Source organism: Streptosporangium sp. NPDC002607 (assembly GCF_053592655.1).
Genome location: NZ_JBSFWD010000016.1, coordinates 57,672 through 115,342, shown reverse-complemented (window position 1 = coordinate 115,342; position 57,671 = coordinate 57,672). Strand labels below are relative to the sequence as shown.

The 57,671-nt window shown below is 67.9% G+C and carries 49 protein-coding genes and 1 pseudogene; 32 read left to right on the top strand and 18 right to left on the bottom strand.

Features of this window, described 5'->3' with window-relative positions; all coding sequences use genetic code 11:
* Positions 1 to 402: 402 nt before the first annotated feature.
* Positions 403 to 966, bottom strand: coding sequence for a TetR/AcrR family transcriptional regulator (locus tag ACWD3H_RS19915; RefSeq protein WP_451956017.1), 564 nt, complete (start codon positions 964 to 966; stop codon positions 403 to 405).
* A gap of 94 nt (positions 967 to 1,060) precedes the next feature.
* Between ACWD3H_RS19915 and ACWD3H_RS19910 the strand changes: the two genes are divergently transcribed.
* The gene (locus ACWD3H_RS19910) at positions 1,061 to 2,005 is read left to right on the top strand and encodes an SDR family NAD(P)-dependent oxidoreductase (protein WP_451956016.1); all 945 of its coding nucleotides are present in this window, start codon (positions 1,061 to 1,063) and stop codon (positions 2,003 to 2,005) included.
* A gap of 155 nt (positions 2,006 to 2,160) precedes the next feature.
* The gene (locus tag ACWD3H_RS19905) at positions 2,161 to 2,820 is read left to right on the top strand and encodes a LysE family translocator (RefSeq protein WP_451956015.1); all 660 of its coding nucleotides are present in this window, start codon (positions 2,161 to 2,163) and stop codon (positions 2,818 to 2,820) included.
* A 38-nt stretch (positions 2,821 to 2,858) separates the two neighbouring features.
* Here the strand turns inward: ACWD3H_RS19905 and ACWD3H_RS19900 are convergent, their stop codons facing one another.
* The gene (locus tag ACWD3H_RS19900; protein ID WP_451956014.1) at positions 2,859 to 3,452 is read right to left on the bottom strand and encodes a 3-keto-5-aminohexanoate cleavage protein; all 594 of its coding nucleotides are present in this window, start codon (positions 3,450 to 3,452) and stop codon (positions 2,859 to 2,861) included.
* Positions 3,350 to 3,685: a 3-keto-5-aminohexanoate cleavage protein gene (locus tag ACWD3H_RS19895; protein WP_451956013.1), complete on the bottom strand. Its 336-nt coding sequence runs from the start codon at positions 3,683 to 3,685 to the stop codon at positions 3,350 to 3,352. The genes ACWD3H_RS19900 and ACWD3H_RS19895 overlap by 103 nt, the downstream gene beginning before the upstream one ends.
* A gap of 90 nt (positions 3,686 to 3,775) precedes the next feature.
* On the opposite strand from ACWD3H_RS19895, the gene ACWD3H_RS19890 reads away from it, so the two are divergent.
* Positions 3,776 to 4,357, top strand: a complete 582-nt coding sequence (locus ACWD3H_RS19890) for a helix-turn-helix domain-containing protein (RefSeq protein WP_451956012.1) — start codon at positions 3,776 to 3,778, stop codon at positions 4,355 to 4,357.
* Positions 4,354 to 4,908 (top strand): transposase, encoded by a 555-nt coding sequence (locus ACWD3H_RS19885; protein ID WP_451956011.1) that lies wholly within the window; start codon positions 4,354 to 4,356, stop codon positions 4,906 to 4,908. Before ACWD3H_RS19890 ends, ACWD3H_RS19885 begins: the two co-directional genes overlap by 4 nt.
* An 11-nt stretch (positions 4,909 to 4,919) precedes the next feature.
* On the opposite strand, the gene ACWD3H_RS19880 is transcribed toward ACWD3H_RS19885, so the two are convergent.
* Complete coding sequence (locus ACWD3H_RS19880) at positions 4,920 to 5,564, bottom strand: TetR family transcriptional regulator (RefSeq protein WP_451956010.1); 645 nt, start codon at positions 5,562 to 5,564, stop codon at positions 4,920 to 4,922.
* 111 nt (positions 5,565 to 5,675) lie between these two features.
* Between ACWD3H_RS19880 and ACWD3H_RS19875 the strand changes: the two genes are divergently transcribed.
* From ACWD3H_RS19875 to ACWD3H_RS19865, 3 genes are read left to right on the top strand one after another with little or no spacing between them, the layout of a single operon-like run.
* The gene (locus tag ACWD3H_RS19875) at positions 5,676 to 6,164 is read left to right on the top strand and encodes a 2Fe-2S iron-sulfur cluster-binding protein (RefSeq protein WP_451956009.1); all 489 of its coding nucleotides are present in this window, start codon (positions 5,676 to 5,678) and stop codon (positions 6,162 to 6,164) included.
* The gene (locus ACWD3H_RS19870; protein ID WP_451956008.1) at positions 6,161 to 7,153 is read left to right on the top strand and encodes an FAD binding domain-containing protein; all 993 of its coding nucleotides are present in this window, start codon (positions 6,161 to 6,163) and stop codon (positions 7,151 to 7,153) included. The genes ACWD3H_RS19875 and ACWD3H_RS19870 overlap by 4 nt, the downstream gene beginning before the upstream one ends.
* On the top strand, positions 7,150 to 9,402 hold the full coding sequence (locus ACWD3H_RS19865; RefSeq protein WP_451956007.1) for a xanthine dehydrogenase family protein molybdopterin-binding subunit: 2,253 nt from the start codon (positions 7,150 to 7,152) through the stop codon (positions 9,400 to 9,402). The genes ACWD3H_RS19870 and ACWD3H_RS19865 overlap by 4 nt, the downstream gene beginning before the upstream one ends.
* On the opposite strand, the gene ACWD3H_RS19860 is transcribed toward ACWD3H_RS19865, so the two are convergent.
* Both ACWD3H_RS19860 and ACWD3H_RS19855 read right to left on the bottom strand, forming a co-directional pair.
* Complete coding sequence (locus tag ACWD3H_RS19860; protein ID WP_451956006.1) at positions 9,397 to 9,810, bottom strand: DMT family transporter; 414 nt, start codon at positions 9,808 to 9,810, stop codon at positions 9,397 to 9,399. The genes ACWD3H_RS19865 and ACWD3H_RS19860 overlap by 6 nt on opposite strands.
* 550 nt (positions 9,811 to 10,360) lie before the next feature.
* A complete protein-coding gene (locus ACWD3H_RS19855) occupies positions 10,361 to 11,950 on the bottom strand; it encodes a site-specific integrase (RefSeq protein ID WP_451956005.1) in 1,590 nt (529 codons plus the stop codon).
* 410 nt (positions 11,951 to 12,360) lie between these two features.
* On the opposite strand from ACWD3H_RS19855, the pseudogene ACWD3H_RS19850 reads away from it, so the two are divergent.
* Positions 12,361 to 13,573 (top strand): annotated as a pseudogene (locus tag ACWD3H_RS19850) (IS30 family transposase).
* 151 nt (positions 13,574 to 13,724) lie between these two features.
* Here the strand turns inward: ACWD3H_RS19850 and ACWD3H_RS19845 are convergent.
* From ACWD3H_RS19845 to ACWD3H_RS19815, 7 genes are all read right to left on the bottom strand, one after another.
* Positions 13,725 to 14,555 carry an SDR family oxidoreductase gene (locus ACWD3H_RS19845; RefSeq protein WP_451956004.1) on the bottom strand — a complete coding sequence of 277 codons (831 nt, stop codon included), beginning with the start codon at positions 14,553 to 14,555 and terminating at the stop codon, positions 13,725 to 13,727.
* Between the two features lie 225 nt (positions 14,556 to 14,780).
* Positions 14,781 to 15,089: a hypothetical protein gene (locus ACWD3H_RS19840; RefSeq protein WP_451956003.1), complete on the bottom strand. Its 309-nt coding sequence runs from the start codon at positions 15,087 to 15,089 to the stop codon at positions 14,781 to 14,783.
* 129 nt (positions 15,090 to 15,218) lie between these two features.
* Positions 15,219 to 16,370, bottom strand: coding sequence for a bifunctional 2-methylcitrate synthase/citrate synthase (locus tag ACWD3H_RS19835; protein WP_451956002.1), 1,152 nt, complete (start codon positions 16,368 to 16,370; stop codon positions 15,219 to 15,221).
* A complete protein-coding gene (gene prpB / locus ACWD3H_RS19830; protein WP_451956001.1) occupies positions 16,370 to 17,293 on the bottom strand; it encodes a methylisocitrate lyase in 924 nt (307 codons plus the stop codon). Before prpB ends, ACWD3H_RS19835 begins: the two co-directional genes overlap by 1 nt.
* Positions 17,293 to 18,798, bottom strand: a complete 1,506-nt coding sequence (locus ACWD3H_RS19825) for an MmgE/PrpD family protein (protein ID WP_451956000.1) — start codon at positions 18,796 to 18,798, stop codon at positions 17,293 to 17,295. The genes prpB and ACWD3H_RS19825 overlap by 1 nt, the downstream gene beginning before the upstream one ends.
* Before the next feature lie 167 nt (positions 18,799 to 18,965).
* Entirely contained in the window at positions 18,966 to 20,123 is a 1,158-nt protein-coding gene (locus tag ACWD3H_RS19820; protein WP_355555676.1) for a thiolase C-terminal domain-containing protein, read from the bottom strand.
* Positions 20,123 to 20,467: a Zn-ribbon domain-containing OB-fold protein gene (locus ACWD3H_RS19815; RefSeq protein WP_355555674.1), complete on the bottom strand. Its 345-nt coding sequence runs from the start codon at positions 20,465 to 20,467 to the stop codon at positions 20,123 to 20,125. Before ACWD3H_RS19815 ends, ACWD3H_RS19820 begins: the two co-directional genes overlap by 1 nt.
* Before the next feature lie 263 nt (positions 20,468 to 20,730).
* Here ACWD3H_RS19815 and ACWD3H_RS19810 point away from each other — a divergent pair, with 263 nt between their 5' ends.
* The 14 genes from ACWD3H_RS19810 (at position 20,731) to ACWD3H_RS19745 (ending at position 36,602) form a co-directional block, all read left to right on the top strand.
* Entirely contained in the window at positions 20,731 to 21,654 is a 924-nt protein-coding gene (locus ACWD3H_RS19810; RefSeq protein WP_355555672.1) for an SDR family NAD(P)-dependent oxidoreductase, read from the top strand.
* A gap of 3 nt (positions 21,655 to 21,657) precedes the next feature.
* A complete protein-coding gene (locus ACWD3H_RS19805; RefSeq protein ID WP_355555670.1) occupies positions 21,658 to 21,852 on the top strand; it encodes a ferredoxin in 195 nt (64 codons plus the stop codon).
* Complete coding sequence (locus ACWD3H_RS19800) at positions 21,845 to 22,363, top strand: HtaA domain-containing protein (protein ID WP_451955999.1); 519 nt, start codon at positions 21,845 to 21,847, stop codon at positions 22,361 to 22,363. Before ACWD3H_RS19805 ends, ACWD3H_RS19800 begins: the two co-directional genes overlap by 8 nt.
* A 14-nt stretch (positions 22,364 to 22,377) precedes the next feature.
* Positions 22,378 to 23,238 carry a MaoC/PaaZ C-terminal domain-containing protein gene (locus tag ACWD3H_RS19795; protein ID WP_451955998.1) on the top strand — a complete coding sequence of 287 codons (861 nt, stop codon included), beginning with the start codon at positions 22,378 to 22,380 and terminating at the stop codon, positions 23,236 to 23,238.
* Positions 23,235 to 25,529 carry a CoA transferase gene (locus ACWD3H_RS19790; protein WP_451955997.1) on the top strand — a complete coding sequence of 765 codons (2,295 nt, stop codon included), beginning with the start codon at positions 23,235 to 23,237 and terminating at the stop codon, positions 25,527 to 25,529. The genes ACWD3H_RS19795 and ACWD3H_RS19790 overlap by 4 nt, the downstream gene beginning before the upstream one ends.
* Positions 25,530 to 25,693: 164 nt before the next feature.
* Positions 25,694 to 26,926 (top strand): NAD(P)/FAD-dependent oxidoreductase, encoded by a 1,233-nt coding sequence (locus ACWD3H_RS19785; RefSeq protein ID WP_451955996.1) that lies wholly within the window; start codon positions 25,694 to 25,696, stop codon positions 26,924 to 26,926.
* Between the two features lie 434 nt (positions 26,927 to 27,360).
* Positions 27,361 to 28,581: an MFS transporter gene (locus tag ACWD3H_RS19780; RefSeq protein ID WP_451955995.1), complete on the top strand. Its 1,221-nt coding sequence runs from the start codon at positions 27,361 to 27,363 to the stop codon at positions 28,579 to 28,581.
* A 300-nt stretch (positions 28,582 to 28,881) separates the two neighbouring features.
* Complete coding sequence (locus ACWD3H_RS19775) at positions 28,882 to 30,180, top strand: cytochrome P450 (protein WP_451955994.1); 1,299 nt, start codon at positions 28,882 to 28,884, stop codon at positions 30,178 to 30,180.
* Positions 30,180 to 31,265 carry an NAD(P)-dependent alcohol dehydrogenase gene (locus ACWD3H_RS19770; protein WP_451955993.1) on the top strand — a complete coding sequence of 362 codons (1,086 nt, stop codon included), beginning with the start codon at positions 30,180 to 30,182 and terminating at the stop codon, positions 31,263 to 31,265. Before ACWD3H_RS19775 ends, ACWD3H_RS19770 begins: the two co-directional genes overlap by 1 nt.
* 17 nt (positions 31,266 to 31,282) lie before the next feature.
* Positions 31,283 to 32,728 (top strand): aldehyde dehydrogenase family protein, encoded by a 1,446-nt coding sequence (locus ACWD3H_RS19765; protein ID WP_451955992.1) that lies wholly within the window; start codon positions 31,283 to 31,285, stop codon positions 32,726 to 32,728.
* Between the two features lie 77 nt (positions 32,729 to 32,805).
* Positions 32,806 to 33,435, top strand: coding sequence for a GntR family transcriptional regulator (locus ACWD3H_RS19760; RefSeq protein WP_355568943.1), 630 nt, complete (start codon positions 32,806 to 32,808; stop codon positions 33,433 to 33,435).
* Between the two features lie 409 nt (positions 33,436 to 33,844).
* A complete protein-coding gene (locus ACWD3H_RS19755) occupies positions 33,845 to 35,230 on the top strand; it encodes an MFS transporter (RefSeq protein WP_451955991.1) in 1,386 nt (461 codons plus the stop codon).
* A 26-nt stretch (positions 35,231 to 35,256) separates the two neighbouring features.
* The gene (locus tag ACWD3H_RS19750) at positions 35,257 to 35,691 is read left to right on the top strand and encodes an enoyl-CoA hydratase-related protein (protein WP_451955990.1); all 435 of its coding nucleotides are present in this window, start codon (positions 35,257 to 35,259) and stop codon (positions 35,689 to 35,691) included.
* Positions 35,692 to 36,005: 314 nt separating this feature from the next.
* A complete protein-coding gene (locus tag ACWD3H_RS19745; protein ID WP_451955989.1) occupies positions 36,006 to 36,602 on the top strand; it encodes a hypothetical protein in 597 nt (198 codons plus the stop codon).
* A 116-nt stretch (positions 36,603 to 36,718) separates the two neighbouring features.
* On the opposite strand, the gene ACWD3H_RS19740 is transcribed toward ACWD3H_RS19745, so the two are convergent.
* Entirely contained in the window at positions 36,719 to 37,432 is a 714-nt protein-coding gene (locus ACWD3H_RS19740; protein WP_451955988.1) for a cellulose binding domain-containing protein, read from the bottom strand.
* Between the two features lie 155 nt (positions 37,433 to 37,587).
* Positions 37,588 to 38,022, bottom strand: a complete 435-nt coding sequence (locus ACWD3H_RS19735) for a MarR family winged helix-turn-helix transcriptional regulator (protein WP_451955987.1) — start codon at positions 38,020 to 38,022, stop codon at positions 37,588 to 37,590.
* Positions 38,023 to 38,121: 99 nt separating this feature from the next.
* On the opposite strand from ACWD3H_RS19735, the gene ACWD3H_RS19730 reads away from it, so the two are divergent.
* Positions 38,122 to 39,558, top strand: coding sequence for an MFS transporter (locus tag ACWD3H_RS19730; protein ID WP_451955986.1), 1,437 nt, complete (start codon positions 38,122 to 38,124; stop codon positions 39,556 to 39,558).
* A gap of 274 nt (positions 39,559 to 39,832) precedes the next feature.
* Here ACWD3H_RS19730 and ACWD3H_RS19725 read toward each other — a convergent pair whose 3' ends face one another.
* Positions 39,833 to 40,501 (bottom strand): integrase core domain-containing protein, encoded by a 669-nt coding sequence (locus ACWD3H_RS19725; RefSeq protein WP_451955985.1) that lies wholly within the window; start codon positions 40,499 to 40,501, stop codon positions 39,833 to 39,835.
* A 130-nt stretch (positions 40,502 to 40,631) separates the two neighbouring features.
* Between ACWD3H_RS19725 and ACWD3H_RS19720 the strand changes: the two genes are divergently transcribed.
* Together ACWD3H_RS19720 and ACWD3H_RS19715 are read left to right on the top strand one after the other, a co-directional pair.
* Complete coding sequence (locus tag ACWD3H_RS19720) at positions 40,632 to 41,030, top strand: hypothetical protein (RefSeq protein WP_451955984.1); 399 nt, start codon at positions 40,632 to 40,634, stop codon at positions 41,028 to 41,030.
* 1 nt (position 41,031) lies between these two features.
* Positions 41,032 to 41,301 carry a hypothetical protein gene (locus ACWD3H_RS19715; RefSeq protein WP_451955983.1) on the top strand — a complete coding sequence of 90 codons (270 nt, stop codon included), beginning with the start codon at positions 41,032 to 41,034 and terminating at the stop codon, positions 41,299 to 41,301.
* A gap of 1,588 nt (positions 41,302 to 42,889) precedes the next feature.
* Here the strand turns inward: ACWD3H_RS19715 and ACWD3H_RS19710 are convergent.
* Complete coding sequence (locus tag ACWD3H_RS19710) at positions 42,890 to 43,765, bottom strand: tyrosine-type recombinase/integrase (RefSeq protein WP_451955982.1); 876 nt, start codon at positions 43,763 to 43,765, stop codon at positions 42,890 to 42,892.
* Positions 43,766 to 43,945: 180 nt separating this feature from the next.
* Entirely contained in the window at positions 43,946 to 44,317 is a 372-nt protein-coding gene (locus tag ACWD3H_RS19705; RefSeq protein ID WP_451955981.1) for a hypothetical protein, read from the bottom strand.
* Positions 44,318 to 45,040: 723 nt separating this feature from the next.
* On the opposite strand from ACWD3H_RS19705, the gene ACWD3H_RS19700 reads away from it, so the two are divergent.
* The 7 genes from ACWD3H_RS19700 to rfbD all read left to right on the top strand — a co-directional run bounded on the left by ACWD3H_RS19700 (position 45,041) and on the right by rfbD (position 57,653).
* Complete coding sequence (locus ACWD3H_RS19700) at positions 45,041 to 48,337, top strand: BTAD domain-containing putative transcriptional regulator (protein WP_451955980.1); 3,297 nt, start codon at positions 45,041 to 45,043, stop codon at positions 48,335 to 48,337.
* 1,213 nt (positions 48,338 to 49,550) lie between these two features.
* Positions 49,551 to 52,262: a class IV lanthionine synthetase LanL gene (gene lanL, locus ACWD3H_RS19695; protein ID WP_451955979.1), complete on the top strand. Its 2,712-nt coding sequence runs from the start codon at positions 49,551 to 49,553 to the stop codon at positions 52,260 to 52,262.
* Between the two features lie 65 nt (positions 52,263 to 52,327).
* Positions 52,328 to 54,076 carry an alpha/beta hydrolase family protein gene (locus tag ACWD3H_RS19690; protein WP_451955978.1) on the top strand — a complete coding sequence of 583 codons (1,749 nt, stop codon included), beginning with the start codon at positions 52,328 to 52,330 and terminating at the stop codon, positions 54,074 to 54,076.
* A gap of 238 nt (positions 54,077 to 54,314) precedes the next feature.
* On the top strand, positions 54,315 to 54,554 hold the full coding sequence (locus tag ACWD3H_RS19685) for a hypothetical protein (protein ID WP_451955977.1): 240 nt from the start codon (positions 54,315 to 54,317) through the stop codon (positions 54,552 to 54,554).
* A complete protein-coding gene (locus ACWD3H_RS19680; RefSeq protein ID WP_451955976.1) occupies positions 54,506 to 55,489 on the top strand; it encodes an ATP-binding cassette domain-containing protein in 984 nt (327 codons plus the stop codon). Before ACWD3H_RS19685 ends, ACWD3H_RS19680 begins: the two co-directional genes overlap by 49 nt.
* Entirely contained in the window at positions 55,486 to 56,532 is a 1,047-nt protein-coding gene (locus ACWD3H_RS19675; RefSeq protein WP_451955975.1) for a radical SAM protein, read from the top strand. The genes ACWD3H_RS19680 and ACWD3H_RS19675 overlap by 4 nt, the downstream gene beginning before the upstream one ends.
* Before the next feature lie 200 nt (positions 56,533 to 56,732).
* Positions 56,733 to 57,653, top strand: coding sequence for a dTDP-4-dehydrorhamnose reductase (gene rfbD / locus ACWD3H_RS19670; RefSeq protein ID WP_451955974.1), 921 nt, complete (start codon positions 56,733 to 56,735; stop codon positions 57,651 to 57,653).
* Positions 57,654 to 57,671: the final 18 nt, after the last annotated feature.

The following is a 57,671-nucleotide window of genomic DNA, read 5'->3' as shown; positions in this document are numbered from 1 at the left end:
CAGCCACCGAATCAGCCCAGGTAGCCAGCCAGAGCCGAATAATGACACCGTTTACCCATTCCCCGACGATCGCTGCTGTAGCTACGTCCGGGGGGTGAATATTTCTTTCGCCCTCATTCCTGCACAAGAGAATTACGACTGGGGGACCAGTCAAGGGCTCGGAAGATTCTATTCACATGATCGAATTATCGACGAAGACGATTTCTTCCTTAGGCTGTACAACGCCGCCGGAAATCTTGGCAAATTAGATCTTGTGAAGGCTTACTGGATCTGGTTCGATTCAGCCAAGCCGATCCGGATCGTGCGCTCACTCCTAGGTTATTGGGAGGCTGCGGCCGGTATCAGGCCGTGCGTGGACAGCCGGGTTCAGGTGACTGCGCTTCGTGGAGGGTTCACAAACCATCAAGCAGGCCGGTAGCGCAGGCCGTCCATCAGCAGGTCGAGCATGCGGGCGGCCTGCTGTCGTTGGCGGGGCTCGCGGGCCGTGAGGGTGACGCCGGCCAGGGTGGCCAGGACGTCAACGGGCTCGACGTCGCCGCGGAGCGCGCCGGACTCGGCGCCTGCGTTGAGCAGGACTGTCAGGGAGCCGACGAGTTGGTCGCGGCTGTGCGCGAACGGGTTCTCGTCGGAGGCGATCACCGCGTGGAGCGCGTCCGCCATGCAGCGTTTGGTCGTCATGTAATCGACGAAGCGGTCCATCCACGCGCGGGTCGCCTCGGCGGGGGGAAGCGCGCTGACGAGTTCGTCGGCGGCCTCGCGGAGGCGGGAAAGTTCGTTGCGGTAGGCGGCCTCGATGAGCGACTCGCGGGTGGGGAAATGGCGATAAAGCGTGCCGACGCCGACACCGGCCTCTTTGGCGATCGCGTCGAGCGTGACGTCCGGACCGTCCTGCGAGAACGCGCGCACGGCGACTTCCAGTAACCGGTCGCGGTTGCGTTGCGCGTCGGCGCGCAGCGGGCGGGACACGGTGACCTCCTTGGTTGCTAATCGGAGGCCCCTCCGTTTACATTGAAGGGCGTAGCGGAGTTCCCTCCGTTTCATCGTACCGGACGGGAGAATCATGACCACACGTATCACCACGCCGTTCTCGGCCGCCTCGACCGCGGCCGAGGTGGTGGACGGCCTCGATCTCAGCGGGCGGCGGGCCATTGTCACCGGCGGCGCGTCCGGCATCGGCGTCGAGACGGCCAGGGCGCTGGCTTCCGCCGGCGCCGAGGTGACCTTGGCGGTCCGCCAGCTCGACGCGGGCGAGCGCACCGCTGAGGACATCATTGAGACCACCGGCAACAAGCAGGTCCTGGTCGCGCGGCTTGACCTCACGGACCAGGCGTCGGTCGCGGCGTTCGCCGAGGGGTGGGACGGGCCGCTCCACATCCTGGTCAACAACGCCGGCGTGATGGCCTCGCCCGAAATGCCTACGCCGGAGGGCTGGGAGATGCAGTTCGCCACCAACCACCTCGGCCATTTCGCGCTCGCCACCGGGCTGCGTCACGCGCTCGCGGCGGCCGGGGGCGCGCGGGTCGCGTCCGTCAGCTCCTCGGCACACCTGCGGTCGCCGGTCGTGTTCGACGACATCCACTTCCGCGAGCGGGCGTACGAGCCGTGGGCGGCGTACGGGCAGTCGAAAACCGCCAATGTGCTGTTCGCGGTCGAGGCGAGCCGCCGGTGGGCGGACGACGGCATCACCGTCAACGCGTTGATGCCCGGCGTAATCCGTACCAACCTGCTGCGCTATTTCAGCGAGGAGGAGCAGGAGCGGATGCACGCGGCGGTGATGGCCGACGGCGAAGCGGCTCAGTCGGTGAAGACGGTTGAGCAAGGGGCGGCCACATCGGTGCTGGTGGCCACCTCGCCGCTGCTCGCCGGGGTCGGCGGGCGGTATTTCGAGGACTGCAACGAGGCGGAGCCGAACCAGCCGGGAAGCCGCCACGGCATCGCGGCGTACGCGCTGGACCCGGAGGCCGCGGAGCGGCTGTGGCAGGTGTCACTCGACACGCTGGCCTAGGCGTGCTCCCGGCCCACTGCGGAGGGTGCTGTGGGTGCCGGCCCTGATGCTCACCGCCCACGCCGGCGGGTCGTTCGCCGCGAAGGCTCAGTTCGACGCGCGGTCGGCGTTAAACGCGTGGAACGGGCAATAAGCGCACAGCCAAGATGAGCCTCGTGGAACTCATCTCTTCTCTCCCTGCCTTCGTCCTTGCCGTAGTGCTGATCTCCGCGTCGCCGGGGCCGGCGACGGCGCTGATTCTGCGCCGCGCCGCACTGCGTGGCTTCTCCGGTGCGGTGCCCACGGTGCTGGGCCTGGAAGTGGGCCTGTACTTATGGGCGTTGCTCGCCGCCGCCGGGCTCGCTTCCCTGGTCGCCGCCTCAGAGGTGGCCTTCCTGGTCCTGCGCGTGGTGGGCGCGGCCATGCTGCTGTACCTCGGGATCAAGGCCTGGCGCTCGGCCTGGCGCAGCCGGGGCGCTGACCCAGCCGCCGGGGCGATGGAGGAGGTCGCCGAGCCAGAGCCCGGTTCCTCGCTGTCCTGGTGGAAGGCGTTCGGCGAGGGGTCGGTGGTGATGCTGGCCAACCCGAAGATCGCCGCCTTCATGATCGCGTTCTATCCGCAGTTCGTCCCCGCCGACCAGCCCCTGTTCACCACGACCGCGCTGCTCGCCGCGCTCCAGGTAGCCATCGAGATCATCCTGTACCTGGCGCTGGCGGCCGCGGTCGGCCGGGCCGGCGCGTGGTTCCGCCGCCCGGCGATCCGGCGTCGGCTCGACGCGGTCAGCGGCACGGTCCTCCTCTACCTGGGCGTACGTCTGGCGACCGACAGCCGCTGACGGTCAGCCGCCCAGCGGCGGCAGATCGAAGCCGATCCCTATTTCCGGTCCAGACCCAGGAAGACGCGGGCGGTCTGCGGGTCCATCGGCGGGCGCTGGGCCAGGGTCGCGGCCGCGGCCGCCCTGGTGACGAGTTCGGCGTTGTCCCGGACCGGCCGGCCCTTGGCGTAGGTGAGGGTGTCCTCCATGCCGACCCGCAGGTGCCCGCCCGCCGACAACGCCGCCAGCAGCACGGGCACGGACGTGCGCCCGATTCCGGTGGCCGACCAGGTGGCGCCTTCCGGGAGCGCCTGCACGGCCGCGGCCACTGTGCGCAGGTCGCCGTCGAATCCGCCTGGTACGCCCATGACCAGATCGCAGTGAATCCGGCCGCCGTGCGGCAGCCCGTACGCCGACAGCAGGCGTTGCAGGGTGGAGATGTGGCCCAGGTCGAAGAGTTCGAATTCGGGGACGATGCCCTTCTCCTGGGTGGCCTGATAGAGGTCGGTCATGAAGCCCCAGGGGTTCATGAAGACGTCGTCGCCGAAGTTCACTGTGCCGCAGGTGAGGGAGCACGCGTCGGGGGCGGCGTCGAGGACGCGCAGGCGGGCCTCGTACGGGTCGGTGACCGCGCCGCCGGTGGAGAGTTGCACCACCGGGAGGTGTGGGCGCGGAGGGCGGCGACCGTGTCCTGGAGGCGGGGCAGATCGAGGGTGGGGCGGGCGTCGTCGTCGCGGATGTGCACGTGGATGACGGCCGCGCCGGCCTGCTCGCAGGCGACGGCGGTCGCCACCAGCTCGTCCAGGGTGACCGGCAGGGCGGGGGTTCGCGTTTTGTCGGCCTCCGCTCCAGTGGGAGCGACGGTGATGAGGGTCGCGGCAGTCATGTGCCAGATATTGCCTGCTAGTGCGATGTTCCTAAATGAGGATGGAGATCCCTGCTGACCTGGGGTGATGATGGGTCCAGGGGGATCGTCATGCCGAAATTACTGTATGCGCGTCCGCCGATGAACCCCGACGAGGAACGACAGATCCGCAAACTGGCCGGATCTCGTCATGCCCCGGCCGACTGGATCATGCGGGCGCAGATAATCGTGTTCAGCTGGCAGGGGCTGCGCACCAGCGCCATCGCCGTCAAACTCGGCTGCCACATGCAGACCGTGCGCGAGCGGATCGAGCGGTTCAACGCCGAGAGCCTGGCCGGGCTCGCCGACCGGCCCGGCGTGGGGCGCAAGCCGCGGATCACCGAGGTCGAACGCGGACAGATCATCGCCATGGCGCGCTCGACCCCGCCGGGACGGCTGGCCCGCGACGAGGCCGGCGAGCTGACCGCAGACGACGAGAGCGGCCCCGCGCAGTGGACGCTGGACAGCCTGACCGCCGCCGCCCGTGCTCAAGGCATCCTCGTCGCCCGCAGCCAGGTCCGCCGGATCCTGCTTAAGGAGAGAGTCCGCTGGCGCCACACCCGCTCCTGGACCACTTCGACCGATCCGGACTTCGCCCCAAAAGGGCCGAGGTCATCGGCCTCTACACCCAGCCGCCGCCAGGCACCGCGGTGATCTGCGCCGACGAACTGGGGCCGGTGACCCCCCGCACCTTCCCACCCGCCCCGGGCTGGTCGCCCGACGGGCACCGGATCAAGGACCGGCTGGAGTATTCGCGCGGCACCGACAAGACCTGGGTGTACGGCGCGCTGCGCATCCGCGACGGCACCGAACTCACCTTCTGCGCGCCCTCACGCAACAGCGACGGCTGGATCCAGCTACTGGCGCAGATCGGCAAGGCCAACCGGCGCGGCCCGATCGTCGTCACCACCGACAGCCTGTCCAGTCACTTCAGCTGGCGGGTCCGGCGATGGCTGCTGCGTCACCCGCGCATCCGCCAGGTGTTCATCCCGATCAAGGCCTGCTGGCTGAACCTGGCCGAAGGCTGGTGGCGGCTACTGCGCCGGGCCGCGTTCGCCGGACAGACCTTCGCCGACGCCAGCGAGATCGCTCGTGCGGTCGCCCTCGCCACCGCGCAACTCAACGCCCGCGCCCAGCCCTGGATCTGGGGACGCCCCTCGCCACAGCCACGGACCCTCCGCCGTAAGTTCGTCTACCTGCTTTGAGGAACGGAGCACTAGCGCAGTCCGGGCAGGCCGATCGCGATCGCGGACAGGGTGCGCACCAGGGTGGGGATCATCTCGGGGCAGGCGGCGGCGAGCTCGGGCTCCTGGGCGTACAGCTCCAGCATGGTCGGGGACGGGTTGACCACCGGATAGAGGGTCCCGGCCAGGGCGCTGGCGACCTTCACCATTTCGGCGCCCTCGCTCTCGGTCAGGTCGGGGTGCGCCGCGCCCACCTCGGCCCCGAGTTCGGCGATGACCTGGAGCACGACCTGTTTGAACGCCCGCGCGGCGGCGACCGAGACGTTGTGCTCCAAGGTGGTGGAGGTCTGGCTGAGCAGGTCGCAGAAGAGGCGGCGGGCGTCCAGGGTCTCGCTGAGCACGGTGATCGGGTCGCCGCCGGCCCGGAGCAGCGGGGTCACGGCGGCCGCCCACTCCTGCCACGCGTCAGCCGCGAGTTCGAGGTAGATCTCCTCGCGAGTCCCGAAATATCGGATCACATTGGACTTGGCCAGCCCGACGGCGGCGGCCACGCTGCCCAGGCTCACATGCTGGACCCCGACCTCCAGCGCCAGCTCATGGGCGGCGGCGAGGATCGCCTCGCGCCGGAGTTGCTTCTGCTCCGGTCGCCGCGCGCGGATGAATGTCACCTGTGCCATGTCCCCGCAAGCATACAGTTAACTAAGAGAACGGTGTTCTTTTGCGGCTTGTTAAGAGGTGCGGTGTTCTGTTAGCTTGCGGCCAAGGGATTCCGAAATCGGAGGGGCGTCGTGGTCGACGTACATATACGGGTGAACGGGACGATGGAGAAGCTCGACATCGAGCCTCGGGTGAGCCTGTTGGACGCGCTGCGTGAGCATCTCGGGCTGACCGGCACGAAGAAAGGCTGCGACCAGGGTGCCTGCGGGGCGTGCACGGTGCTGGTGGACGGCGAACGGATCAGCTCATGCCTGGCGCTGGCCGTCCAGTACGCCGACCGCGACATCACCACCATCGAGGGCATCGAGCACCCGATCCAGCAGTCGTTCATCCGCCACGACGGCTTCCAGTGCGGGTACTGCACGCCCGGCCAGATCTGCTCGGCCCTCGGCATGCTGACCGAGCACGCGGCGGGCGCGCCCAGCGCGGTGACCGGGCACCTGGCCGCCGCCGAGATCGAACTGACCGCCGAGGAGATCAGGGAACGCATGAGCGGGAACCTGTGCCGATGCGGCGCCTACAACGGCATCGTGGCCGCGATCCAGGAGCACAGCCGATGAAGGACTTCGCCTACCTGAGCGCTGAGGACGTACCCACCGCCGTCCGCGCGATCACCGAGCCCGGCGCCAAGCTCCTCGGCGGCGGCACCAACCTGGTGGACCTGATGCGGCAGAACATCGAACGCCCGGACACCGTGATCGACATCACCCGGCTGCCGCTGGACCAGATCGAGGAGCTCCCGGACGGCGGGGTCAGGATCGGGGCGCTGGTCCGCAACAGCCGGCTGGCCGCGCATCGGCTGATCAGGACGCGCTACCCCATGCTCGCCCAGGCGATACTCACCGGCGCGTCCGGCCAGCTCAGGAACATGGCCACGGTCGGGGGAAATATCCTGCAACGCACCCGCTGCCCGTATTTCGCGGATCTGGCCGCGCGCTGCAACAAGCGCGAACCGGGTGCGGGCTGCGACGCGATCGGCGGGTTCAACCGGAACGCGGCCATCTTCGGCGCGTCCGACAGCTGCGTGGCCACCCATCCGTCGGACATGTGCGTGGCGCTGGCGGCGCTGGACGCGACGATCGAGCTGGAGAGCGTGCGCGGCACCCGGCGGCTGCCGCTGGTCGGCTTCCACATGCTGCCCGGGGACTCGCCGCAGCACGAGACCGCCATCGCGGCCGACGAGCTGATCACCGCGATCGAGCTGCCCGACCTGCCGATGGCGGCACGCTCCCGGTACCGGAAGGTGCGGGACCGCGCGTCGTACGCGTTCGCGCTGGTGAGCGTGGCCGCCGCGATCGAGGTGCGGGACGGCGTGATCACCGAGGCGCGGCTGGCGCTCGGCGGGGTCGCCGCGCGGCCGTGGCGGGCCCATGAGGCCGAGCGCACGCTGATGGGCGCGCCGGCGACGGAGGAGCGGTTCCTGCTGGCCGCCGACGCCGAACTGGCGGGCGCCGTCGCGCAGTCGCAGAACGCGTTCAAGATCGAATTGGCCAGGCGGGCGATCACGGCGACGCTGCGGCAGCTGCAGGTGGAGGGGAGCGCGGCATGAGGTATGTGGGACAGCCGGTCGACCGGCTCGACGGCGCCGTCAAGACCACGGGGGCGGCCCGGTATTCGGCGGAGTATTCGTACCCTGATCTGGCTTATGCCGCTCTTGTCCATGCGACGATCACGCGCGGCCGGATCACCCAGATCGACACGGAGACGGCGCGGAAGATGCCGGGCGTGCTGGCAGTGATCACCCACCGCAACGCGCCCTTGATGAAACCCCCGCCCAAGCCGACCCCGATGGATCTCAGCACGCTCATCATCGGCACCACGGTCAACTACCTGAACACCGACGAGGTGCACTGGAACGGCCAGCCGGTCGCGGTGGTCGTGGCGGAGACGCTGGACGCGGCCCGCGAGGCCGCGCACCTGGTCGAGGTGGAGTACGCCGAACTCCCCGCCACGGTGGACTTCGCGGCCGAGGAAGGCAACGCGACGCCGCAGAAGAGCACCTTGGTCGCATCGGGCGCGGCCAAGAAGGGCGATCCCGATGCGGCCCTGGCGGCCGCGCCGTTCTCGCTCGACCTGCGCTACACCACGCCCGCGGTCAACCACAACGCGATCGAACCCCACTCCACCACCGCGTTCTGGGACAAAGACCGCCTGATCCTCCACGAAGGCACTCAGAACATCACCTGGCTGCGCGACCATCTGGCGGCCCGGTTCGACGTGCCCAAGAAGGACATCCGGGTGATCTCCCCGTTCGTGGGCGGGGCCTTCGGCGGCAAGTCGCTGGTGTGGCCGGGCACGGTGCTCACCGTGCTCGCCGCGAAGGTGACGGGACGGCCTGTCAGGATGATGCTGACCAGGGAGGGCGTCTACCGCACGGTCGGCGGGCGCACGCCGTCGATCCAGCGGGTGGCGATCGGCGCGGACGCCGACGGCTCGATGACCGCGCTCATCCACACCAGCGTCAGCCAGGTCGGCAAGATCGGCGGCTGGCTCGAGGGGGTGACCTCGGTGTCCCGCCACATGTACGACGCCACCAACATCCAGGTCCAGCAGAACCTGGTCCAGCTGGACGCGCTCACCAACACGATTATGCGTGCGCCCGGCGAGGCGATCGGCTCGTTCGCGCTCGAAGCCACGGTGGACGAGCTCGCGTACCGGCTGGGCATGGACCCGATCGAGCTGCGCGCCCGCAACGAGCCCGCCCGCAACCCGGTGGACGGCAAGGCGTTCTCCCACCGCATGCTGCTCGACTGCTTCGAGCGGGGCGCCAAGGAGTTCGGCTGGGCGGAGCGCACGCCGGAGCCCGGCTCGATGCGAGACGGCAAGTGGCTGGTCGGGATGGGCGTCGCCGCCGCCTACCATCCGGCCGTCCAGTTCGCGGCCAACGTCACCGTGCGCCTGTCGGACGACGGAACCGTCCTGGTCCGCTGCGGCTTCCAGGAGATGGGCATGGGCTCGGCGACCGCCTTCTCCCAGGTCGCGGCCGACGCCCTGGGCGTGCCGCTGAGCGCCGTCAAGGTCGAGTACGGCGACACGGACCTGCCGACAGGGCCGGGCGCCGGTGGGTCCGCCCAGACCGCGAGCGTGACCGCCGGCCTGCTCGCCGCCTGCGAGAAGCTCACCAACGCCGTGTTCACGGTGGCCAGGAAGACGCCAGGCTCACCGCTGCGCGGCTGGCGCAGGGCGGACGTGGTGGCCAGGGACGGCGGCCTCTACCAGGACACCCGGGGCGAGAGCTACCAGGACATCCTGCGCCGCGCCGACCGCGCCTCGATCGAAGCCCAGGTCGGCTCGGAGACCCGGATCGGCCAGGTGACCGGCCAGGTCAGGTTCATGTCCAAGTTCATGATGGACCAGCGGCGCTGGGTGAAGGCCGCCTGCGGCGCGCAGTTCTGCGAGGTGCGGGTGGACTCCGACACCGGCGAGGTGCGGGTCTCGCGCTGGCTCGGCGTCTTCGACGTCGGCACGGTGATCAACGCCAAGACCACGGCCAGCCAGCTGCGCGGCGGCATTGTGATGGGCATCGGCATGGCGCTGGCCGAGGAGACCCTGGTCGATCCACGGAACGGGCGGATCATGAACGCCAGCCTCTCCGAGTACCACGTGCCGGTGCACGCGGACATCCCCGAGATCGAGGTGCGTTACCTGGACGATCCGGATCCGACCATGCCGCTCGGCCTGATCGGCGTGGGCGAGGTCAGCGTCACCGGCGTGGCGGGCGCGATCGCCAACGCCGTGTTCCACGCCACCGGCAAGCGGATCCGGGACCTGCCGATCACGCTGGACAAGCTGCTATGACGGTTGCCTGCGGGCGACCGCGACGCTCACCAGGCAGAGCATGCCACCGGCCAGGGTGAGCCAGCCGGGCACCTCGCCGAGAACCACCCAGGCCATCAGCACGACCATCGCGGGCACCAGGTAGGTGGTGGCGCCCAGCTTGCCCGCGGTGGTCCTGGCCAGCGCGTACGCCCAGGTGGTGAAGGCCAGCGCGGTCGGGAAGACGCCCAGGTAGAGCAGGTTGAGGGTAGCCGACAGCGGCGCGGTGCCGGCCTGCTCGATCAGCTGACCGGCGAACGGCAGGCAGACCACCGCCCCGATCACGCACCCGAACGTGGTCACCTGCAGCGCGGAGGCGTGCGCGAGCGCGGGCTTCTGGGCGACGACCGCGATCGCGTACGTCACGGCGGCCACCACGCACAGCGCCACGCCGAGAACCGACGACGAGCCTGGCTAGAGATCGCCTGCTCATGTCCAGCGCGGTTCGCGAGGCGGTGCGAAAGACCAGGCCGGGTCACAGGCCGGTCGATCGTCTGGGCTTGACATCTGGCATGGAGATGGGTGTTGATCGGGCGGAGCGTGGTTGACGGGGTGGTGGTCCTGTCTTGGTTGGTGAGGCGGGACCGGACCCCGAACTGAGGGGCGTGAGCCTCGTGGGGTGTTGCTTTCGCTGGTCATGTTCGGTGAGCTTTGGGAAGGTCGCTGTCTCGGCCGGTGTGGCGTTTTTTGGTTGCGGCCGATGTGGCGGCTGAGGCCGACTCGCTGGCCGAGTCGGGCTTTTGCAGGTCGGGCCGGTTACCTACGATGCGGTGGCCGCCCCGACTCGCATAAGGCGAGTGGGGAGTATTTCGCGTCCGCTGACACTGGTCGCCCCTGCTCCCACGCTGGCCGGGCCTGTTCCCGTGCGGGCAAAGTGCCGTGACAACAAAGAGGGCAGGCCCGCTGGAGGTCAGCGGGCCTGCCCCTGGTCTCGGGTGGTTCAGGTGGTGGTGTCGGCTGTCCTGGCCGGGAGGTTGATCAGGCGGGCTTGCTGTGTGCTGCCCGGTCCGGTGGTGATGAGGGCGGCGGTGGATTCGGCGGCGGCGCGGGCGACCTCGGGATAGACGCTGGTGTAGGTGTCGCGGGTGAACGTGGAGGAGACGTGGCCGAGGGTTTCCTGGACCACCTTGAGGTCGACTCCGGCGGCGAGCATGAGCGAGGCGGCGCCGTGGCGTAGGTCGTGCAGCCGTACCGGCGGCAGTTCGCCCGCGTAGGCGAGCAGGTAGAACTGGTCGCTGACGTGCTGCGGGTGCAGCGGTCGGCCGATCTCGTCGGTGAAGACGAATCCGCTGTCGGTCCATGCCTCGCCCGCGGCGAGTTGCTCGGCTGCTTGGCGTGCGCGGTGCCCGCGCAGGATGGTGATCGTTTCGTCGTCCAGGGCGATGACGCGGTCGCTGGCGTCGGTCTTGGGCCTGCCCTGGACCGGCTCCCAGCCGAGCTGGGTGATCTGCCAGTGCACCCCCGCAGTCCCCGCGGCCAAGTCGACGTCCTTCCAGCGCAACCCGGCCGCCTCCCCGCGCCGTAGCCCTCGCAGGGCGATCAGCCGATACAGCGCATACAGACGGTGGGTACCGGCGTGGGTCAAGAAGGCCGAGGTGTGCGCCGGAGTCCACACCATGACCGGCGAAGGCCGGGGCGTGGAAATGTAGACACTGATGAGGTTGACGCGATCGCCGCGTCGCTCCCGCTCGACGGCCAGCCGCCGCCGCAGGTCCCTGGTGTACTGAGCGACGCGCTCGTCGGTCCACACCAGGGCTTTGGGCCGTTCGGCGTCGGGCAGTTCGACGACGGCGGCCGGGTTGAAGTCGATCAGCCGGTCCTGCTTGATCGCGATGTTCAGCGCGTGGCGCAGCGTGGCGCGGATGCGGTGAATGGTGGCCGGGCCGACCGGACGCCGGTACTTGACCTTTGCGCACTGCTCGGGGTCGGCGCTGGCGCGGGCCTCGGCGATGACGTCGTTGAACTCCTCGATCGCATCGAACATACCCGCGATGTCGGAGACCCGCAGCCGATCCAGCCCGATATGCCCCAGATACGGGGTGAAGTAGAGCCGGATGTGCGCCTCGTACGAGCGGCGGGTGGTGGCGTCGATCTTCCGCTTGCGGTTGAGGAACTCCCGCATCCACTCGGCGACCGTGACTGTCGAGTTGAGGTCCTGGCGGGTGCGGACCTTGCGCCGGACCTCCTCCACCGGCGGCAGCACCTTGGTTTCCTTGAGCGTGGACAACATCAGCTCGGTGATCTTCCTGCGCAAGTGCGGGTCCTCATCCAACGCCAGCAGGGCGCGGGCGTGCTCCAGTTCGGCCTCGACCTCCTCCAGCGAGGTGAAACCGCTGCGCCGCAGCGGGTTGCGCCGCCTCCCGTCGGCATGCCCGGGCAGTTCCAGCTGGTAGGCCCACCTGCCGTGCGTGCTGCTCCACCAGTCCTCCTTCCCTCCCGGGTGGCGAAGTCTCGGACAGGTCTTGCCGAGCTTCCTGCCGGTCGTCTCATCCCGGCAGGAACATGTTTTGTAGGTGGTTCCGTTCGCCATCGTGCCTCAGCTTCTTCGTCCTCAGCGTTCCGACGGCACCCATCGCCGTCGCGGTCTCCGGCAACGCCCACGCCTGGCGCAGCGCCATCAGGTATCTGCATCTGACGCGCAACGCTGGTGCCCACATCGATCACCACCCGGGAGTCCCCCCGATCAGTCGCCATCATCTGGAGCGTGATGTCGTTGCCGTGGCCCGGCCGGACCGGCGGCCCCACGCCGCCCCGCGATGCGCACGCGGGCACAACGGAACACGGGAACATGGGAACACCGGCTGGCCGGGACGGGTGGTATCGACGCCCACCTTCACCGCCCGCGTCAAGCAATATCCGCTGATCAGATTCCCGACGACGCCCCGGACCCGAACACTTCCCTTCTAGTGGTCGTCGCAACACCCCAGCCCAGGGGATGCGATGGACTTCGAGATGCGGGACCGATCAGTCATTCAGGGGCGGAAGAAGCTTCAGGCAGAGCGGGAGGAATACTTCCGGCTCATGCAACTGGGCTACACCAACAAGGCGGCCTGCCAGATCGTCGGGATCAACCTGAGGACAGGTCGAGAGTGGCGTAACGGCAGGACAAGTGAGAACAGGACCGTGGCGCCGGCGTTCGGCCAACGGGCGCCACGGTCCACCTCCACGCGGTACCTGCGTGTAGAAGAGCGCGTCCACATCGCCGACCGGCTGCGAGAGAAGGCGTCGATCCGCGAGATCGCCCGGGAACTGGGCCGTAGCCCGTCCACGATCAGCCGGGAGATCCGGCGCAACCGTAGCCATGTCCGTGGGACTCAGTGGGCATACCGGCCCCATGCCGCGCAAGACCGTGCCGACGCGCGCCGACCGCGCCCTAAGACTGGCAAGATCGGACAGAACCCTCGGCTGCAGGACTACATCCAGCGGCATCTAGAGAAGCGGTGGAGTCCCGAGCAGATCGCCCATTGCCTTCGTCGGGACTTCCCCCATGATCGGGAGATGCGGGTGACCCACGAGACGATCTACCAGGCGCTGTATGTCCAAGGCCGCGGCGAGCTGCGCCGAGAGTTGACTCGGGCACTGCGCAGCGGCCGAGCCCGCCGCAGCCAACAAGCGCCAGCCGCGCTTCACCGCGCCCATGCTGATGATCAGTGAGCGTCCCGCCGAGGTAGCCGACCGCGCCATGCCCGGCCACTGGGAAGGCGATCTGATCATCGGCAAGAACCAGGCCTCGGCCATCGGCACCCTGGTCGAGCGCACCACCCGCTATGTGATGCTCATCCACCTGCCCGTCGACCACACCGCCGAACGGATGCTCGATGCCCTGCTGGAGACCGTGCAGACCCTGCCAGAGCACCTGAGACGCTCCCTGACCTGGGACCAGGGCAGCGAGATGGGCCGCCACCACGAGTTCGCCATCGCCGCCGGCATGCCGGTCTACTTCTGCGACCCGGCCAGCCCGTGGCAGCGCGGCTCGAATGAGAACACGAACGGTCTGCTGCGCCAGTACTTTCCGAAAGGTACCGACCTGTCCCAGCACAGCCGCGAGCACCTCAACGCCGTCGTCGCCGAACTCAACGCCCGACCACGCAAAACGCTCGACTGGGACACCCCAGCCGAGCGTCTCGCTATGCTTCTCGTCGCCAGTAAGTGACCACTGTGTTGCGACAACCCCTCGAATTCGCCGTCAGCGAGGGAGAGCAGGGTCTTGCGGGTGATCCGCAGGTGCTCGGCCGCTTCTTCGAGTTCGTGCAGCCGCGCGGCCAGGGCGTCGATCTCGGTCCAGGTCTGCTCGATCTGGCAGGTCAGGGCCAGAGTCGGCGGGCGTCGTCCATTCTTTGCAGCGGAGCCCACAGGTCCTGCAGGGCCGGAGCGCCGCCCATGTCGCCGCGTCCCTTGGGGCCGTAGAACTCGCTCCCCCGCGCCTCGGGACCGGTCGCGGCCAGCAGCGCCGGCAGAGCGGCGGTGTCGACGGTGCCCGCTACGCCCAGACGGGAGAGCACCCGGATCAGGCGGACCGAACCGGTGTCCTTCTGCCGCCCCATGCCGGGCTGCGCGGCCAGCAGGTTCGTCGGCGAGATCCCGGGATGCGACAGGTTGCTGGTGATGCCCCACCCGGCCACGGCGCTGCGCTGGTCGAGCTCGCGGGCGAACAGGCCGACGGCCATCTTCGACTGCCTGTAGGCCTTCATCACGTCGTAGCTGCGTTCCCAGTTCAGGTCGCCCCAGTTGATCGCACCACTGCGAGCGGCCACGCTCGTCTGGTGCGTGACGTGTGCCCTGCCCTGCCGCAGCAGCGGCAACAGCCCCACAGTGAGGGCGAAATGACCGAGGTGGTTAGTGCCGAACTGCAGCTCGAAGCCGTCCTTGGTGAGCTGCCGGCTGGGCGGTGTCATCACGCCGGCGTTGTTGATGAGGAGGTTGATCGGACGTCCTTCGCCCACGAGCTGGTCCGCGAGGGCCGCCACCGAGTCGAGTGAGGACAGGTCGAGTGACCGGGTGGCGATCTTCGCGCCCGGAACGAGGCCGCGGATCCGGTCGGCGGCATCCGCGCCCTTGGCCGGGTTCCGCACCGGCATGACCACCTCCGCGCCGGCTCCGGCGAGGCGGGTGGCGATGACGAACCCCGATCCCATCGCTCGCACCGGTCACGACGGCGAGCCGTCCGGACAGATCGGGGATCGCGATGTCAATCGTGCGAGCCATGTCAGGTCTTTTTCGTTCTACGGCGGCCCCGCCGCGCGTCGGCCTGCGTCAATGCTGGAACATCACCGCGTGCGGATTCAGGGCTCCCTGATCCACTGATCGCCAATCCCCCCATCAACGACGTCGAACCCCCTGACGACACCGGCCGGCCTCCGTCAGCAGCGGTCGACCTCGAGCTCCGTTCCAGCATCCTCGCCGGAGCCGATCTTGAGGTCTCGGCGTAGTCGCCGGGTGCCTGCGGCGGGGATCAGGATCCTCGCGAGGGCGGCCACGGTCGCGAAGCCGAGCGCGTAGCCCCGCTCGTCGGGGTAGCCGGACGGTCGGGAGTGAGCGGTGACGATGGTCGTCATCACGGCGGCACCGATGGAGCCGCCGATCGTGCGGATGTTGGCGTTCATGCCACTCGCCACACCGGTCTGCTTCGGCGGCACCGCCGCCACCGCCAGATTGGACAGGAAGCCCAAGCCGCAACTGCTCGCTTCGAGAGCCTCGTTGCGACAGCCACCTCCCTTCTGTCGCCAGAGCTGAGCGACCGCACGTACCTGCCGGCAGCCTGCCTTCGTCACGTACCGGCGCGGATGTCTCCCGTCTGGTCACCGGGCAAGGCGAGTAGCCGGCGCGGGGACGTGGCGTTGGGGATGCCCCGTGTACGCGCTGAGGGGACGGATGAGAGAGTTGGCGGCCTGCTGTTCGATGACGTGTGCGGTCCAGCCGGTGACGCGCGACATGACGAACAAGGGCGTGAACATCGGAATGTCGAATCCCATGAGGTAGTACGTGGGGCCGGCCGGGAAGTCGAGGTTGGGGTGAATCCCCTTCTCTGCCAGCATGGCGGTCTGCAGCGCGTGGTACATGTCGACCCACTGCTGACCGTCGGTGAGCTCGGCGACGCTGAGGAAGGCGTCCTTCATGGTGGGGACCCGAGAGTCGGCGTCCTTGTACACGCGATGGCCGAAGCCCATGACCTTCTGGCCGGCGGCGAGCCGCGCGCGCAGCCAGTCCCCGGCGCCGTCCGGGTCGCCGATCTCCAGCATCATCTGCATGACCGCTTCGTTGGCCCCGCCGTGCAGCGGCCCCTTCAGCGCGCCGATGGCGGCTGTGACGGCGGAGTAGATGTCGGAGAGCGTCGAGGTGACCACGCGCGCGGCGAAGGTCGAGGCGTTGAAGCTATGCTCGGCATAGAGGATCATCGAGGTGTCGAAACAGTCGACGACCTTCTGTGCCGGCCGATCGCCGAAGCACATGTGGAAGAAGTTGTCGGAGAACGCGAGCTCGCGATCGGGCGGGATGCGATCCAGGCCGCGACGCCGACGATAGTCGTGGGCGACGATGGTCGGGAGTTTGGCGAACATCGCCACCGCCTTGGCCAGGTTGGCCTTGGGGCTGCCGTCGGCTTCGGCGGGGTCTTCGGCACCAAGGCAGCTCACGGCGGTGCGGAGCATGTCCATCGGGTGGCAGGTGTCCGGGAGCCGGTCGATGATGGCGATGGTGGAGCGGGTGACCTCGCGCTGGCTGCGTTCACGCTCATGGAAGCGGCGCAGTTGGTCGGCGTCGGGCAGCTCGCCATGCCAGAGGAGGTAGGCGACCTCCTCGAAGCTGCACGTGGCGGCCAGATCCTGCACCGCGTAGCCGCGGTAGGTGAGCGAGTTGGTCTCGGGGACGACCTGGGAGATGGCACTGGTGTCGGCGACGACTCCGGCCAGACCGCGGTGGATACGGGTGTTGTTCATGATGTCGGTGGTCATCAAGCCCCTCCAGGAACGTCGAAGTTCATCAGGTCGTGGTCGAATGTGCGATAGGCGTCGTAGTCGACGAGCTCGTACAGCCGGGCCCGTGTCTGCATCCGCTCGACCAACGCGGCTTGCGTGCCTTCGTCGCGGAGGGTGCGCAGGGTGTCCTCGACGGTGCCCATCGCCGCTCGTAGCGTGGTGACGGGCCAGATGACGAGGTTGTAGCCGAGGTTCTCCAGTGCGCGGACGTCGAGCAGCGGACTCTTGCCGAACTCGGTCATGTTCGCCAGCAAGGGCGCGTCGAAAGCGTCACGGAACGCGGCGAACTCCGCCTCGTCGCGCAGGGCCTCGGGGAAGATCATGTCCGCGCCGGCGTCGAGGTAGGCCCTGGCACGATCGATGGCCGCATCGAGGCCCTCGACGGCTCGGGCATCGGTCCGGGCGCAGATGACGAAGTCCGGGTCACGCCGCGCCAGCACCGCTGCGCGGATCCGGCGCACCATGTCCTCCCTCGGCACCACCGTCTTGTTGTCCAGGTGTCCGCACCGCTTGGGATTGACCTGGTCCTCGAGATGACAGCCGGCCAGCCCGGCCTCCTCGAGCACCGTGACCGACCGGCCGGCGTTGGCGGGCTCACCGAAGCCGGTGTCGGCGTCGATCAACGCGGGCAGATCAGTGACCCGGGCGATCTGCTGCCCGCGCGTGGCAACTTCGGTGAGCGTGGTGAGGCCGATGTCGGGCAGCGCCAGATCGGCGGCGACGACCGCGCCGGACACGTAGACGCCGTCGAACCCGTGATCCATGATCGTCCGGGCCACCAGCGGGGAGAACGCCCCCGGGAAGCGCAGCAGCCGACCCGATGCCAGGCCGGCGCGTAGGGCCGCACGACGCTCCGACGGCGTGGCGCGGGCCGTGCCGGGTGGACCCGCCGCCGGCATCAGAAGATTCCCTTCGGCTGGTTGGAGTCGGCGAGCCGCTCAGCCGGCACTGTCACGTTGAGTTGCCGCACCTCGTCGGCCGTCAGCTCCTCGACTCGGCAGGCCAGGTCGAGGAACCGGTCCTGTTCCGGCTCGGGGACGATCCCGTCGGCGAGAGTGCGGAATTTGGCGACGTAGTCGTCGCGGCCGAACGGCTGGGCGCCCATCGGGTGTGCATCCGCGACCGCGATCTCGTCGACGATCTGCCGTCCGTCGGCCAGAGTGACCACCACACGGCCGCCGAACGCCTTGTCCGCCGGATGCTCTGCGTGGTAGCGGCGGGTCCATTCCGGATCCTCGACTGTGCGGATCCGCTTCCACAGCTCGATCGTCGAGGGGCGATGGGACCGCTCCGATGCGTACGAGTGCTCGTGGTGCCAGGTACCGTCCTCCAAAGCGACCGCGACGATGTACATCAGCGAGTGGTCCAGCGTCTCGCGGCTGGCGTCGGGGTCCATCTTCTGCGGGTCGTTCGCCCCGGTCCCGATCACGTGATGCGTGTGGTGACTGGTGTGGACAACGATCTCGGCGATCTGGTCCAAGGCGCCGATCCGCATTCGCAGGCGAAACGCCAGGTCGATCAGTGCCTGAGCCTGATACTCCGCCGAATGTGCCTTCGTGAAGGTCTCCAGGATCGCCCGTTTGGGCTCACCCGGCTCCGGCAGCTGCACGACGTACTCCGCGTCGGGCCCGTCGAGCAGCCAGGCGATGAAGCCGTCCTCGCCTTCGTAGATCGGCGCCGGTGATGTCTCACCCCGCATCGCCCGGTCGACCGCCTCCACCGCCACCTTCCCGGCGAACGCCGGCGCGTAGGCCTTCCACGAGGAGATCTCGCCCTTGCGGCTCTGGCGTGTTGTCGTCGTGGTGTGCAGGGCCTGACCGATGGCTTGATAGATCACTTCCGGCGACAGGCGCAACAGGGTGCCGATGCCCGCCGCCGCCGCCGGTCCCAGATGAGCGATGTGATCGATCTTGTGCGCGTGCAGGCAGATTCCGCGAACCAGGTCGACCTGGACCTCGTATCCCGTCGCGATGCCTCTCACAAGGTCTCGCCCTGAACACCCGCGATGCTGGGCCACCGCCAGTATGGGCGGGATGTTGTCGCCGGGATGGGCATAGTCCGCGGCCAGGAACGTGTCGTGGTAGTCCAGCTCACGGACGGCGACGCCGTTCGCCCACGCCGCCCACTCAGGCGAGACGCCCCTCGTCCAGGGCAGACCGAACACCGCCGCCCCGGGGGGATGCGGATGTGCCGACGCTTGCGCCCTGGCATGCGCAACCGGCGCACGATTCAGCGCCGCGATCGCAACCGCGGCGTTGTCAATGACGCGGTTCCCGACCATCTCCGCAACCGCGGGCTCGACGGGCACCGGATCCGCGGCGGCCTCGGCCAGATGCCACGCCAGTTGCTTCTGGCGCGGCAGGGAATCTTCAGAGGTATGCATCCTGATCTTGTGATTCTTCATCGTGACACTCCAGGACTGTTCCTGCGGCGGCTCGGCGTCGTGACGTCTGCACAAGCGCAGACGTCGACAGTCCGTGTCCGCCTATGCGAAAGATGTCTGACGGCACGTACCACAGCCATGACGGCGGCCTCCCTCGCGCACGCGCGCACACGCGTGCGCGCGCGCGATCATGGGCGGCGATTGCTCAGCACGAGGCTGCCGGCGGACCCGAAGCTGAATCCGATGCCCTGGACGAAGCTGATCTCCACGCCGTCCACCTGGCGGAACGCCTCGCCGCGCAACTGACGGACGGCCTCCTGCATCGCGAACATCCCGTATCTGCCGGTATGGGTGTAGGACATCCCGCCACCGTTGGTGTTGATCGGAAGGTCGCCTCCAGGTCGGCTGTGGCCTTCGGCGAAGAACGCACCGGACTCGCCTCGGCCGACGAACCCCGTGTCCTCGAGCATGTACAGAGGAAGGTGTGCGAACGCGTCGTAGAACATGACGTGGTCGACATCGCGGTGCGTGATGCCCGCGGACTGGAAGGCATCGGTGCTCGCCGACCGGAACGCTCCGAAGCTGTCGAGCTGATCCATCTGCGACGGCAGGGCAGCCTCGGCCGCCTCTCCCGACCCCAGCAGATAGACGGCGCGGGAGTGAGAGGGAAGGTCCCTGGCCCGCTCGGCAGACATCACCACGAGCGCTCCGCCACCGTCGGTGACCACGCAGCACATGTCGCGCGTGAAGGGGTACGCGATCTCGGGCCCCGCGAGGACGTCCTCCACGGTCGTCGGCTCGTTGCGCGCGGCGCGCGGATTTCCCACGGCCCACTCGCGCTGCGCCGCGGTCACCACCGCGAGGTCCCGAGCGGACATGCCGCGCCCTTCGAGGAAGGCGAGCACCGGAGTGGTGAACGTCGAGTACGCGGCGATCCCGCCGAAGGGCACCTCGAACTGGCCGCGGAGCGACGCGGGTTCCGCCTGGTAGGGCTTCTGTCCGACGCTGGACCTGCCGGACTCCCCGTGCGTGACGAGCACGACATTGGCGGCGCCGGCAGCGATGGCGGCCGCGGCGTGCCGCACGAGGAGCATGGAGCTGCAGCCCCCGACCCACGTGCCGTCCACCCAGCGGGGCCGGATACCGAGGTAGTCCGAGATGTCGAAGGGCGGCAGGCTGTCGTTCGCGATCCCGTCCACCTCGGCGGGAGAGACCCCGGCGTCCGCGAGGGCGCGCACCGCGGCTTCAGTGTGGAGCTGCAGGGCGGACTGGTCGGGGATCTTTCCGAGGCGCGCGGTCTCGGCTGCGCCCACGATGGCGATGTCGCCGCCGTGCATGCTGACCATCAGGACTCCTTCGAGGTTGTTGCGGGGCGGAACACGGGAAGCACCTGGTCGCCCCGCTCTTGGTAGTCGAGCTCGAGTGCTGTGCCGAGCGTCAGCGCCGTGGGGTCGGGTTCGACATCCACGATGTTCGTCATCATGCGCACGCCCTCTTCCAGCGTCACGAGCGCGATGACCTGTACGTCGACCTCGAACATGGGAAGCGGACGCCGGTTGATGACGTAGGACGCGAGCGTCGCGCGCCCCGACACCGGACGCCACTCCAACTCCGAGGACAGGCATTTCGGGCAGTACGACCGCGGATAGAAGACGGCTGCCTCGCAGGTGAGGCAGTGCTGGATGCGCATGGCGCGCGCCTTTGTGCTCTCCCAGAACGGGAGGGTCTCCGGTGTGGGTTGGGGAACTGGCCCTGCGGTCATCTTCGAGCCCCTTCGCATCGTCGTCGAGTGTCGGTAGGTGGGTGGGGTGTGAACCGCCCATGAAGTTACTCATGTATACATGCAGTCGTAGCCATTGCGAAACAGGCAGGAAATACGGCATGCTCCTGACGAGCAGGAGCATTTCTGTATCCAACAGGCTCGATCGGTGAGCTTGATCGCTAAGGAGCGACATGGGAATTCTGGACGGCCGCGTGGCCATCATCACCGGTGCCGGCCGCGGCATCGGAGCGTCGATCGCACGGCTCTACGTGGGCTTGGGCGCCCGCGTCGTGGTGAACGATCTCGGCTCGGCCGGCGACGGTTCGGGCGCGGACGTCGGACCCGCTCAGGAGATCGCGAGCGAGTTGAACGACTCCGTCGGCGAGAAGGTTGCCGTCGCGGACGGTGGCGATGTCGCCGATGTCGAGACCGGCCGGCGTCTGCTGGATCTGGCACTCGAGAACTACGGCAAGCTCGACATCGTTGTGAACGTCGCGGGGATTCTCCGCGACCGCATGATCTTCAACCTTGAGGAGAAGGACTGGGACGCGGTGATCCGCGTGCACCTCAAGGGACACTACAGCACCATCCGCCCCGCCTCGGCCTACTGGCGTGAGCAGCGCAACCCCGACGGGCACTACCGCATCATCAACTTCACGTCGGCATCCGGCTTGCACGGTGCGCCCGGGCAGTCCAACTATGCGGCGGCGAAGATGGGCATCGTCGGTTTCACGCAGTCGCTCGCGAACGGTCTGGCCCGCTACGGGGTCACGGCCAACGCGATCTCTCCCGGCGCCGCGACCCGTCTGACCGCGACGGTTCCCGGCGAGAAGCGGACTTTCGACCAGGAGGACGACTACCTGTCACCGGACAACATCGCCCCGGTGGTCGCCTTCATCGGCTCGGAGCAGTCTGACTGGCTGTCCGGTCGGACCCTCTATTCCGCGGGGTACCACGTCGGGCTGTACAACACGCCGCAGGAAATCGCCACGTTCGACGGAGATGGCCCGTGGACCGCCGAAAGCCTCGCTCCCGAGTTCGAACGGGTGTTCCGGCCGCTCGCGGATGGCCTGCAGCCGGCTCCCGGGCTGACCACGTCTAATCCGAAGGCATGAGCCATGAAGATCGCGGTTGATCGGGGCCGTTGCACGGGCATCGGCATTTGCGAGTCGATCTCGCCGGCATATTTCGAAGTCGGTGACGACGGTGTCCTCATCCTCGTCCGGGAGACCGTCGGCGAGGCAGATCGCGCACAGGTCGAAGAGGCCGTCCGTTCCTGCCCGGCGGCCGCGCTCAGCATCGTCGATGACTGAGCGCGCCACCGTGGTCGCCATCGATATGGAGCTCATCCCGACCAGCCGGGCACAGGCGTCGATCCTCGCCTGGGGTGTGAAACCGTCCTTCCTGCGTTACGTCGCCGGGGTCGGCGGCGTCATCACCATCGAGGACGGTGCGATCGAGCTCGATGGTGGTTTCGGGTTCCCTCTGACCGGGGGACGCGAGGACGGCACCGTCGCTGCCCGGGGAACGGTGAGGATACGGGCCCATGCAGGGCTCCTCGACGTCGTGCTCCGAGACCCGGGCCTTCAGCCGCTGAGTGGCGGCGAGGTGCTCATCGCTTCTGGCGCCGACCGTACGCCTCGCGTTCTCGGTGTGGCATCGACACTGAACCTCGCCCTGCCCGAGACCGCCCCTCTCTTTCTGCACGCGGATGCCGTGCCCCTGTTCGGCGACACCTACCCGGCGGCGACGGAGTTCGACCCCGTCCGCTTCTTCCGCAGGCGCGGACGCGACGGGATCGCGTCCGCGCCACCCCAATCATGAAATGAGTGTGAGCCATGCCCATTGACCTCGACTTCGTCGACCGCTTCGTCGGCCGCGCCGGCGCGCCCGGCGAACGCACCTGGACGGTGAAGGACACCCTCCTCTACGCCGTGGCGGTGGGCGCCGGGCACGGCGACGCGGCGCGGGAACTGGAGTTCACGACCGAGAACTCCACGGTCCGCCACCGTGTCCTGCCGTCCTTCATCGCCGTCGCAGCGAGAGGAGATCTCCCGGAGGGCATCACTTTGGACCTGTCGAAGATCTTGCACGCGGACATGGGTTTCGAGCTGTTCGCCGACGTCCCCGCCGAGGGACGGGTCATGTCGACGACACGCGTCGACGGCATCTACGACAAGGGGTCCGGGGCACTCGTGTCGTCGTCGACAGATGTCGTGGACGTGGAGACAGGCCAGCCGATCGCCCGGCTCACCTCGAGCACATTCGTCCGTGGAGAAGGAGGGTTCGGCGGTGACCGCGGACCGAAAGACAGCTGGGAGCTCCCCGGCCGCGAACCGGACGCCGTCATCCGGTACGAAACCCTTGCCGAGCAGGGGCTGATCTATCGCCTCACCGGCGATAGCAATCCGCTCCACAGCGATCCTGAGTTCGCTCGCAAAGCCGGATACCCCGCGCCGATCCTCCACGGGATGTGCACGTACGGCTTCACCGCGCGCGGTCTGCTGCACGCGGTCGCAGACTCCGATCCGGCGGTGTTCGGCGGCATGTACGGTCGCTTCACGAAGCCGGTTCAGCTGGGCGAAACGCTCGAGATCCAGGTCTGGAAGACCGAAGGCGGTGGCGTCTTCCGCACGCTCGACTCCAAGGGCGACGTCGTCATCGATCGCGGTCGCGTGTCGCTTCGAGGCGCGTCGTGAGTGCGCTCGAAGGAGTCCGCGTCCTCGACCTGTCCACAGGGATCGCCGGACCTGTCGTCAGCATGCTCCTCGGGGACTTCGGCGCCGACGTGATCCGCATCGACGGCCCGGCGCCGGACCCCCAGTCGGACAATCCCGGGTACGCGGTCTGGCATCGGAACAAGAAGAGCGTGCGCGTCGATCCCGCCCGGCACAGCGACCTGGAGTGGCTCGCGGCCTCCGTGGCCGGTGCCGATGTCGTCGTGCTCGGCGACGGTGTCACGCTGTCGGACTGGGGGCACTCCGTCGAGGAGGCGGGCCGCGCGAACACCGAACTGGTCACATTGCGGCTGCCCGCCTACGTGGACGGGCACTCCGCATGGGCCGGCGGGGAGTCGAACGACCTCCTGGCAGGTTTCGCGGGAATGGCGATGCGACAGTCCTCGGTCTCCGGAGGTCCGGTGGCGAGCATGTCACCCTTCCTCTCCTACATCCACGCCCTATGGGCCGCGACATGCGCCGTGGCGGCCCTGATCGAGCGCACGGTCTCAGGTCTCGGCCAGGTCGTGACGGTGACCGGAATGCACAGCGTCCTCCAGGCGACTGTGAGTTCCCTCAACACGAGCCCGGCCGCGCCGGACCCGCCGACGGCGATCGGCGTCATGGGCCGGCACCCCAGCTACCGACAATTTCTCTGCGCGGATGGGAAGTGGCTGGCCCTAGGCGCGCTCGGACGTAAGTTCGAAGAGCGTCTGCTGCGCGCGCTGGGGTTGGAGCGCGTGCTGGAGGACGAGCGCATCGGCGGCGTGACCGCGCGCATGGCGCTGCCCGAGAACTTCGCCTGGGCCACGGAGATCATCGAGAGTGCCGTCGCGCTCCGAACCCGAGCCGAGATGCTCGAACTCGTCGAGAGCATCGGCATCCCTTGCGGACCGATGAACTCCCGCGAGGAGTGGTTCGACGGCGAGGTCGTCCGCTCGATCGGGATGCGGGCCACGGTCCAGGACCCTGCTCGGGGCGCGGTCGAGATGGTCGGGATCCCCATCGTCCTCACACGCACGCCCGGTGCCGTCCGGACGCCGGCTCCACCGCCTGGTGCGGACGACGGGATGCTGCCGTGGCCGGCGAAGGAGCCCAAGCCCGGCCTGCCGCCCCGCTACGTGCCCGGTCCGCTGAACGGCTTCCGGGTTCTCAATATGGGAACGTTCGTGGCCTCGCCGTACGCGGGCATGCTGCTCAGCGAGCTCGGCGCGGACGTCGTGAAGGTCGAGCCACTCACCGGTGACCCGAACCGTGTGATGTCCTATGCCGTGAACCGCGGGATGCGCAGCCTCGCGATCGACCTGTCGACTGAGGCGGGACAGAAGGTCTTCCACCGCTTGGCAGAGACGGCCGACATCGTCATGGACGCAATGCGACCTGGCGTGATGAAGAAGTTCAACATCGATTACGCGACTCTGTCGGCCCTCAACCCGCGGATCGTCACCCAGTCGATGTCCGCCTACGGCGAAGGCGGTGAGTATGCGCACCGTCCCGGCGTCGACATGGTGATCCAGGCCGAGAGCGGCATGATGTCGTCGTGGGGCGGTGACGACGTCCCCGTCGCGAACACCATCGCCATCAACGACGTGGCCACGTCGGCGATGAGCACCCTCCTCAGCCTGCTCGGTCTGTACGAACGTCAGCAATCGGGCGTCGGCCAGCGGACGTGGAACTCGCTCGCCGCCACGGCGACGTTCCTGCAGATGGAGCACATGGTGCGCTTCGAGGGGAGTCCCGTCCCGCCGGTGGGGCACCAGGATTATCGAGGCCACCATCCGCTGCGGAGATACTACGAGGCTGCCGACGGGTGGCTCGGCATCGACGTCCACACGTTCGACGATGAAACCGTCGAGTCGCGACTGCGCGAGTCCGGCTTGGTCGGCGACGGAGATCTGGCAACCGGACTGCGGGACTCCATCGCCTCGCTGCCTTTGGCGGACGCGCTCCAGCGCCTCGCGCGCGCAGGTGTTCCCTCGGCGAAGGTGCGTCCCGTCTCAGAGGTACTTCGCGATCCCGAACTGCTCGAATCGGAAGCCTTCCACATCCGGCTGCAGGACGACGGTACAAGCTTCATGCAGACCGGGCGATACGCGGGCTTCAGCAGGACCCAGCGCCGTGGCCCGATGGTCCCGCCCGGCAACGGCGAGCACACACGAGCGATCCTCCGAACTGCCGGGCTGTCCGACTCCGAAGTGGACAAGTCCATCGAGCAGCGCACCGTGTTCGCCGGAGGGCCCGTCGCTCACGCGCTTCCCATCTCCTACCGCTGACTATGGCTCCCGCCGAGGAGCCGAGGGTGCGAGAGCCACATGTTTGGAGTGTCAATGGAGATTGCTGCTGACCGAGGTCGATGCGGGGTTCTCGGCGAACCACTGCATCCTGACCGTTTGGCGATCCACCGCGACTCGCGGTCCGTCGCCGGAGAGGGTGCGTAATGCCTGGCGGACTCGTCATCGTCGGTGCGTCCCTCGCTGGCCTGCGGGCCGCGCAGGCTGCTCGCCGCGAGGGATTCAGCGGCAGGATCACGCTGATCGGCGATGAGCCGCATCTACCCTATGACCGCCCGCCCTTGTCCAAGGCGTACCTTGCCGAGGCCGGCGAGCCCGACTACTTCGTCGCACCGGAGGAGCTCGACGAGCAGAACATCGCGATCCGGCTCTCCAGTCGCGCGACGGAGCTGGATCCGAACGCGCGGGAGGTCGTGCTCGCGGACGCGAGTCGCGTGCCGTTCGACAAGCTCATCGTCGCGACCGGGGCGAGCCCGCGGCGCCTGGCGATCGCTCCCGACATCGACGGAGTCGTCACTCTCCGGACCCTGGACGACGCGACGCGCATTCGGAGCAGATTGCGCGAAGGTCTCGACGTCGTCGTCATCGGGGCTGGGTTCATCGGATCCGAGATCGCGTCGTCGGCACATGTACAGGGTGCGAATGTGACGATCCTCGAGGCGGCGCCGGTACCGCTCGTCCGAGCCGTCGGCGAGGAGGTGGGCGCCGCGATCTCGGGTCTCCACTCGCGCAATGGCGTCCGGCTGGTATGCGGGGCGCAGATCGAGGCGATTCGAGGGGAGACCCATGTCACCGAGGTCGTGCTGGCTGATGGCGAGCGCATCCCCGCCGATCTCGTCGTCGTCGGGATCGGAGCTGCCCCGGCGACCGAATGGCTGGTGTCCTCGGGAATCGAGTTGAACCCCATCGACGGCGGGGTCGTCTGCGACGAGTACCTCGAGTCCTCCATCCCCGGTGTGTTCGCTGCGGGCGATGTCGCGCACTGGCCGAACGGTGTGATGGACGTCACGATGCGCTCGGAGAACTGGACGAATGCCGCCGAACAGGGAGCCCGCGCAGGCGTTAACGCCGTCGTCGAGCATAAACGGGCCGCGTTCGAGACAGTCCCATACTTCTGGAGCGACTGGTACCAGAGCCGGATCCAGTTCGTCGGCACCGCGAGCGCGGACAGTGTGACCTTCGCGTCCGGTGGCCCGCAGGAGGACAAGTTCGTCGCGCTGTATCGATCGGGCGACCGGCTGGTCGGTGCCGCGACCCTCAACGAGCAGCGCAAGATCATGAAGTTCCGGAGGCTCATCCAGCAGCGCGGCAGCTGGGACGAGGCGCTGGCGCTGCTCGAACAAACCCTCATCGAGCGTGCTGCGCATGCACGCGCCTGAAGGAAAGAGATCCCGATGACCATTTCCGCAGACGATCTGCTGACGATCCCCGCGACCAGCGGTGGTGGGGACCTGGCGACCTAAGCGACCACGCCCGTGCGCAACCCGTCCACCGGCCGGCTGGCCGGGCGGAGCACGCATCGCCGGCGACGGGTATTTCTATGCGCCCACCATCATCGACAGCGTCGACGATGGTGGGCGCGTCGCGCACCTGCCCTTCGGATGCCGATCACCATCTGCAGACCTGATCAAGCAGTGCTCACACCCACGTGGGCGCGCACGACATCCCAACAGCGATCAGCTCTCCCAGCCAACCGGCAAGGGCACGGTCTCTCATCAGGACTCAACGTCCAGGAGCCACGAGTGCTCACCTGCTGGCGGCTACCACCAGGAGTCTGCCGGATGGCTTACTCCCAGAACTGATGAGGAATCACGTGAAGCTGCCTCGCGCAGCCTGGGTCATCGCGCTGGCCAGTTTCCTCTCCGCGGTCGGCTTCGGGATCGTGGTGCCTTCGCTGCCGGCGCTGGGCGCGGCGTACGGTGTCGGCGTAGCAGGGATGAGCGTCGCGATCAGCGGATTCGCCATGACACGGCTGGCCACGAACCTCGGACTGACTCCGATACTCCGGCGGCTGCCGCTCCAGCCTGTCATGGCGGCGGGTCTGGGATTCCAGGGCGTCGCGACCATCCTGGCCGGCTTCGCCGACGACTACACGACGTTCATCATCCTCAGATCCGTCAGCGGGGTGGGCAGCGCGGCCTTCACGATGGCCTCCACGGCCCTCATGGTGGCTGTCTCCCCACCCGGTCTGCGAGGTCGCGTGATGAGTCTGCAGGGGGGTCTTCTCGGCATCGGGACGGTGTCGGGACCGGCTCTGGGCGGAATCATAGTTCTGGACCCACACCTGCCGCTGATCGTGTACGGCGTGGCGATGTGTGTCGCAGCGGTGATGACCCTGGTGTTCCTCAACCAGATCCGGACCATGCGAACTCTGGACGAAGCGACCGACGAAGCGACCGACGAAGCGACCGACGAACTGGCCGACCCAGAGGCCGCCGTGCCGCAGGCGCGGCGTGGCACGCTCCGTCTGCTCTTCCTCGACCCCCTCTTCGTCACCGTCGTCGTCTGTCAGGCGGTCAACGGGGCTCTCTATTACGGTGTGCGGTTTGCGATCCTGCCGGCGTACCTCGAGGCGATCGGCCACATGGTGGGTTTCGTCGGAATCGTGCTGACGATCTCGGCCGTGTCCCAGGTCGTCGCGACGGCGACATCGGGCACGCTCTCCGACCGCGTGGGGCGTTTTCCGCTCCTAGTTGCCTCGTACGTGGTCGGCATCTGCAGTTTCGGATTGCTGTCCTTCGCCGAGGCGGCGGTCATTGCGATCCTGGCCTTCGTCGCGCTCGGCTCAGCGAGTGGACTTCAGCACTCGACGGCGGCGGCGCTGCTCGCCGACTCGCGCGGCGGCCGGACGGCCGCCGCGGCGGGAGTCTACTGGATCACGTTCGACGTCTTCGCAATCATCGGGCCGACCGTCGGCGGGTTGGCCGCCGAGTATCTCGGTGCCCGGTGGGTGCTGGTGGGTGCGATCGCCATGCTCCTCGTTGGCCTGGGGCAGGCCAGCTACGCATGGCTGGTCACCCGCCGTATTCGATGAGCCTTGCTCGCTATGTATACCTGAGGATTTCGGATTGCCGTGAACGCACGATGCTCCGAGAGGAACGCAGCGGGCCCCGCCCGGGTTCTTGTATAGCTCTCGAGATGCCTCTCACCTGGGATAACTACCAAGGATGGCCACCTGGTGCAGCGGCAGTCGCCAATCTCGCAGGATATCTTGACATGGTGGCCACGCTGTATATTCTAGGTTAAAGAAGCATTATGTATACATTTCGCTTCTAGGCCACCATGACGGAGTGGGGGGCGCTCCGTTGCCACATCCATCGACCGGAGCACGACAGTGACCTACACCACGCCTGACGGCATACGTCTCTTCGCGCGCGAGCACCCCGTCACAACCGACGAAGACCTCAGTTCCGACGCGTTCTGGGACCAACCCTTCGAGGTGCGCGACGAGACTTTCTCGCGGCTTCGGCGGCACGCGCCGGTCAGCTGGCACAAACCGCGATTCGCACCGGAAGCGGGCGACGAGCACCAGCAGGCCGGCTTCTGGGCGCTGACGAGGAAGGACGACATCTCGTTCGCCAGCCAGAACCATCAGATCTTCAGCTCCGACCAGCGCAACGGCGGCATCATTTGGCGCGCGCGTGACCTCAGCCGGCAGCCGGCGATCACGTTCATTGAGATGGATCCTCCCGAGCACACGCGGACCCGGCAGATCATGAGCGCCGCCTTCACGCCCAAGGCCGTCGGCCGGCTCAGCGCGAAGATCGAAGAGCGTGCTGAGCAGATCATCGACTCCGTCGCAGACCGAGGTGAGTTCGACTTCGTCACGGAGGTGTCCGCCAAGCTGCCGATGCTCACCGTCGCCGACCTCGTCGGGTTGCCCGAGAGCCTCGTGCACGCCTTCGCGGAGGCCGGCGACAAACTCGTCGGCGTGCAGGACCCCGAGTTCCGGCCCGAAGGTGTCGGCCCACTCGAGTACGCCCAGGAGCAGATCCGCATCCTCACGGAGATCGGGGTCGACCTCGTCGCGCACCGTCGCACCCATCCGTCCGACGACATCGCCACCGCGCTCGCGAACTTCGAAATCGATGGCCGCCCCCTGACCGTCGATGAGATCGGGCAGACGATGGTGCTTTTCAGTGTCGCAGGCAACGACACGACGAAACAGACGACATCGCGATCCGTGATCTCCCTCTGGCGCAACCCCGACCAGAAAGCCTGGCTCACCGAGGACTACGACAACCGCATCGCACAGTCCATCGAGGAGTTCGTCCGCCACGCCTCCCCTCTCATCCAGTTCGCGCGTACGGCGATGGAAGACGTCGAGATCCGTGGGCAGAAGATCGAGAGAGGCGACAAGGTCATGCTCTTCTACTGCTCGGGTAACCGCGACGAGGAGGCGTGGCCGGACGCCCACGTGTTCGATATTCAGCGCGAACGCGTTCCGCACGTCGGATTCGGGGGAGGCGGCGTCCACTTCTGCCTTGGCAACGGGGTCGCCAAGGCTCAGCTGCGTGCGCTGTTCAAGCAGATCCTGACGCGCCTGCCGGACATGGAGGTCGGCGAGCCCGAGTTCCTGCGCAGCGACTCCATCAACGGCGTGAAGCGCCTTCCCGTGCGGATTGCCGCCTGATGCGCGCGGCAGTGCTCCGTGCACCCGACGCGCCGTTCCAGATCGAAGACATCGATCTCGGGGAGTTGCGTTCCGACGAGATCCTCGTCCGTATTGTCTCCAGCGGGATGTGTCACACCGATCTCATACTGCGCGACCCTTCACACAAGAAGGACTCCCGTCCCATGATCGCCGGCCACGAGGGAGCGGGAGTGGTCGAGCGGGTGGGAAGCGCCGTCACCCGCACCAGGCCAGGCGACCATGTGCTGCTCAGCTTCGACTCGTGCGGGTGGTGCTCACTGTGCCGCACGGGCAACCCGGCCTACTGCGTGCAGTTCGAGGCCCGCAATGTGACCGGGACGCGGGTCGACGGCACGACCTCGGCGGTGGATGCCGGTGGGGCGGAAGTCGTGAACCGCTGGTTCGCACAGTCGTCCTTCGCCGAGTACGCCATCGCAACGGAGCGGAATGCCGTGGTGGTCGCGAACGACCTGCCGCTGGAGCTGCTGAGCCCGCTGGGATGTGGACTGCAGACGGGAGCCGGTTCGGTCCTCAACGAGATGAAGCTCGGTCCGGGTCAGAGTCTGGCCGTGTTCGGCGCCGGTGCCGTCGGTCTCGCCGCTGTGATGGCTGCCCGGATCTCCGGCGCCGGCGACATCGTCGTCGTCGATCTGCATGACTCGCGGCTCGCACTCGCGGAGGAACTCGGCGCGAGCCGGGTCGTGCGCGGTGACGCTCCAGACCTCATCGATGCCGTCAAGGGCGGGTCCAGCGGGTTCGACTTCACGTTCGAGACCACGGCCGTCACGAAAGTCATCACGACCGCCATCTCCGTCCTCCGCCGGCCGGGCAAAGCTGTCCTGGTCGGGGCCGGGGCAGGGCGACTGGATGTGCCGCCGGCGCTCCTGACCGGCCGACACGTCACCATGTCGCTCGAAGGAGGTGCCGTTCCCCAGATTCTGCTCCCGAAGCTCATCGAACACTGGCGGGCGGGGAGGTTCCCGTTCGAGAAGCTCATCACGGCGTATCCATTGGCGGACGTCAATCTCGCCGAAGCGGATTCGCTGTCCGGCAAAGTCATCAAGCCCGTCCTTGTAATGGGTTAATCGCGAAGGAATTTGGAATGAACGTGCAGGATACGATTGCAGCAATCGAGGCCTTGACCGCGACATCGAACGGTACGGACCTCGCGACGAAGGAACGTTTCGACGTCGTGAACCCGGCGACGGGGCAGGTGTTCGCCAGCGCGCCCGCCGTCCGTCCTGAACAGCTCGATCAGGTGTTCGCGGACGCGCAGGCGGCGTTCCACCTGTGGAAGCGGGACGAGTCGGCGCGCCGTGACGCCATGCGACGGGCGGCAGACGTCGTCGAGGCGAGCGTCGCGACTCTCGCACGCGTCCTCACGATGGAGCAGGGCAAACCTGTCGAGGAGGCACGCAGCGAGATCCTGAGCGCCGTGACTTGGCTGCGCTATTACGCTGATCTGGAGTTGCCGCGCGAAGTCATCCGAGACGACGCGCACGGCTACGAGGAGATCTTCCGCAGGCCGATGGGTGTGGTGAGCGCGATCACACCCTGGAACTTCCCCGTCGGCCTCGCGATGTGGAAGATCGCTCCAGCCCTCAGGGCGGGGAACACCCTCGTGGTGAAACCGTCGCCGTACACTCCGCTCGCGACGCTCGCATTGGGGCAGGCGCTCCGCGGTGTCCTGCCTGATGGCGTCCTCAACATCGTCACGGGGCCCGATCCCCTGGGGGCGGCGATGGTGGCGCATCCCGTGCCGCGCAAGGTGAGCTTCACAGGCTCGACCTCTGTCGGGAAGAAGGTGGCGCTCGGGGCCGCGCCTGATCTCAAGCGCGTGACCCTGGAACTCGGGGGCAATGATCCGGCGATCATCCTCCCCGACGTCGATGTCGATGAGATCGCGCCACGTCTGTTCTGGAGCGCGTTCAGCAACAGTGGGCAGATTTGCGTCGCGGTCAAGCGCGTGTATGCGCACGAATCCATCAAACCCCGGCTTGTGGAGGCGCTCGGGGAGCTGGCCGCATCCGTGCGCATAGGCGACGGGCTGCAAGAGGGTGTCGAACTGGGCCCCGTCAACAATCGTCCCCAGTGGGAGCGGGTCAATGATCTGGTGAACGACGCGAGATCACGCGGTGCCCGGGTGGTGGCGGGCGGCGAGACGGCCGGCGATGGCGGCTATTTCTTCCGGCCGACGGTCCTTGATGCCGTCGACGACAGCTTCCGCGTCGTGGCCGAGGAGCAGTTCGGGCCGGTGCTGCCGGTCCTGTCCTTCCGAGACGAGGACGACGTCGTGAGGCGGGCCAATGACAGCGAATACGGGTTGACGGCATCGGTCTGGTCGAACGACATCGAGCGTGCGGCCGGCATCGCCGCACAGATCGATTCAGGTCAGGTCGCCATCAATCAGCACGCGCGCGGGCTGGGGCCGCATCTGCCCTTCGGCGGGCACAAGTGGAGCGGGATCGGCGTGGAGAACGGGCCCTGGGGACTGTACAGCTTCACGGAGATGCAAGTCATCGCAGGTCCGGCGCGCATGACCGGCTAGCTGATTCGCGGAGGATCGTGGCGATGCGAGGCGTGAACGGGCCTGCCCGGGCGACGGGCCGATTTAGAATAGCCCTCGTGCGAGCGAGCGATGTGGCTTACGGGCAACTACGCCAGGAGATCATCGACTGGGTGTTGAAGCCGGGAACGCTTCTGGGAGAGATCGAGACTGCGGAGCGAGTCGGGGTCTCCCGAACTCCGATCCGCGAAGCCTTGACCCGTCTTGCGGCGGAAGGCCTCGTCACGACGTCCGGGCGGACGGCGATCGTTGCCCCCCTCTCGCGCAAACACGTCATTGAACTGTTCGAACTGCGCGAAGCGCTGGAGACCCAAGCGGCGCGACTCGCGGCGCGACGCCGGGACCCGGAGCGGTTCGCAACGCTCCTGGCGGAGTTTCGCCGTGGTCCGGATCCGGGGGAGGCGGTTGACCCGCGCCGTCCGTACTTCCTGTCGAGCGAACTGGATGCGGCGATCGACGAGGCGGCCGACAGCCAGTACCTGCGGTCAGCGCTCGAAGATGTCCGCGGCCAGATGGCGCGCGTTCGCTTCTACTCCCGATCGAACTCCGAACGGTTGCACCGCGCGACGCTCGAGCACATGCAAATCGTCGAGGCCATCCATAGCGGCGACGAGCTCTTCGCCTCGCAGGCGACCGCGGTCCACCTGCGCAACAGCTTGGCGAACGTCCTAGAGTCTCTACCCCTGTAGCTCGAGCCAGGGGTAGCGGGCAATCACACGGGCATCGGCGACGGCGGAAGCCGTGAGGGCGTTGCCGTTGGTGGGGCGGGGCGCCGGCACGGCGTGGCACGCCGGCTGACCGAGACGCGGATCGGACCGACGCATCGGGCCGATGCGTAACCACTGGCTTCTAGTATACAAATCCGGGTTCAAATCCACTCTTGCGCGGCATAACCGGGCATGCAACCCTAGCGTGAAGCGCTTCAGTATACATTCAGGCCGGCGTCGACGACGAATAGCGGTTCGCACGGTGAGCGGGAGTTCCCTGCGGGCTGGGTTCGACGACCTCGCAGTGGTTCTCGACCGGGCAGTGCCAGTCGAGGAACCGGGACACGCGCATAGTCGCACCCGGCCGGCATTACTCCGAGAGGACTCTCACATGCCAAAGACGACACAGCGGGGAGCTCGCAAGCAAGGCAATCCGTGGCTGGTTCTGTTCGGAGCCGGCATCGCCAACGCCGTAGGACCGCAACCGATCGTTCTGGGCACGCTCGGGGTCTTCATCATCCCGATCACCGAAGCCACCGGATTCGGCCGCACGACCGTCACTAGCTCCTACTCCGTCGCTGCGGTGGGCATGGCCATCGGCCTCGTCATCGTCGGCAGACTGCTCGACAGGTACGCCGTGCGGTACATCTTGATACCGGCGTTCGTCGGGTTCTCGGTGTCCACGGCGATCATCGGGCTGATGCCGGCGAACCCCATCGCGTTCCTCGTGCCCTACTTCCTCCTTGGCTTCTTCGGCGCGGGGACCTACACTCCGATCGCCAAGACGCTGGTGACCTGGTTCGACAACAAGCGCGCCCTGGCGATCGGACTCTGCGCAGGGATCATGAGTCTCGGGACGTCCCTCACGCCGATCATCGCCGGGGCACTCATCGGTCGGCTTGGATGGCAGATGGCCTACGCAACGCTGGGACTGATCGCACTGATCGTCTCGGTCTCGATGATCACCGTGTTCGTGCGGGCCCGCGCCGAACGCCACGTCCGCGGCCGGCTCGTCACCGAGACCGAGGACGACGGAAAGTCGGTGAGCCTGGAGTTGCCGGGACTGACGTTCGGCGAGGCGCTGCGCTCAAGGCACTTCTGGATGCTCACGCTGGCGCTCGGCGCGGTCGGGATCGCCATCGTCGGACTGCAGGTGCACCTCGTGCCCATGATGAGCGATCGCGGTCTGGACTCCGCGCAGGCAGCTCTTCTGCTGACCATCTATGCTCTGGCCAGCGTCGTCGGACGGGTCGGCGGCGGATTCCTGATCGATCGCATCCCCGGCACGATCATCGGGCCCATCGTGATCCTCGTTCCGGTCGTGGGGCTCTTCTTCCTCCACCCGCCCTTCGTCTCGGCCGCCGTGGCGGTGGCACTGATCGGGGTGGCGTACGGCATCGAGGCCGACCTCGTCGCGTTCTTCATCACGCGGTATCTGGGCATGCGCGCCTTCGGGAAGGTCTTCGGACTCATGCAGTCGGTGTTCCTCATCGGCACCGGCTTCGGGCCGCTGCTGCTCGGCCTCGCATACGACAACTTCGGCACCTACGACCCGGTCATCCCCGTACTAGGCGGAATACTGGTCGCGTGCGCCATCACCATCGCGCTGCTCGGCAAGTACACCTACCCGGCCGTGGAGGGCTTCGATCAGGTGGCGGCGAAGGACGAGTTCGCGGCTTCTGAGCTTCTCAGCGAGATCGCGGAGGGCGAGGGCGAGCCCGCGCGAGATGCGCGGCCCGCGGCCATCGTCGGCGAGCAGAAGTCGTCGCTCAGCTGACCCGACCGACGTGGCCCGGCGCGGCGATGCCGCGCCGGGCCACGTCGAGGCTCATTGTGCATAGGCCGCAGTTCGGGCGACCGCGCCTCCGCATCGCCGTTCTGGTAATGACATGGGAGATCGTCTCCATCCAGCAAGCCGTGCCCGTTCGCGCTGCCGTGTTTGGCCGGCGCTGCCAGAGTGATCTCCGTCGCCAGCGAGGAACGCGCACATTTCCGAGACCGGCCGTCGCCGCAGTCATCGAGGGCCGCGGCATCGGGGGTGGCTGGGCATTCGCGGCGGCATGCGATCTCAGACTGGCATCGGAGAGCGCGATCGTCGGCCCCACCCCGGCCCGCCCGCGCGTCGTGTCTCCCCTCACAGGCGTCCGGCGGCTGGTCAAAATCGTGGGCATCGCCGCTGTGAGGCACCTTCTGTTCACGGGAGTGGCCCTCCGTAGCGTGCTTACGAACTGGGGCTGATCGAGGTCGTTCCCGGCTCTGAGATGAACGCGGCGCCAGCGCGAGTCGTCCGGACCTCCTCGATCGCTCGCAGCTGGCCATCCGTGCGATGAAGGAGCTGATGGACGGTCGAAACGCGCAGCTGGATGCCTACAGCCGACGGGCGGCGCTGTCACTGACGAGGGTGACTCGCTGAGGGTCGAGAGCGTTGCTGGACGGCTGGCGCGCCCAGCTCCCCATGGCGGAACAGCGTCGTGCAAACTACCGACCCGAATCGCGCTGCAGACCCGTCGATGCGTCTTTGCGACACGCGAGGAGCGCCATAGACTCCTGACATGGGCAACCACGAAGTAGTGGAAGCACTGCGGAATGCAGTCCTCGACCTTGCGTCGAACAATCCCGATTCGGAACTCACCGTGGCCGCCGTCGCGGGCGCCGCGGGGATCTCACGCGACGAGTTCTACCGAAACGCATCCAGCCCCATCCAGCTGCTGGCCGATGCCCTAAGCGACGAGTTGCTCTCGCAGTACGAGGAACTCGAAGATCAGTACCCCGATGAGCTCATACGAGCCATGCGGGCCCGGATCTCCTTGATCCACCTCGCGAAGTGGGCGAAGGTGTACGGGGGGCCGGTCCGGAAGCAGTTGATGCAGGCTCTTCGGCAGACACTCGAGCCGTCTCTCCGCATCATCAACGAAAAGGATATTCGGAAGCATCCGGAACTCTTGCCCGAAGGGATATCGCTCGACGACGATCTCGCGATCAAGTTCGTGTCGGCGTACAATTCCGGCGGTGGCATGGCGGGGATCGAAGTCTGGGTCGATCAGCCCGAGCCGGACGTCGAGCGCGGGCTGCAGCTGCTGTCGGCGGTCTCTTCGCTGCCACACCACCTCAAGGTCGATCCGCCACCGCAGACATCGCCCGACGACTGACTTTGCGCGCCGGCGGTACAGAGCCTGTGGGATGCTGAACGGAAAATCGGACCTCAGCTGGGCAGGCGGCAGCCTCCGTTCTGCGAGCAGAACGGATGTCGTGGATCGGGCCAGTGTCAGGTGGTCAGGTCGTGGGCGCGAGGGTGACCTGGTGGCCGAGGGCTTGGAGTTGGCGGACCAGGTCGCGGGTCTTGCGGGCGGGGTTGATGTGGCGCTGGTGCCAGTCGGCGCCGAGTTCGTGATAGCGGGCGTCGGGATCGTCGATCAGATGCCAGGCGATGACCAGGATGGAGCGGGCGACAGCAACGATGGCTTTGGCGTGACCTCGGCGTTTGACGATGCTGCGCGGGCCGCTGACTGACCCTGACGGTGAGCGACACCGTTCCGCCCTCCTGGACCTGTGGCCGGGCCACGCTCGCGAGGATGTACGGCTGGGGTGTGTACGACGCGGCCTCCCCGTTGAACGTGAAGCCGGGCGGCGGCACGTTGTCCAGGCTCGGGTTGTCGACCTGGATAGTGAGGGCGAGCAGGCCCCCAGCGGGGATGGAGCCGTTGAACGGCCGGTTGGCCAGGACGACATGGCGGCCGGTCTGCGTGAAGTTGGCGGAGTAGGCCGCGGTGATCGTCTGCCCGGCGGCGAGATCGAACTCGATCGTCCAGTCGGTCACCGCGCTGCTGGGCCACACGGTCAGCTGGGACTGGAAGCCGAGGCCCCAGTTGGCGGTCATCCCGTACGCGACCGTGGTCGCCGCGGCGTTCGCGGGGCCGGGCACGGTGAGCAGCACGCCCGCGCCCAGGGTCATCGCGACCAGCATCCGTCTGATCTTCATCGCGGGTCTCCCCGGGAAGCGGCGCACATCGGCGCAGGCTGACGGGTTGTGGGGCCTTCCGCAGGAAGCATCGCACCGACGCTCAGCCCAGGACAGCCTGCCTTCGTTCCCGATGGACCTGACCTGGCCGAGCCCGGTTGTCTCCGGTGAAATGTTCAGGTTTGGGGGGCGCGCTCGATGCTGGCGTTGAAATGGGCCAGACCTTCGGCGAAGGAGGCCAGTTCCTCCGGGGTCCAGCCGCTCAGCACCCGGTCGAAGCTGATCAGCCGGCACCGGAGCTCCTCCTCCACCCGGAGCAGCCCCTGCTCGGTGATGCGGAACTTGCGGGCCATGCCGCCCTCCGGGTCGGGGATGCGCTCGGCCAGGCCGCCGCGGAGCAGGGCGGTGGTCTGCCGGTTGATGGTGGAGGTGTCGAGACTGAACGCCTGCGCGAGCTGGCCGATCGACATCGGCCCCTCGGCTTCGAGCCGCCGCAGCAGGATGTAGCTGCTCTTCTCCAGTCGCCGGGTCTCGGGGTCGGGCACCGTGAGGACCTTGTACCGGCCGATCAGCATGAACTCACGTTCGATGTCGGCGATCTCCTTGCGCACGGGAACCTCCAATCCGGGGGGTCAGAATATCCCAATATATGGCGACATGTAGGATGCACATCCTATGCATAAGGCACATTGCCCACCAGTGGAGAACTCATGAGCCCGGCACCCGCCGCGCCCCGCAACGGAGCCGTCATCGGCGTCCTGGCGGCGGCGGGCATCACGGTCTCTCTGATGCAGACCCTGATGCTGCCTCTGATCGCCAGCCTGCCCACCCTCCTGCACACCACCGCCGCCAACGCCTCCTGGGCGATCACCGCCACCCTGCTGGCGGGCACGGTCGCCACCCCGGTCGCCGGTCGCCTCGGTGACCTCTACGGCAAACGCCGTGTCATCCTCGTCAGCGCGCTCCTGCTCGTCATCGGGTCCCTGGTCTGCGCTCCGGCCGACTCGCTGGTGCCCATGCTCGTCGGCCGTACGCTCCAGGGCTTCGGCCTGGGCATCATCTCGCTGGGGATCGCCTTAATGCGCGACATCCTGCCCGCGCACCGGCTCGGCTCGGCCGTCGCCCTGATGAGTTCCTCCCTCGGCGTCGGCGGCGCGCTCGGCATGCCCGCCGCCGCGCTCATCGCCCAGAAGGTGAGCTGGCACGCGCTCTTCTGGGGCTCGGCCGGGCTCAGCCTGCTACTGACCGTGCTGATCCTGGTGATCGTGCCGGAATCCCCGGTCACCTCGTCGGGCCGCTTCGACTTCGTCGGCGCGGCCGGCCTGACCGCCGGCCTGCTGCTGCTTCTGCTGCCCATCTCCAAGGGCGCCGACTGGGGGTGGACGAGCGCCCTCACCCTCGGCATGTTCGCCGCCGCTCCGGTGATCCTCCTGCTCTGGGGCTGGTGGGAGCTGCGTACCTCGGCCCCGCTGATCGACCTGCGCAGCGTCCGCCGCCAGGTCCTGCTGACCAACCTGGCCTCCGTCGTCATCGGCTTCGCCATGTACGCGATGTCGCTGATCACACCCCAGCTCCTGCAACTGCCCACGGCCACCGGGTACGGCCTGGGCCAGTCGATGCTCCAGGCCGGCCTCTGGATGGCCCCGGGCGGGCTCGTCATGATGGCGACCTCCCAGCTGGCCGCCCGCCTGTCCGCGGCCAGGGGCCCCAAGATCTCGCTGCTTCTCGGGACGCTCATCCTGGCCTCCGGCTACCTGCTGTCCCTCCCGCTGATGGGCAGCACCTGGGGCATCCTGACCTTCTCCGTCGTGATCAGCTGCGGGATCGGTTTCGCGTTCGCGGCCATGCCCACGCTCATCATGAACGCGGTCCCGATTACCGAGACGGCGGCGGCCAACGGCTTCAACACCCTCATGCGCGCGATCGGCGTCTCCAGCGCCAGCGCCGTGCTCGGCGCCGTGCTGGGCACCATGACGATGAAGCTGGGTCCGGCGACCCTCCCGTCCGAGCGCGGGTTCCACGTCGCCCTGCTCATCGGCGCGGCCACCGCCCTGCTGGCGGCCCTCGTCGTACTCACCATTCCCGGCCGCGCCGGGGCCCGCCGTCTGGCCGAGCAGCCCACCGACCTGGCCGGCGCCCAGGCCTGAACTGGCTGATCTCACCCGCCGGTCACACGGTTCGTCCCTACCATGCGGATGGCAGGGGCGGACGGAAGCCAGCGGGTGACAGGGTGGAACAATTCTTCGGCAACCTCACCGGGTCGCTGATCGATCTGCTGGTGAGGATGTTCGCCACGTTCTTCCTCGCCGCGGGGATGGCTGCCATCATCCGCGGCGAGTTCGACTTCGTCGCGCTGCTCTTCCTCTGCGGCGGTCTGGCGCTCATGGCGTTTGCGCCTGCCGATAATTCCATCCGTGCAGTTCAGGCGGCATGTGAGTACTCGTGGAGGACTCCGCCGAGCCGGTCTCGTCGGCGTATGGTCAAGCTCGCGATTCGCTCTGGATCAGTGATCGGCTCCGGGACGGGACGCAGCGGGGCGGCCTGGGCCAGTGCTTGATGGGCTCGGTGCCGGTTGTAAAACTCTTCGTACTCGCGCAGGGCGTGCCGGAGATGGCGTTCGTTCCAGAGCAAACAGCGGTCGAGAAGCTCGCGGCGGCACGACTGCACCCACCGCTCCATGACCGCGTTCATCCGCGGCATCCAGATACCGGTAAGCACAGTCCGGATGCCGGCCTCGGCCAGGATCTCATCCATGAGCGCCGGGAACTTCCCATCCCGGTCACGGATCAAAAAGCAGGCCCGGCAACCGGCGTCTTCCAGATCCATCACCAGATTCCTGACGGCCTGGTCGACCCAGTTCCCGGTCGGGTGGGCGGTGATGCCGAGCACGCGCACGCGTCTGGTGGCGTGGTCGATGACGGCCAGGATGTACTGACGCTGCCCATCAAGGGTGACGGTCTCGATGAAGTCGCAGGCCAGCAGGGCCTCGGCTTGGGAGCGCAGGAAGTCGGCCCAGGTGGTGGACGCCCGTTCGGGTGCCGGATCGATGCCTTCCTGCTTGAGGATCTCCCAGACCGTAGACGGCGCCACTTTGATGCCGAGCGTGGTGTACCCTCCGGTACCCCCAGGACGGATTCTCCCGGTTTAAGCGCAGGACGAGGGCGCGGATGGAACGGACGGTTGGCGGGCGCCCGCGCCGTTTCGGCACGCAGGCACGAGCATGACGCCGCTTCATCAGATCACGGTGCCACCGCACGACGGTATCCGGCCGGATGAGAAGCCTCAGCCGGCGCAGGACGTCTCGGGGCAGCGGTGTCAGGAGGGCGGCGAGGAAGGCTCGGTCCTCGGGCGCGAACCGCGCCCTGGCACCGACGCCGAGTTGCCGTTCGAGGATGGTGATCTGGTGACGCAGGGCGAGGATCTCGACGTCCTTGTCCCGATCTCCCATCGGGAGCAACCGCAGCGCGGCGAAGGTGTTCGTGACGGCGAGATAGGCCAGGCGAAGGAGCACGACCGGTCATCCTGCCGCACTGGCTCCTCTTCAGGAGTCGAAGCCTGCGTACCAGAGAAGTCCTGCAAGGCCGTGACCTGGACGGATGGAATTATCGGCAGGCGCTGAGTTGCGTACCGAGAAGATGCGGGACCAATTCGCGGATGGCCAGGTAACCGACATTAGTCTTCTCGACGATGACGATGAGATCTGGAATTACACAAGGGTGGGATCTCAGGTGAGGCTGAGGGGCGAGATGGTCAGCGAGATGCTTGACGATCTCGCCAGCATGGTAGAAACCACTGATCATCGTATTTGGTACATCGCATGGGATGCCCCGCGCTCTGAGCTAGAAGAGATCGAAGCGATTCTCCTAGGCCCCAAAGCTTCGACGGAGTGAAGGCTGTCATTGCTGAGACAGTGGGATTCGAACCTGCGTCCCTCTAACCCCCAGTCAGGCGTTCTACCAAATTGCGCTACGTCCGTGCTTCCTTGGCGATCGCTACTACCAATGCCAGCGGGGCCTCAATATTGGGCATTGGAAGGCAGGAAACCCCTTGACCCTGGCAATCACCCTCGTCGCTCAGTGGGGCACGTGGGCAAGCGTAGACCATAGGTTGACGGAACATCCGAGCGGGAAGCTGATTACGGACAGCAGCGTTAAGCACTTCGTCACACGCAATCGGGACGGTGGCGCACTCATCTCTTACACGGGACTCGGTAGGGTCGGCAGGCTCGACTTATCTGCCTGGGTACGAGGTGTTCTTCGTGGCGAAAATAGAACCGTAGACGAAACTCTGATCGACTTGCGGGAGCAGGCCACAGCCCGACTAGGCCTCTATGCCCATTCATACGGCATACCCCACTTCTTCCTAGCTGGCGCTTTCCTACAAGGACACCCGTGGGCAATAGAGGTTAAGAACACACAACCCTCCAGCGCCCTAGGGGCTGGCCCCACACAACCCTCCTTCCGTACGTCTGCAGAGAATGCCGCGAAAGAGCCGATTCTATTGGTCGGCGGCTCCGGGCGCGACGCCATCACTCCTGCAGACGCAAAGTTATTAGAGAAGGTATTTCGCAAGAGACCTCGTCAGCCGGAGGAGTTCATGCAGCTTCTAGCTGACGTGAACTTTCGTGCCGCAAAGAGTCGTCACGCAGCTAGCAAAACGATAAGTGCATCATGCACCGTCGTCTACATGCCACCGTCAGGCGACGGTGTGAAGCATCAGTGGTACGGCCCTGAAGCTCAGAGGCCCCAAGCCCCCCAAGGCTTCTCTCACATCGCTTTCGGACTTGATCTGGAAGAAGTTGCAAAGGCGGGAAGAGGCTTCCTCATGGGCAAGATTCCTAAAGAAGATCTGGACACTAAGGCCCAACAAGCTGCCGAGCGTGCGCTTCGGCCTCAGGGTCGAACCGTGCTCCCTCCCTCCTAGAGGCCTACACGGAGGTTGCAAGGCTTCCTACGGGCTGTGCTTTGAGCTGTTGACCGCCGCTCTTTAGACGAGTCCGCCTTTGCCCTGCTCAGTAACTCTTTTAGAGATCTAGCAAGTCAACATTTCGTCAACAGGAGGGGGTGGAACAGATGGCATCAGACTCCACCAGTCTCCAATGGCTGTCACCTGAATCTGCCCTCTGACCTGGCTAAACAACAAAAGTCCGGAGCACCCTGGAGTGCTCCGGACTTCGTTCGGCATAACCGTAGGTTCTGGGTTCGAGTCCCAGGCGCCCTACCACTCGCGAGCAGGAACGTAGGCTCTGACCTAGGCCTACGTTCCTGACGATCTTTCTCCGCCCATGCAGCCGGATGCAGTCAGACGCAGCCGTCTGCCAGGAGTCCCGGAATATATGCGGAATGGGATCGACGACGTTCCCCCGGGTCAGCTCAGAGGTTCCGGAAGCTCGCGGAGCGATTCCGGGGCCACGGTAGCCGACACGACGAAGGACCCCGAGGGCTACCCGGAGTCCTTCGTGTCCTGCTGTTGAGAGTGTCACGTCGTGAGCACTTCCAAGATCCGCTTGTTGGCCACCTCGTGCTGGCCGTCGATGCACTTGGCGTAGACCTTGAGCAGCACGTCCACTCCGTGCCCCGCCCGCTCCGCCACCTCCGGCGCGTGGACCCCCGCGTTCAGCCAGAGCGAGACCGCCGCGTGCCGCAGGTCGTACGGCCTGCGCGCCAGCGGTGAGGCGACCTGGTCAGGCGTGGAGGCGTACGACCGGGCTTGCTTCCAGACCATCGAGACCGTGGAGCCGGGGAAGGTCTGGCCGGTACGGGTCCGAAACAGCCGGCCATCCCCGGCGACTCCGTACCTGTCGATGTGCTCGCGCAGGATGGCCATCAGCTCCGGAGGGATCGGCACGGTCCGCGTGGCTTTCTCGTCGCGGTGCTTGAGCCCTCGTTCGTCGTTGGACTCTCCCGAGTCGGTGTAACGCTTGTTGCTCTCCGGCCGGGTCTTCTCCAGGGTGAGCGTGCCCCATCCGGTCTTCGGAAGCTCACAGTTCGCCTTGCGCAGACCGGCCGCCTCAGCCGGGCGGAGACCGGCGAAGTACATGCAGGCGAACATGGCCGCCATCATCTGGCCACGGGTACGGCCCGCATAGGTCACCGCGATCAACAGCTGACGAGCCTGCTCCGGATTGACCACCGACCGGCGATCGATCTCGCCGCCGGTTTTGACCTTGCGGAATTTGACCTTGTGGATCGGATTTGCCGAAAGCTCCCCCAGCTCCATGGCGTACTCCAGGACGTGATGGAAGACCGCCCGCTTGCGCCGGTAGGTCGAGGCAGCCGCGGCCTTGCCGTCCAGGCGCAGAGAGATGATCTCCAGGGCCGTCCGCGTGTGCTTGGGTTCCTCCAACGCGCTCAAGGGCGGCGCTGCGCGCCGCCTCGCGGCCCTGCGCCCGCTCGGCGGCCGGGCATGCGGCCTGGGGGCCGGTCCCGGCCGCCAGCGGCTCGGGCCGCCGCGAGCACCCGCCTTTCCATCAGATTCAGATCAGCGACGCCACCACATCCACCAACGGCGAGAACCCTCTACCGGAGCCCCGCACTACTCCTGAGCACGGAACTCGGGCACCGCCACAAGCGCTGCTTCGTACTGGGCTCTCTCGAACACGAACGGACCGATGGTTGTGAAATCGTCGTAGTCGACCTCATCGCAGTAATCCGTCTGCCAGCCCAGATCCCGCCAGACCACGTGATCGGAAGAGACCTCTACGACCACGGTCAGGGCTCCGCAGCCGAGATCACCGCACTCTGGACACACGTACAACGGCACCCTGCCGTCATCCAACGGTGACTCACACCGCCCCAGCAGCCGATACACGTCGTCATCGTCGTCAAGGACCGGGGCCAACCATAAGACCGACGCCATATCCGCGTTCCCGGGCACCATCTCCAGCAGCGACCTACCGTCGATCACGAAGTCCAGGAAACGACACTCGGAGCGATACGCCTCTCTCCCGAGCGTTTCAAAGGGCCGTACCCGACGCACCAGTGACAACGAACTAGCCATACCGCCAGTCTCCCAGCGAGGCATCCCACTAATCGAGGCAATAACCCAGCCTCCGGCAGGGGGCGCTCCGGCTCCGGGATGGTCCCAAGGGCGCGTTTGTCACCGCCAGCCTGTCGGTGACTGAGGTAGGGGCCTGATCAGGCGGGCGGGGTACGCGCAAGTGCGCAGCCTCGCGAACTACTCGACGTAGGTCGATGACAAGGACCGGCACCCCGCCGGGATCTGCGGCCTCTTCCGGTGTCGGCATTCGCGCGGCTACATCGGCTGGTCCCGTGACGTCCATCGGCGTACGTTCCCCTCCTTGGCGCACGTACGCCCCCGGCATCACTCCTACCCGGTTGCAAGTGAGGCCCAAGGTGCCTTACTAATGCTGATATCCGTGACATTAGTAGTACCGCTACGGAGAGGAGGCATAGCAGCAGTTCATCGGCACGATTTCGAGCCACAGAGGCGGCGCGGGTACCCCGGCTCCTCGCGGCACCCACCTCGTCGGCAGCGGACGGGAGCAGGAGACACATCCGCCGCCGACTCGCCGACCCTGCGGACTTACCGAAAGCCGCTCTGTGGGGTTGGGGGCGCATTTCCTGAACATAAAGATCGTGGAACTGTAATAGCAGCCGGGGTGAGGCAATGGAGTTCCGGGTTCTGGGTCCTCTCGAAGTCTGGGAAGCCGAGACGATCGTCGGCATCGGTGGTCCTCGGCAACGGGCCGTCCTCGCCAGACTGCTGGTCGCGGCCGGCGCCGTCGTCTCCACCGACACGTTGATCGATGACCTGTACCACCGGGATCCGCCGTCGGCGGCGCTGGCCTCGTTACACGTCTACGTGTCGAACCTGCGCCGCGCGGTCGAACCGGGGCGGGCTCCGCGCACCGCCCCGCGGCTCCTCATCGCGCGGCGACCCGGCTATCTGCTCGCCACGAAGGACGTCGACGCGATCCGGTTCGACCGGCTCGTCGCCGACGCGCAACACCGCCCGCCCGTTCAGGCACTCGCCCTCCTGGACCAGGCGCTGAGCCTGTGGCACGGTCTCCCGTACGGCGAGTTCGCGGGTGAACTGTGGGCGATCGCCGAGGTGAACCGCCTGCGCGAGCAGCGCCTCGTGGCAGTCGAGCGCCGCGCGCGGACGCTACTCGATCTCGGGCGGCACGACATGGTGGCTCACGAACTGGAGCCGGAGATCCCGGAGAATCCGCTGCGCGAGCGCCTGTGGTGGCTGCTGGCCCTGGCCCTGTACCGGTCCGGGCGGCAGGCCGACGCGCTGGCCGCGCTGCATCGAGCCAAGAAGGTCATCGCCGATCAGCTCGGGCTCGACCCCGGCCCCGAGCTGCGGGCTCTCGAAAGGGACATCCTCCAGCAGGCCCCGTCGCTCGCCCCCACCTTCGAACTCGCCTCGCCTGTCGTGACCGCCCCCGTCACGGCCCCTCCCACCGGGCCCTCCTCGCCACGGCACGGACGTGACCGGCAGTTGGCGGAGATGGAGGCGGCGCTCAGCCAGCGCGGCATGCGGGTCATCGCGGTGAGCGGCGGACCGGGCATCGGCAAGACCTGGCTCCTGCATGCCTTCCGCGCACGGTGTGCCGAACGAGGCCACGTGGTCCTCTGGGGCGGCTGCCACGAGTTCGAAGGCACACTGCCGCTCCTGCCGTGGATCAAGATCCTTAAGTCGCTGGAACGGATCCATCCGGCCCCCGACCGGCAGGCCCTGGCCGGCCTGCTGGACGAGACCGCCCCGGAGGGCTCGGCGGAGAAGGCGCGTCTTGAGCGCCATCGGGCGATCGTCGCCTGGCTCGTCGCCGCCGCGCGGACGCGGCCGCTAACGATCATCATGGACGATCTGCACTGGGCCGATCAGGCGACGCTGGCGCTGCTCGGCGACGTGACGGCACTGCTCAACGACTCGGCGCAGAGCGTGCCACTCGCGCTGGTGACCGCGTTCCGGGACAGCGTGAGCCCCTCTCCCGCCCACGATCTGCTTCGCAGGAGCGCCCGCTACAACCTGCTCCGCCTCCATCTCACCGGCCTCGACACCGATGCCGTACGGGCGATCGCCGCCGACATGGGCACCCGGCTCGACGAGGCCACGGCCCGCCTGCTGACCCACCGTACCGGGGGCAATCCCTTCTTCATCCGTGAGACGGTCCGGATGCTCGCCCAGGGCCGCGCACTCGACACCGTGCCCGCCGCGGTCGCCGACCTCATCCACCAGCACCTCGCCACGGCCGGGCCGCAGGTGAGCGAGGTGCTGGAGGTCGCTGCGGTGATCGGCAGGGAGTTCGACCCGGACGTCGTGGCCGAGGTGTGCCCGGCGCCCGTGTACGAGCTTCTGGACCAGGCGGTCAAGGCCGGGCTCGTCGTTCCGGCGGCGAACCGGATGGCCTTCGCCCACGACCTGGTCCGGGAGGCCCTCGTCCAGGAGATGCCGCCCCTGCGCAAGGCGCTCGTCCATCGCCGGACGATGAGCGTCCTGGCCACCCGGCCGGGCGCGGACGTGGCCGTCATCGCCCACCACGCCATCGAGGCCGGCCCCGCGGCGTACGGCGAGGCGGCCCGCTGGGCGACCGCGATGGCCGAGCAGGCCACCCTCCGGCTGGCCTACCGGGAGGCGGCCACCTGGTGGTCGCGCGCCGTGGAGGCCCACGGCGCCAGCGCCGGCGATCCGGCCAATCACGTCGAGCTGCTGCTGCGGCAGGCCCGCGCGCTGCTGGAGGCGGGCGACGCCCTGGCCGCCAGGCAGGTGCGCGCGCAGGCGCTACGGGCCGCCGACCGCGTGGGCGGCCCGGCCCGGCCCCTGCTGGTCGCCCGGGCGCTCACCACGCTGGACGCACCCTCCCTGTGGAACCTGCGCAACCCGTACGAGGAGGTGGAGCTTCAGTTGGTGCACCGGTTCGAGCTGGCGTTGCGGGCGCTGCCCGAAGCCGACAGCCCCGAGCGCGCGCGGCTGCTTGGCGGGCTCGCACAGGAGCTGTACGACGGCACCGACGACGCGCGGTGCCGTCTCCACTCGGCGGAGGCGGTCGCGATGGCCCGTCGGCTGGGCGATCCGCTCCTGCTGATGCGGCTGCTCAACGCACGCTACCTGTCCATCCCCGGCACCATCTATCCCGAACAGGCGCTGGAGATCGCCGAGGAGCTGAAGGCCCTGGCCCTGCGGACGCAGACTCCCGAGTTCGAGCTTCTCGGGCACATGATGCTGACCCACCGCCGGCTGGAGGCGTTCGATCTGGCGAGCGCGGACGAGGCGGCCGACCGTTGCGACACGATGCTGAGCCGGATGCCCCTGCCATGGCCGCGCTTCCAGCACCTGCTGTGGCGGGCGGGACGGCTCGTCCTCGCCGGCCGGTACGACGACGCCGAGGCCCACTACTGTGAGGCCGAGCAGCAGACCGAACGCATCGCCATGTGGTACCGGAACTCGGTGGTGCCCCTCGGCCGCATCCTCCTCCACTGTCAGCGCGGGACGCTCGCCGAGGCCGAGCCGCTGATCGACGCGGTGGCCGGGATCAGCCGGTGCGCGGATCAGGTGTTCCGCGTCCTGCTGCTCTGCGCGCGCGAGGACTCCGAGGGAGCGCGGCGGCTGACCGAGGGCGGATGGTCGGCGCCCCCTCGCGACTGGTCCTGGCTGACCTTCACCTGCCTGCAGGGGGCGGCGCAGGCGGCGGTCGGCGATCTGGCGGCCTGCGCGGCGACCTACTCCACCTTGCTGCCCTACAGCGGGAGGATCGCTGTGGGCGCCGCGATCGCCTTCCTGGGCCCCGTGGACTGGTTCCTCGCCCTGCTCGCCTCGGCGACAGGCGACCATGAGGCGGTGGAGCGGCATCTTGGCACCCTGACTCGGCTGGCCGATCAGGAGGGGCTGGACATCTGGAGCGAGCGGGCGATGAAGGCCACCGGCCTGAGAGTCCCCTTTCCGTACGCTCCCGTGTGAGTGCCCCTTGACGGCTGGGGGACGACCCCGGCATGACATGACGGAAGGTGGAGGAGCGGAGCGCGGGCCCCGCTCCTTCGTCCGTCGGCGGCGTGGCGACGGGATCCGGACGACCTCCGCATGCGACACCGCCGGACCTGTTCCCCCGGCCTTGGCGGGCATCGGGGCACCGCTGTCACCAAGGCAGAGGGAAGGCCCAGCGCGTTTTCGGCCAGGCCCGTTTCGGCCCTTGAGCAGGATTCATGAGCAGGAGTTGAAGGAACCCTGTCATCTCGACCGTAAGTAATTCACTAACACCTGTCACAAGGCTGTCCCCCTGGCAGGCGCCGTACCGACAGGGACGTCCTCGGGTGTGATCTCGGTCGGGAAAGCGGTAACCACACTGGTCTCTCCCCGATGGAAGGACAAACATCATGGAACTCGACGCGTGCGGGTGGCTGGTCAGGCACGTTGAGGTGGAATTCGGCGGCGCGGGTGCGGCAGGGGAACAGGTTGTTCTCCGTCCGGGCGGGAAGCCTCCTGTGGCCGTGCACGGCCACAGGAGGCCCTCCGTCTAGGCAGGAAGCGTGTCCAGGGTCTCGATGCCGAGTTCCACGGATGTACCTTCCCTTGTTCTATCCCGCGGCGCTCAGCGGCTCTGGAACGCCGCGCAGGTCCACTTCGTATAGCAGGTGACGTCGCACGGGTACAGGTCGCTCTCCGCCTGGGCGGGGAGCATGTCCAGGGCCTTGATGTCGAGTTCCATGGCGTTCGTCCTTTCATCGGTGGGGGGATCCCCGGCCGGCACCGCGGCTGGTGCGGAGCCCCTTTCGTGAGCATGGCCGCTCCTCGGTCATGCGCCGTGCGGAACCTTCCGGTGTGGGTGGCTCCAATCGGCGATGACGAGTCGAGGGATGGGGCCTGCTGACGATAGTCCGCAGGTACTTACGAAGCGCTTGGCTTCTCTAGTGGTCACTTACGGCCGCGGCGGCGCGGAGATCTTAAGGCCGCCGCAAGCCGCTGCTAGCAGCCTTCTCCCCGTCCGGAGGATCGCGGGAACCGGCCACGAACGAGATCCGGACGGCCGTATCGAGTGAATGCCCGACATCGGCCCCTGCCAGACGAAGACGAATGGAGATTCGGCGTCGTGAGTGAGCTTGATTCGGCTGGGGACGGGCTCCCTGGCGGAGACCGTCACCTCCTGACGGACATCGCCCGGGCGACGTTGCACCGTGTGACGAGCGAGAACCGCGGGACTGCCGACACTGGGGCCGAAGACCCTGCGGGCTGGGAGTTCCGGGTCGGGTCACCGTGGACGTACGTGACTCCGGCCGGGGTGACCACGCAGGCGCAGGGCTGGAAGCTTCACGTGGCGGCGACGCTGTTGTCGGCTCCGGTGGTGCTGTCGCGTGCGGTGCGGGTTCTGGGACGCCGTCGTTGCCCGTTCAAGTACGCCACCACGTTGGACGAGTTGCGCAGTCTCGTGGCGCGCGACCAGGACCGCGGATCGGTGGGCAAGTTCATCACGGTCTATCCGCCCGATGACGAGACCGCCGCGGAGATCGCCGGGGAACTGCACGAGGCCACCTATGGTCTGCCGGGTGCGCCGATCCTCACCGACCGGATCTACCGGCCGGGCAGTTCGGTGTACTACCGCTTCGGGGTGTTCTCGGCGCCCAGCGTGCTCGACAACGACGGCTCCTACACCTCGCGGCTGACCGCCCCGGACGGCACCCAGGTGACCGATGAGCGCAACGCGTGGTACTCCCCGCCGGCGTGGGCGACCTGCCCGTTCGAATCAGGTCAGGCTCCGGTCAGGACCACCGCGCCGGAGGCGGTGCTGCTGGCCGATCGGTTCGCGGTGCGCCAGGCCATCCGGCACGGCGCCAAGGGCGGGGTGTTCCTGGCGGATGACCAGGTGCAGGGCGGCAAGGTGGTGATCAAGCAGGCGCGTCCGTATCTGGGTGCCGGGCTCGACGGCTGCGACGAGCGCGACCGGATGCGCCACGAGGCGCGCATGCTGGACGCGCTCGAACCGCTTGGCGTCACCGCGCGCAAGGTGCTCCTCTTCGAGAAGGACGACAACCTGTTCCTGGCGCAGGAACACATCGAGGGCACCGTGCTCAAAGGATGGGACAACGCTCACCCGGACCGGCCGGACCGCGATCGGCCCGGCACGGTGTTGTCCGTCCTGCGGCGCCTGGCCGCGCTGGTCGCCGTCGTGCACGAGCAGGGCTACGTGCTGCGTGATCTGACGCCCAACAACGTCATGGTGACCGCCGACGGCGACTGCCGTCTGATCGATTTGGAGATGGCCGCCGTGCCCGGCACTCCGGTCTCCAAGGCCCACACTCCCGGGTACGCGCCACCCGAGCAGGTGAACTCCGCGCCGTACGGTCCCGCGTTGGGCCCGGAAGCCGACCTGTACGCGCTGGGGGCGACGGTGTTGTTCACGGCCACCAGCGCCCAGCCGCCCCACCTGGCGGATCGGCCCGCCGGCTCCCGGTCCTGGGACGAGCAGGTGGAAAGGACGGTGCGGGTGGCGAGCGCGGGCGATCCGCTGGCCACCGCGCTGTCCCCGCTGATCCTGGGATTGATGCGGGAGGATCCCGCACAGCGCTGGGATCTGCCGCGTGTGCGGGCGTTTCTCGAGGACGCGGAGATCGCCCCCGCGGGATCCGCCACGCGAACGGGAGGGTTCCGCCTGGATGCGGCCGAGCAGGACCGTCTGCTCCACGACGGGCTCGTCCACTCGCTGCGCACCATGTCGCCCGGGACGGATGTCGCGCCGTCCGCTCACCTGTGGCCCCTCACGGGTTACGGGCCGACCGCTGATCCGTGCGCCGTCCAGTACGGCTCGGCCGGGGTGATCGCGCTGTGGGCGGTGGTGCTGGATCGGGCTCAGGCGGGCGATGTGCTGCCGCCGGACACACGCGCCGATCTGACGACCGGCCTGCGGGACGCGGTGACCTGGACGACGCGGCGGATGGCGAACGAGCCCCGGCCCTCCCCGGGGCTGTACTTCGGCCGGGCGGGCATCGCGTGGGGCCTGTATGAGGCGGGCCGCGTGCTCGGTGACGAGAACCTGCGCACCACCGGCCTGAAACTGGGACTGAGCCTGCCGGACAGCTGGCCGAACCCGGACATCTGCCATGGCGCGGCCGGCACGGGGATGGCCCTGCTGCACCTGTGGCGCGCCTCGGGGGACCCGCGGTTGCGGGCCCAGGCGGACGCGTGTGCCGACGGCCTGCTCAAGGCGGCTCAGCGGACCCCGGAAAAGGTGATCTGGCCCATTCCCTCGGACTTCGCGTCCGCGCTGGCGGGTGTGGAGCACTACGGCTTCGCCCACGGCGTCGCCGGGATCGCCGCGTACCTGCTGGCCGCCGGGATCGCACTCGACCGTGACGACTGCATGGAGATCGCCCTGCTCGCTGGAGACACTCTGGTGGCGGCGGCCGAATACCAGGGCGGGGCCGCCTGGTGGGCGGAGGGCCCGCAGGGCGGGCAGAAGTTGCCGCACTGGTGCAACGGCTCCTCCGGCGTCGGCACTTTCCTGGTGCGCCTGTACGCCGCGACCGGTGAGCGCCGCTTCCTGGACGCCGCCCATGGCGCCGCGCTGGCCGTCCATGGAACTCTCCGGAGCTCGGGAACGGCCGCCTGCCACGGACTGGCCGGTGACGGGCAGTTCCTGCTGGACATGGCCGAACTGCTGGGCGAGCGCGCCTATCACGAGCAGGCGGAGGAACTGGCCGCGGCGTTGTGGGCGAAAGCCGTCCTGCGCGACGGACTGCTGGTGGTGCCCGATGAGGCCGCGGGCAGGGAGATCTCCATCGGCTGGAACACCGGGCTTGCCGGGGTGCTGGACTTCCTGTACCGGCTGCGCCACGGCGGGCCGCGCCGGTGGATGGCCGAGCCGGGCGACGATGTGCGCGGCGGGGCTCGGTGATCTCTGGAACGACGAGCCGGGCCGCCACGGCGGCCGGCGAAGGACATCGGCCACCCGTCCAACGGGTGAACTTCCAATTCTCCTCCAGCGGACGGTACGCCGCCTGTCTGGCAGCGGGCGACCACGGCCCGCTGAGCCCGGAGCTGTGGGACCTCACCGGCTCCGAGCCTCGGCCCCGGATGGTGCGTACCCGCGACGGTGAGACCACGGCGAGCGTGCCGCTCCCCACGGACGAAGGCGATCTGCTGCTATGCCGGTCCGGGGCCTACGGTTCACGGCTCACCATCACCGCCCCCCACTCGGACAGCGGGAGGGCGGTCGAAGAAGTCGAACTGATCAACACCCGCAGAGGCGGTCTCAGACTCCTCGGCGGCACGGCGGGAACGCACACCCTGGTGTTGGAGATGGACCCGGACGGGCGCACCACGGTGTGGCGCCTGTCCGGCCGGGCCGCCACGCCAGAACGGATCACCCGGCTGCCGCACCTGATCCGCGGAGCGGTCTGGCTCGACGAGAGCGGCGCCGGTCTGGCACTGTCCTCCACCGAGCCGGGAACGGGCGCCGTGGTCCTGGACGTGACGCGCGGGACGGTGACCCCCCTCGGTCTGCCCGACGGCGAGCACCTGCTGCTGGCCGCGCCCGGCAGTGGAGTGCTGCTGACCGCCGCACGGCACGACGGCGTCTACCGACTGGGCGTGCGACGCCTCGGCGACCAGGGGCCGGCGACCTTCCCCGACCGGCTGAACGCGATCGAGGGCAGCGTGCTTCCGCTGGTCCTGGATCCGGCCGGACGGCGCCTGGCCTTGTCCGTCACCCGCCAGGCCTGTTCCCGCCCAGTGGCCCATGATCTGGTGACGGACGACACCAGCGAGATCGAGCTGCCACCCGGAGCCCTGTATCCGGCGGCGCACTGGTCCAGCGGCGGCCTGCATCTCGTGCACAGCGCCCCCGACCGTCCGACCGGCGTGATCACCATTCCGGAACCGTCCCGGCCGCGTTTCCTCGCCGCCTCCGGCACCCGTCGATCCCACTGGGCATCCGCGCGGACGCAGGAGTACCCCGCGCCGGAAGGCAGCACCGAAGCCATCGTGTACGGCGATCCGATCGGCGGCCGACGCTTGGTGGTGGCGCTTCACGGCGGCCCCGAGGCCGCGTGGCAGCTCGGATTCGACGGGCTGTTCCAGCGCTTCGCCGGCGAGGGGATCGCGGTGGTCGCGCCCAACCAGCGAGGAAGCACCGGATACGGCGCGGCGCACCGTGACGCCATCCAGAACGCCTGGGGCGGGCCCGACCTGGCCGACGTCCTGTGCCTGGGTCGTTTCCTGGCCGCCGAGCGCGGTCCGGGCCGCCGGCGACCCATGCTCTACGGCGCGAGCTACGGGGCGTACCTGGCGCTGCTGGCCGCGGCCGCGGAGCCGGACCTGTGGGACCGAGGCACGGTCGTCGCGCCGTTCCTGTCCGGACGGCTGCTCTACGAGGACGGACCGGACCCGGTCCGCAACCTGATCGATCGGCTCGGCGGGCGCGAGGAGATCCACGACGACGAACTCGGTCCGCGTGACCTGCTCCGGCTGGCCGACCGCATCCGGCTACCGCTCCTCATCGTGCACGGCGAACAGGATCCGATCATCCCGGTCAGCCACTCCCGTCGCCTGCACGACCGGCTGCGCCAGGTCCGTCACGCCCATGCCGCGCCCCTGACCTATCTCGAAATTCCCGGCGCCGGTCACGACCCGCTGTCCGACAGCGGCGGACATGTCATCGGCGACCGCGTGCTCGAATTCCTCGACACCGGGACGCTCTCGCCCGACTGAGGCAGTCGGCCGAGCCGGCCGCCACCCGGAGGCGGCTTCGGCATCTCCCCGACCACCTCCACTGAAGCCCGCAGAAAGGCCTTCTGCGGGGAAGGGCTAACCGCACCCAAGAGATAGAGGCGATCGATGTCAGGCCAAGCGCCGGATCCACCAGCCGGGCAGGTAACGCACCGGCACAGTGACCGTCTCCTGGCCTCGATGACGCGCGGCGTCTGGGCGCGCCATCGTCACCGCCACCGTGACCCGAGCCGCCTGCGGTGCCCAGCCGGACACCGCCGCCGTCAACCGTCTCACCGAGCAGGTGGAGACGTTGCGGAACCTGGTGTCCGCGCTGCTGCGCAGCACTCAGGCACTGGGCGTCTCCCTGATCGCCGCACTGGCCGGGCTGCTGGTGCTCTCGCGCTGGCCACCGCCATCGTCGCCGGACCCGTGTTCGTGGCGCTGGCGGTGTTCGCCAGGCTGCTGCGTGTGCTCATGATCCGGCAGCGCGAACTCGTCCTCGCCGACGAGACGCTCACCGCCGAGGCGACCCCGATCCTGGACGGAACGCGTGACATCGCCGCCTGCGGGGCGCGAAAGCAGGCGTACGCCACCGTACGGGCCACCGTCGACAACCAGGCCGCGGCCACCCGCGCCCTGGCCGGCCTGGACCTGCGGACGAAGCGGTTGAACTTCGCCTACTCCCCCAAGGCCACGCCCGTCGTACACCACCTCGACCTCGTGATCCCCGAGGATGAGCACCTCGCCGTGGTCGGCCCCAGCGGCATCGGCAAATCCACTCTGTCCATGCTGCTCACCGGGCTGCGACAGCCCACCGAAGGGGAGGTGCTGCTCGGCGGTCTCCCGCTGTGGGAGATAGCGGAACCCGAGTTGCGCACCATGATGGCGCTCGTGCCGCAGGAGGCGTACGTCTTCACCGGGACGGTCCGGGAGAATCTCGCCTACCTCTGCCCGGCCGGGATCAGGGACGGCAGGCTGCTCGAAGCGGCGGACAGGGTGGGCGCGTGGGCGCTCGTCCACCGGCTCGGCGGCCTCGACGCCATGATCGACGAACCGTCCGCGTTGTCGGCCGGCGAGAAACAGCTCATCGCCCTGGCCCGCGCCTATGCTTCCCCGGCCCGCCTGATCCTGCTCGACGAGGCCACCTGTCACCTCGACCCGGCTGCGGAGGCGAAGGCCGAAACCGCCTTCGCCATCCGGCCGGGAACCCTCATCGTCATCGCGCACCGCATCAGCTCCGCCACCCGGGCCCAGCGCATCCTGCTGATGGACGGCACCACCGCGCTCACCGGAACGCACTCGGAGTTGCTGATCCGCTCGCCCCTGTATGCCGACCTCGTCAGCCACTGGACGGCCGACCAAGCACCCGGCCTCTCTGGCACTCATTCGGAAGCGACAAGGAAGTTTTCATGAGCGACACCGCCGACAAGCCCTCCGACGTCATCTGGGATCTCACCTACGCCTGCCCGCTGCGCTGCGTCCACTGCTACTCGGAATCGGGCAGGCGGCCGACCCGGCAGCTGAGCCATGGCGAGATGCTACGGGTCGCCGACGCGATCATCTCGCTGGGGCCGGACGCGATCGAGTTCGCGGGCGGCGAGCCCCTGGTGATCAAGGGGATCTACGAAGTCGCCGAGCACATCGCCCGAGCAGGGGTCAAGGTCAACCTTTACACCAGCGGATGGACGTTCACTCCCCAGGACGCCCAGGACGCCGCCCGCGTGTTCCAGCAGATCACCGTCAGCGTCGACGGAGCCGACGCCGACGTGCACGACCGCATCAGGGGAAGGGCCGGCTCATTCGAACGTGCGCTGAACACCCTTGCCATGCTGGACGACATCTCCGCACGTCGCTCGGCACAGGGGGATCCTCCTGTGAAATTCGGGATCGACTGTTCGATCCTGCGCAGCAACCTTTCCCAGACCGAGAAGTTCTGCACCGACGTCGCCCCCCGGTTCCCGCAGATGCAGTTTCTCAACTTCGCCGCCGCCGTGCCGTCGGGGCTGGCCAGCCGGCCCGGCTTCAGCGACGCGGAACTGCTCACGTTCGAGGAGCTCAACACCCTGACCAGTGAGGAGCACTACGAGCGCCTCAGGTCCCTGGCGCCGGACTCGGTCGCGGTGTCCGCGTCGAACAACTTCATCCTCATGATGCACCCCGACGCCGTCTCGCGTTTCGGTTTTCCCCTGCTGCAGGTGGAGCCTGACGGCGAGGTACGCGCGATGCCCATCTACGAAGGGAGCGTGGGGAGTCTCCTGACCGAGGATCCCGCCGTGCTGTATAAGCGCGCCGTCGAGCGATGGAGCGATCCCTTCGTGGTGGAGACGTTGTCCGCGGTGCGTTCGATGGCGGACTGGGCCGAGGCGGTCCGGCGTATCGACCGCCGCTTCGGATCCCCCGACGTCCTGCTGCGCATCGACCGCCGTCCGCCCTGGCCGGTTTCGGCGCTCTCCTGAGGTCGCGGCCGGCCGCCCGCAACCGCGGCCGCGGCATCGACGACGTCCGCGCGTACGCCGAAGCCATGACCACTGCTTACGAGATCAGATCGATCATGATGGAGGATGGCCGACCATCTGATCACCTGAAAGAGTGGGGCCGACGTCGACACGCCGGCCCCACTCCCTGTGGGATGCATAACCGCGTTTTCTCGAAAATCGTGACTTCCAACTTTAAGGTGATCAGATCCGGCGACACCTGGACCAAGGGAGAGGACGCCATGACGTGGCTCGTCACGGGGGCGGCAGGCATGCTCGGGCACGAGGTGGTCGCGCTGGCGCGCGGACGAGGGTACGACGTCGCCGCGCGAACCCGCCGGGACCTGGACATCTGCCACCGGGACCAGGTCGAGTCGGCCTTCCAGACGCTCGCCCCGCGGGTCGTGGTCAACTGCGCCGCCTGGACGGCGGTGGACGACGCCGAGAAACGGGAGCGAGAGGCCTACCGGGTCAACGCCGACGGCCCCCGGCTGCTCGCCGAGGCCTGCGCGCGGCACGGTGCCCGGCTGGTCCATGTCTCCACCGACTACGTCTTCTCCGGTGACGCAGGCGTCCCGTACGGCGAGGACGACCCGGCCGAGCCGCAGACCGCGTACGGGCGGACCAAGCTGGCCGGGGAGAAGGCGGTCCTCGACGCGCTGCCTTCCGCCGCCGTCGTCCGGACGGCATGGCTGTACGGCGCCCACGGACCGAACTTCGTGAGCACCATGCTCCGTCTCATGGCGGAACGGGAGACCGTCGAGGTGGTCGACGACCAGTTCGGGCAGCCGACCTGGGCCGCGGACCTCGCGGACCGGCTGGTCACGCTCGGCGAGCTCGGCTCCGCGGCGGGGGTGTTCCACACCACCAACTCCGGGAAGGCCTCCTGGTTCGAGCTCGCCCAGGAGGTTTTCCGGCTGTCCGGCACCGATCCCGAGCGGGTGCGCCGGACGACCTCCGAGTCCTTCGTCCGCCCGGCGAAGCGACCGGCTTTCAGCATCCTGGGCCACGCGCGGTGGCGGGAGCTGGGCCTTGAACCGCTCCGCCCCTGGCGGGACGCGCTGCGCACGGCCCACCCCGAGCTGGCGAAGCCCTTCCGCTGAGAAGGTGTGCGCCCGCCC

Coding starts and splice junctions, on each gene's coding strand:
- ACWD3H_RS19895 (WP_451956013.1), bottom strand. CDS start 3,685: ATGACTGCCGCGACCCTCATCACCGTCGCTCCCACTGGAGCGGAGGCC.
- ACWD3H_RS19755 (WP_451955991.1), top strand. CDS start 33,845: ATGCCAAAGACGACACAGCGGGGAGCTCGCAAGCAAGGCAATCCGTGG.
- ACWD3H_RS19880 (WP_451956010.1), bottom strand. CDS start 5,564: ATGGCACAGGTGACATTCATCCGCGCGCGGCGACCGGAGCAGAAGCAA.
- ACWD3H_RS19785 (WP_451955996.1), top strand. CDS start 25,694: ATGCCTGGCGGACTCGTCATCGTCGGTGCGTCCCTCGCTGGCCTGCGG.
- ACWD3H_RS19825 (WP_451956000.1), bottom strand. CDS start 18,798: ATGAAGAATCACAAGATCAGGATGCATACCTCTGAAGATTCCCTGCCG.
- ACWD3H_RS19865 (WP_451956007.1), top strand. CDS start 7,150: ATGAGGTATGTGGGACAGCCGGTCGACCGGCTCGACGGCGCCGTCAAG.
- prpB (WP_451956001.1), bottom strand. CDS start 17,293: ATGCCGGCGGCGGGTCCACCCGGCACGGCCCGCGCCACGCCGTCGGAG.
- ACWD3H_RS19815 (WP_355555674.1), bottom strand. CDS start 20,467: ATGCGCATCCAGCACTGCCTCACCTGCGAGGCAGCCGTCTTCTATCCG.
- ACWD3H_RS19770 (WP_451955993.1), top strand. CDS start 30,180: ATGCGCGCGGCAGTGCTCCGTGCACCCGACGCGCCGTTCCAGATCGAA.
- ACWD3H_RS19675 (WP_451955975.1), top strand. CDS start 55,486: ATGAGCGACACCGCCGACAAGCCCTCCGACGTCATCTGGGATCTCACC.
- ACWD3H_RS19800 (WP_451955999.1), top strand. CDS start 21,845: ATGACTGAGCGCGCCACCGTGGTCGCCATCGATATGGAGCTCATCCCG.
- ACWD3H_RS19805 (WP_355555670.1), top strand. CDS start 21,658: ATGAAGATCGCGGTTGATCGGGGCCGTTGCACGGGCATCGGCATTTGC.
- ACWD3H_RS19820 (WP_355555676.1), bottom strand. CDS start 20,123: ATGGTCAGCATGCACGGCGGCGACATCGCCATCGTGGGCGCAGCCGAG.
- ACWD3H_RS19910 (WP_451956016.1), top strand. CDS start 1,061: ATGACCACACGTATCACCACGCCGTTCTCGGCCGCCTCGACCGCGGCC.
- ACWD3H_RS19700 (WP_451955980.1), top strand. CDS start 45,041: ATGGAGTTCCGGGTTCTGGGTCCTCTCGAAGTCTGGGAAGCCGAGACG.
- ACWD3H_RS19740 (WP_451955988.1), bottom strand. CDS start 37,432: ATGAAGATCAGACGGATGCTGGTCGCGATGACCCTGGGCGCGGGCGTG.
- ACWD3H_RS19750 (WP_451955990.1), top strand. CDS start 35,257: ATGCCGCGCCGGGCCACGTCGAGGCTCATTGTGCATAGGCCGCAGTTC.
- ACWD3H_RS19890 (WP_451956012.1), top strand. CDS start 3,776: ATGCCGAAATTACTGTATGCGCGTCCGCCGATGAACCCCGACGAGGAA.
- ACWD3H_RS19720 (WP_451955984.1), top strand. CDS start 40,632: ATGACGCCGCTTCATCAGATCACGGTGCCACCGCACGACGGTATCCGG.
- ACWD3H_RS19855 (WP_451956005.1), bottom strand. CDS start 11,950: ATGGCGAACGGAACCACCTACAAAACATGTTCCTGCCGGGATGAGACG.
- ACWD3H_RS19810 (WP_355555672.1), top strand. CDS start 20,731: ATGGGAATTCTGGACGGCCGCGTGGCCATCATCACCGGTGCCGGCCGC.
- ACWD3H_RS19730 (WP_451955986.1), top strand. CDS start 38,122: ATGAGCCCGGCACCCGCCGCGCCCCGCAACGGAGCCGTCATCGGCGTC.
- ACWD3H_RS19835 (WP_451956002.1), bottom strand. CDS start 16,370: ATGACCACCGACATCATGAACAACACCCGTATCCACCGCGGTCTGGCC.
- ACWD3H_RS19870 (WP_451956008.1), top strand. CDS start 6,161: ATGAAGGACTTCGCCTACCTGAGCGCTGAGGACGTACCCACCGCCGTC.
- ACWD3H_RS19745 (WP_451955989.1), top strand. CDS start 36,006: ATGGGCAACCACGAAGTAGTGGAAGCACTGCGGAATGCAGTCCTCGAC.
- ACWD3H_RS19795 (WP_451955998.1), top strand. CDS start 22,378: ATGCCCATTGACCTCGACTTCGTCGACCGCTTCGTCGGCCGCGCCGGC.
- ACWD3H_RS19845 (WP_451956004.1), bottom strand. CDS start 14,555: ATGGGATCGGGGTTCGTCATCGCCACCCGCCTCGCCGGAGCCGGCGCG.
- ACWD3H_RS19765 (WP_451955992.1), top strand. CDS start 31,283: ATGAACGTGCAGGATACGATTGCAGCAATCGAGGCCTTGACCGCGACA.